The sequence below is a fragment of the Amycolatopsis sp. NPDC000009 genome, assembly GCF_055563465.1.
Window position 1 is genome coordinate 1 of sequence record NZ_JBVHDI010000020.1, and the last position, 56,491, is coordinate 56,491.

General features: G+C 68.2%; 52 protein-coding genes and 1 pseudogene. 22 read left to right on the plus strand and 31 right to left on the minus strand.

The genetic code is table 11. The annotated features are described in order from the left end of the window. Positions 1-118 precede the first annotated feature (118 nt). Both ACZ3HL_RS35550 and ACZ3HL_RS35555 read right to left on the minus strand, forming a co-directional pair. On the minus strand, positions 119-1,327 hold the full coding sequence (locus tag ACZ3HL_RS35550; RefSeq protein WP_465420389.1) for a low temperature requirement protein A: 1,209 nt from the start codon (positions 1,325-1,327) through the stop codon (positions 119-121). A 38-nt stretch (positions 1,328-1,365) separates the two neighbouring features. Then, the gene (locus tag ACZ3HL_RS35555) at positions 1,366-2,553 is read right to left on the minus strand and encodes a TetR/AcrR family transcriptional regulator (RefSeq protein WP_465535695.1); all 1,188 of its coding nucleotides are present in this window, start codon (positions 2,551-2,553) and stop codon (positions 1,366-1,368) included. A gap of 145 nt (positions 2,554-2,698) precedes the next feature. Here ACZ3HL_RS35555 and ACZ3HL_RS35560 point away from each other — a divergent pair, with 145 nt between their 5' ends. Further along, entirely contained in the window at positions 2,699-3,910 is a 1,212-nt protein-coding gene (locus ACZ3HL_RS35560; protein ID WP_465420385.1) for an acetyl-CoA C-acetyltransferase, read from the plus strand. A 10-nt stretch (positions 3,911-3,920) separates the two neighbouring features. Beyond that, a complete protein-coding gene (locus ACZ3HL_RS35565; RefSeq protein WP_465420382.1) occupies positions 3,921-6,092 on the plus strand; it encodes a 3-hydroxyacyl-CoA dehydrogenase NAD-binding domain-containing protein in 2,172 nt (723 codons plus the stop codon). A 68-nt stretch (positions 6,093-6,160) separates the two neighbouring features. Here ACZ3HL_RS35565 and ACZ3HL_RS35570 read toward each other — a convergent pair whose 3' ends face one another. The 3 genes from ACZ3HL_RS35570 to ACZ3HL_RS35580 all read right to left on the minus strand — a co-directional run bounded on the left by ACZ3HL_RS35570 (position 6,161) and on the right by ACZ3HL_RS35580 (position 10,114). Continuing rightward, a complete protein-coding gene (locus ACZ3HL_RS35570; RefSeq protein ID WP_465535696.1) occupies positions 6,161-8,263 on the minus strand; it encodes an MMPL family transporter in 2,103 nt (700 codons plus the stop codon). Positions 8,264-8,372: 109 nt separating this feature from the next. Continuing rightward, positions 8,373-9,041 (minus strand): response regulator, encoded by a 669-nt coding sequence (locus ACZ3HL_RS35575; protein WP_465420378.1) that lies wholly within the window; start codon positions 9,039-9,041, stop codon positions 8,373-8,375. Next, the gene (locus tag ACZ3HL_RS35580) at positions 9,038-10,114 is read right to left on the minus strand and encodes a sensor histidine kinase (RefSeq protein ID WP_465420376.1); all 1,077 of its coding nucleotides are present in this window, start codon (positions 10,112-10,114) and stop codon (positions 9,038-9,040) included. The genes ACZ3HL_RS35575 and ACZ3HL_RS35580 overlap by 4 nt, the downstream gene beginning before the upstream one ends. A gap of 84 nt (positions 10,115-10,198) precedes the next feature. On the opposite strand from ACZ3HL_RS35580, the gene ACZ3HL_RS35585 reads away from it, so the two are divergent. The 5 genes and pseudogenes from ACZ3HL_RS35585 to ACZ3HL_RS35605 all read left to right on the plus strand — a co-directional run bounded on the left by ACZ3HL_RS35585 (position 10,199) and on the right by ACZ3HL_RS35605 (position 14,328). Further along, on the plus strand, positions 10,199-10,756 hold the full coding sequence (locus ACZ3HL_RS35585; protein ID WP_465535698.1) for an ArsR/SmtB family transcription factor: 558 nt from the start codon (positions 10,199-10,201) through the stop codon (positions 10,754-10,756). After that, entirely contained in the window at positions 10,749-11,636 is an 888-nt protein-coding gene (locus ACZ3HL_RS35590) for an SRPBCC domain-containing protein (protein ID WP_465535700.1), read from the plus strand. The genes ACZ3HL_RS35585 and ACZ3HL_RS35590 overlap by 8 nt, the downstream gene beginning before the upstream one ends. 9 nt (positions 11,637-11,645) lie before the next feature. Continuing rightward, positions 11,646-12,398 (plus strand): SDR family NAD(P)-dependent oxidoreductase, encoded by a 753-nt coding sequence (locus tag ACZ3HL_RS35595; RefSeq protein WP_465535701.1) that lies wholly within the window; start codon positions 11,646-11,648, stop codon positions 12,396-12,398. 171 nt (positions 12,399-12,569) lie between these two features. Continuing rightward, positions 12,570-12,767, plus strand: a pseudogene (locus tag ACZ3HL_RS35600) (DUF3761 domain-containing protein); the annotation flags it as partial. A gap of 133 nt (positions 12,768-12,900) precedes the next feature. Then, positions 12,901-14,328: an MFS transporter gene (locus tag ACZ3HL_RS35605; RefSeq protein WP_465420365.1), complete on the plus strand. Its 1,428-nt coding sequence runs from the start codon at positions 12,901-12,903 to the stop codon at positions 14,326-14,328. A gap of 47 nt (positions 14,329-14,375) precedes the next feature. Here ACZ3HL_RS35605 and ACZ3HL_RS35610 read toward each other — a convergent pair whose 3' ends face one another. Further along, the gene (locus tag ACZ3HL_RS35610) at positions 14,376-15,929 is read right to left on the minus strand and encodes an acetolactate synthase large subunit (RefSeq protein ID WP_465535702.1); all 1,554 of its coding nucleotides are present in this window, start codon (positions 15,927-15,929) and stop codon (positions 14,376-14,378) included. A gap of 12 nt (positions 15,930-15,941) precedes the next feature. After that, positions 15,942-17,324 (minus strand): FAD-binding oxidoreductase, encoded by a 1,383-nt coding sequence (locus ACZ3HL_RS35615; RefSeq protein ID WP_465535703.1) that lies wholly within the window; start codon positions 17,322-17,324, stop codon positions 15,942-15,944. Positions 17,325-17,514: 190 nt separating this feature from the next. Here ACZ3HL_RS35615 and ACZ3HL_RS35620 point away from each other — a divergent pair, with 190 nt between their 5' ends. Further along, the gene (locus tag ACZ3HL_RS35620; RefSeq protein WP_465535705.1) at positions 17,515-18,309 is read left to right on the plus strand and encodes a Calx-beta domain-containing protein; all 795 of its coding nucleotides are present in this window, start codon (positions 17,515-17,517) and stop codon (positions 18,307-18,309) included. On the opposite strand, the gene ACZ3HL_RS35625 is transcribed toward ACZ3HL_RS35620, so the two are convergent. Beyond that, positions 18,293-21,280 (minus strand): AfsR/SARP family transcriptional regulator, encoded by a 2,988-nt coding sequence (locus ACZ3HL_RS35625; protein WP_465535707.1) that lies wholly within the window; start codon positions 21,278-21,280, stop codon positions 18,293-18,295. The genes ACZ3HL_RS35620 and ACZ3HL_RS35625 overlap by 17 nt on opposite strands. A gap of 149 nt (positions 21,281-21,429) precedes the next feature. Between ACZ3HL_RS35625 and ACZ3HL_RS35630 the strand changes: the two genes are divergently transcribed. After that, positions 21,430-22,416 carry a hypothetical protein gene (locus ACZ3HL_RS35630; protein ID WP_465420354.1) on the plus strand — a complete coding sequence of 329 codons (987 nt, stop codon included), beginning with the start codon at positions 21,430-21,432 and terminating at the stop codon, positions 22,414-22,416. Positions 22,417-22,476: 60 nt separating this feature from the next. Here ACZ3HL_RS35630 and ACZ3HL_RS35635 read toward each other — a convergent pair whose 3' ends face one another. Together ACZ3HL_RS35635 and ACZ3HL_RS35640 are read right to left on the minus strand one after the other, a co-directional pair. Beyond that, entirely contained in the window at positions 22,477-22,974 is a 498-nt protein-coding gene (locus tag ACZ3HL_RS35635; protein ID WP_409494057.1) for a DUF3830 family protein, read from the minus strand. Continuing rightward, positions 22,974-24,224 carry an aspartate aminotransferase family protein gene (locus ACZ3HL_RS35640; protein WP_465420351.1) on the minus strand — a complete coding sequence of 417 codons (1,251 nt, stop codon included), beginning with the start codon at positions 24,222-24,224 and terminating at the stop codon, positions 22,974-22,976. Before ACZ3HL_RS35640 ends, ACZ3HL_RS35635 begins: the two co-directional genes overlap by 1 nt. An 88-nt stretch (positions 24,225-24,312) precedes the next feature. On the opposite strand from ACZ3HL_RS35640, the gene ACZ3HL_RS35645 reads away from it, so the two are divergent. From ACZ3HL_RS35645 to ACZ3HL_RS35655, 3 genes are all read left to right on the plus strand, one after another. Then, positions 24,313-25,776, plus strand: coding sequence for an NAD-dependent succinate-semialdehyde dehydrogenase (locus ACZ3HL_RS35645; RefSeq protein ID WP_465535709.1), 1,464 nt, complete (start codon positions 24,313-24,315; stop codon positions 25,774-25,776). Continuing rightward, a complete protein-coding gene (locus ACZ3HL_RS35650; protein WP_465420347.1) occupies positions 25,773-26,831 on the plus strand; it encodes a tartrate dehydrogenase in 1,059 nt (352 codons plus the stop codon). Before ACZ3HL_RS35645 ends, ACZ3HL_RS35650 begins: the two co-directional genes overlap by 4 nt. Positions 26,832-27,415: 584 nt before the next feature. Then, positions 27,416-27,892, plus strand: coding sequence for a DUF4262 domain-containing protein (locus ACZ3HL_RS35655; RefSeq protein WP_465420345.1), 477 nt, complete (start codon positions 27,416-27,418; stop codon positions 27,890-27,892). Between the two features lie 4 nt (positions 27,893-27,896). Here ACZ3HL_RS35655 and ACZ3HL_RS35660 read toward each other — a convergent pair whose 3' ends face one another. From ACZ3HL_RS35660 to ACZ3HL_RS35670, 3 genes are read right to left on the minus strand one after another with little or no spacing between them, the layout of a single operon-like run. Further along, complete coding sequence (locus tag ACZ3HL_RS35660) at positions 27,897-28,589, minus strand: GntR family transcriptional regulator (protein ID WP_465535711.1); 693 nt, start codon at positions 28,587-28,589, stop codon at positions 27,897-27,899. A 3-nt stretch (positions 28,590-28,592) separates the two neighbouring features. Further along, on the minus strand, positions 28,593-29,363 hold the full coding sequence (locus tag ACZ3HL_RS35665) for a maleate cis-trans isomerase family protein (RefSeq protein ID WP_465420343.1): 771 nt from the start codon (positions 29,361-29,363) through the stop codon (positions 28,593-28,595). A 44-nt stretch (positions 29,364-29,407) separates the two neighbouring features. Then, on the minus strand, positions 29,408-30,148 hold the full coding sequence (locus ACZ3HL_RS35670; protein WP_410651775.1) for a maleate cis-trans isomerase family protein: 741 nt from the start codon (positions 30,146-30,148) through the stop codon (positions 29,408-29,410). Between the two features lie 98 nt (positions 30,149-30,246). On the opposite strand from ACZ3HL_RS35670, the gene ACZ3HL_RS35675 reads away from it, so the two are divergent. Then, positions 30,247-31,236, plus strand: coding sequence for a D-2-hydroxyacid dehydrogenase (locus tag ACZ3HL_RS35675; RefSeq protein ID WP_465535713.1), 990 nt, complete (start codon positions 30,247-30,249; stop codon positions 31,234-31,236). 9 nt (positions 31,237-31,245) lie between these two features. Next, positions 31,246-32,622, plus strand: coding sequence for an amidase (locus tag ACZ3HL_RS35680; protein ID WP_465535714.1), 1,377 nt, complete (start codon positions 31,246-31,248; stop codon positions 32,620-32,622). A gap of 43 nt (positions 32,623-32,665) precedes the next feature. On the opposite strand, the gene ACZ3HL_RS35685 is transcribed toward ACZ3HL_RS35680, so the two are convergent. Together ACZ3HL_RS35685 and ACZ3HL_RS35690 are read right to left on the minus strand one after the other, a co-directional pair. Further along, positions 32,666-33,886 (minus strand): MFS transporter, encoded by a 1,221-nt coding sequence (locus ACZ3HL_RS35685; RefSeq protein ID WP_465420336.1) that lies wholly within the window; start codon positions 33,884-33,886, stop codon positions 32,666-32,668. Then, positions 33,883-34,401: an ArsR/SmtB family transcription factor gene (locus tag ACZ3HL_RS35690; protein ID WP_465420334.1), complete on the minus strand. Its 519-nt coding sequence runs from the start codon at positions 34,399-34,401 to the stop codon at positions 33,883-33,885. The genes ACZ3HL_RS35685 and ACZ3HL_RS35690 overlap by 4 nt, the downstream gene beginning before the upstream one ends. Positions 34,402-34,544: 143 nt before the next feature. Here ACZ3HL_RS35690 and ACZ3HL_RS35695 point away from each other — a divergent pair, with 143 nt between their 5' ends. Next, positions 34,545-35,483, plus strand: coding sequence for an aldo/keto reductase (locus ACZ3HL_RS35695; RefSeq protein WP_465535716.1), 939 nt, complete (start codon positions 34,545-34,547; stop codon positions 35,481-35,483). On the opposite strand, the gene pqqB is transcribed toward ACZ3HL_RS35695, so the two are convergent. From pqqB to pqqA, 5 genes are all read right to left on the minus strand, one after another. Continuing rightward, positions 35,480-36,337 (minus strand): pyrroloquinoline quinone biosynthesis protein PqqB, encoded by an 858-nt coding sequence (gene pqqB / locus ACZ3HL_RS35700; protein WP_465535718.1) that lies wholly within the window; start codon positions 36,335-36,337, stop codon positions 35,480-35,482. The two genes, ACZ3HL_RS35695 and pqqB, sit on opposite strands and share 4 nt — an antisense overlap. Then, the gene (pqqE, locus tag ACZ3HL_RS35705; protein ID WP_465535720.1) at positions 36,334-37,416 is read right to left on the minus strand and encodes a pyrroloquinoline quinone biosynthesis protein PqqE; all 1,083 of its coding nucleotides are present in this window, start codon (positions 37,414-37,416) and stop codon (positions 36,334-36,336) included. The genes pqqB and pqqE overlap by 4 nt, the downstream gene beginning before the upstream one ends. Then, positions 37,407-37,679, minus strand: coding sequence for a pyrroloquinoline quinone biosynthesis peptide chaperone PqqD (gene pqqD / locus ACZ3HL_RS35710; protein WP_465420326.1), 273 nt, complete (start codon positions 37,677-37,679; stop codon positions 37,407-37,409). Before pqqD ends, pqqE begins: the two co-directional genes overlap by 10 nt. Positions 37,680-37,681: 2 nt before the next feature. Then, positions 37,682-38,359, minus strand: a complete 678-nt coding sequence (pqqC, locus tag ACZ3HL_RS35715; RefSeq protein WP_465535722.1) for a pyrroloquinoline-quinone synthase PqqC — start codon at positions 38,357-38,359, stop codon at positions 37,682-37,684. An 83-nt stretch (positions 38,360-38,442) separates the two neighbouring features. After that, positions 38,443-38,550 (minus strand): pyrroloquinoline quinone precursor peptide PqqA, encoded by a 108-nt coding sequence (gene pqqA / locus ACZ3HL_RS35720; RefSeq protein WP_465431089.1) that lies wholly within the window; start codon positions 38,548-38,550, stop codon positions 38,443-38,445. A 294-nt stretch (positions 38,551-38,844) separates the two neighbouring features. Between pqqA and ACZ3HL_RS35725 the strand changes: the two genes are divergently transcribed. After that, the gene (locus ACZ3HL_RS35725; RefSeq protein WP_465535724.1) at positions 38,845-39,828 is read left to right on the plus strand and encodes a PQQ-dependent sugar dehydrogenase; all 984 of its coding nucleotides are present in this window, start codon (positions 38,845-38,847) and stop codon (positions 39,826-39,828) included. A gap of 151 nt (positions 39,829-39,979) precedes the next feature. Here the strand turns inward: ACZ3HL_RS35725 and ACZ3HL_RS35730 are convergent, their stop codons facing one another. Then, on the minus strand, positions 39,980-41,356 hold the full coding sequence (locus ACZ3HL_RS35730; RefSeq protein ID WP_465535890.1) for a WS/DGAT/MGAT family O-acyltransferase: 1,377 nt from the start codon (positions 41,354-41,356) through the stop codon (positions 39,980-39,982). Between the two features lie 96 nt (positions 41,357-41,452). Here ACZ3HL_RS35730 and ACZ3HL_RS35735 point away from each other — a divergent pair, with 96 nt between their 5' ends. The 5 genes from ACZ3HL_RS35735 to ACZ3HL_RS35755 all read left to right on the plus strand — a co-directional run bounded on the left by ACZ3HL_RS35735 (position 41,453) and on the right by ACZ3HL_RS35755 (position 46,789). Beyond that, a complete protein-coding gene (locus ACZ3HL_RS35735) occupies positions 41,453-42,466 on the plus strand; it encodes a glutathione S-transferase family protein (protein WP_465420320.1) in 1,014 nt (337 codons plus the stop codon). Continuing rightward, the gene (locus ACZ3HL_RS35740; RefSeq protein ID WP_465535726.1) at positions 42,450-43,607 is read left to right on the plus strand and encodes an NAD(P)/FAD-dependent oxidoreductase; all 1,158 of its coding nucleotides are present in this window, start codon (positions 42,450-42,452) and stop codon (positions 43,605-43,607) included. Before ACZ3HL_RS35735 ends, ACZ3HL_RS35740 begins: the two co-directional genes overlap by 17 nt. Beyond that, complete coding sequence (locus ACZ3HL_RS35745; protein ID WP_465535728.1) at positions 43,600-44,223, plus strand: pyridoxamine 5'-phosphate oxidase family protein; 624 nt, start codon at positions 43,600-43,602, stop codon at positions 44,221-44,223. The genes ACZ3HL_RS35740 and ACZ3HL_RS35745 overlap by 8 nt, the downstream gene beginning before the upstream one ends. A 215-nt stretch (positions 44,224-44,438) precedes the next feature. Continuing rightward, positions 44,439-46,139, plus strand: a complete 1,701-nt coding sequence (locus ACZ3HL_RS35750) for a recombinase family protein (RefSeq protein ID WP_465535729.1) — start codon at positions 44,439-44,441, stop codon at positions 46,137-46,139. A gap of 185 nt (positions 46,140-46,324) precedes the next feature. Next, on the plus strand, positions 46,325-46,789 hold the full coding sequence (locus ACZ3HL_RS35755) for a hypothetical protein (RefSeq protein ID WP_465535730.1): 465 nt from the start codon (positions 46,325-46,327) through the stop codon (positions 46,787-46,789). Between the two features lie 132 nt (positions 46,790-46,921). On the opposite strand, the gene ACZ3HL_RS35760 is transcribed toward ACZ3HL_RS35755, so the two are convergent. Genes ACZ3HL_RS35760 through ACZ3HL_RS35795 form a run of 8 tightly spaced genes read right to left on the minus strand, consistent with a single transcriptional unit; the run spans position 46,922 to position 54,863 of the window. After that, positions 46,922-47,107 (minus strand): hypothetical protein, encoded by a 186-nt coding sequence (locus ACZ3HL_RS35760; RefSeq protein ID WP_465535732.1) that lies wholly within the window; start codon positions 47,105-47,107, stop codon positions 46,922-46,924. Continuing rightward, positions 47,100-47,393 (minus strand): hypothetical protein, encoded by a 294-nt coding sequence (locus ACZ3HL_RS35765; protein WP_465535734.1) that lies wholly within the window; start codon positions 47,391-47,393, stop codon positions 47,100-47,102. Before ACZ3HL_RS35765 ends, ACZ3HL_RS35760 begins: the two co-directional genes overlap by 8 nt. Before the next feature lie 6 nt (positions 47,394-47,399). Then, entirely contained in the window at positions 47,400-47,543 is a 144-nt protein-coding gene (locus ACZ3HL_RS35770; protein WP_465535736.1) for a hypothetical protein, read from the minus strand. Next, positions 47,525-48,490 (minus strand): LysM peptidoglycan-binding domain-containing protein, encoded by a 966-nt coding sequence (locus ACZ3HL_RS35775; RefSeq protein WP_465535738.1) that lies wholly within the window; start codon positions 48,488-48,490, stop codon positions 47,525-47,527. The genes ACZ3HL_RS35770 and ACZ3HL_RS35775 overlap by 19 nt, the downstream gene beginning before the upstream one ends. Next, positions 48,487-48,804: a hypothetical protein gene (locus ACZ3HL_RS35780; RefSeq protein ID WP_034317512.1), complete on the minus strand. Its 318-nt coding sequence runs from the start codon at positions 48,802-48,804 to the stop codon at positions 48,487-48,489. Before ACZ3HL_RS35780 ends, ACZ3HL_RS35775 begins: the two co-directional genes overlap by 4 nt. Before the next feature lie 15 nt (positions 48,805-48,819). Next, positions 48,820-51,078: a hypothetical protein gene (locus ACZ3HL_RS35785; RefSeq protein ID WP_465535740.1), complete on the minus strand. Its 2,259-nt coding sequence runs from the start codon at positions 51,076-51,078 to the stop codon at positions 48,820-48,822. Further along, entirely contained in the window at positions 51,079-51,921 is an 843-nt protein-coding gene (locus tag ACZ3HL_RS35790; RefSeq protein WP_465535742.1) for a hypothetical protein, read from the minus strand. A gap of 20 nt (positions 51,922-51,941) precedes the next feature. Then, complete coding sequence (locus ACZ3HL_RS35795) at positions 51,942-54,863, minus strand: hypothetical protein (protein ID WP_465535743.1); 2,922 nt, start codon at positions 54,861-54,863, stop codon at positions 51,942-51,944. A 99-nt stretch (positions 54,864-54,962) separates the two neighbouring features. Between ACZ3HL_RS35795 and ACZ3HL_RS35800 the strand changes: the two genes are divergently transcribed. Then, the gene (locus tag ACZ3HL_RS35800; protein WP_465535745.1) at positions 54,963-55,763 is read left to right on the plus strand and encodes a hypothetical protein; all 801 of its coding nucleotides are present in this window, start codon (positions 54,963-54,965) and stop codon (positions 55,761-55,763) included. A 5-nt stretch (positions 55,764-55,768) separates the two neighbouring features. On the opposite strand, the gene ACZ3HL_RS35805 is transcribed toward ACZ3HL_RS35800, so the two are convergent. Continuing rightward, a complete protein-coding gene (locus ACZ3HL_RS35805; RefSeq protein WP_465535747.1) occupies positions 55,769-56,053 on the minus strand; it encodes a hypothetical protein in 285 nt (94 codons plus the stop codon). 125 nt (positions 56,054-56,178) lie between these two features. Further along, on the minus strand, positions 56,179-56,457 hold the full coding sequence (locus tag ACZ3HL_RS35810; protein ID WP_465535748.1) for a hypothetical protein: 279 nt from the start codon (positions 56,455-56,457) through the stop codon (positions 56,179-56,181). Positions 56,458-56,491 lie beyond the last annotated feature (34 nt).

The window sequence follows — 56,491 nt, forward strand, 5'->3', positions numbered from 1 at the left end:
GATCTTGTCCCGCTCCTCGCGCGTCAACCGCGGTCCTGGCATGAGGATCTCCTATCAGCCGCCACCACTTGCAACAACCGATTGAGACCAGGTGGCTTTCGCAACGGCAGCTCGCAGCTCACGGCGTCCCGACCACCAACGGCCGCCGCACCAGCTCGCGCCTCTCGAACAGCACCAGCGCCACCGCCGCCAGTGCCACCACGCCGACCAGCACGATCGCCGGCACCAGTTCCAGCAACGGCGTCGCCGCCAGCAAGACCACCGCGAGCACCAGCCGCTGGACGTTCCACGAGCCGAGGTTCCGTCGCCGCAGTCCGCTCAACGCGATCAGGTACAGCGCGAGCCCGCCGGTGAGCGCCCAGATCGGCGTCCCGTGGAGACCGTCGGCGAGGGAGTGGTGCTCGGTGTCGGACACGTACAGCAGCGACTTCTTCAGCCCGAGCGCCACGAGCACGATCCCGGCGATGAGCGGAAGGTGCAGGAACGTGTACGTGTCCGTCCCGATCCGAACCCGCTCGACGCCCTCGGCGCGCTTCAGGTTGTGCTCGGAGACGTGCGCGACGACCGCGAAGTACATCCACCACATCGCGGAGGCGAGTGTGAGCCCGAAGACGGCGGCCACCGTGATCGGCCAGGACATCGGGTACGAGCTGATCCCGATACCGATCGCCACGATCGATTCGCCGAGCGCGATGATCACGATCAGCCCGAATCGCTCGGCGAAGTGGCCGGGCTGGTGCAGCCGCCAGTCCGACGACCGGGTCCGGAAGACGTTGACGTAGTCGGCGAGCAGCGCGACGGCCCAGATGCCGAGCTGCACCCAGCCCGAGAAGAAGGCCGCGACGGTCAGCAGCGCGACGCTCGGCAGCAGCCCGACGAACATCTTCATGACGGTCTTGCGCAGCTCGGGGTCGGTCCGCGCGGCGCCGAAGTACGCGGTCAAGTGCAGCAACCGGACGAGGAAGTAGCAGCCGACGAACATCAGCGGCGCGTACAGGCCGCCGGGCAGGTCGGTGAACGCCTCCGGGATGGTCAGCGAGACCAGGAACATCGTCCCCATCGCGGCGAACATCGCCAGCTGGGCGATGCCGCGGTCGACGTGCAGGGTGTTGGCCAGCCAGGCGTAGGCGCACCAGCACCACCACAGCACGGCGATCATCGCGACGCCCTGCCCGATCCCGAGTGGGGTGAGGTGATCGGCCATCAGCTGCGTGGTCTGGGTGATGGCGTAGACGAAGACCAGATCGAAGAAGAGCTCCAGCGTGGTGACCTTGTGGTCTTCTTCCCTGGTCACCAGATGCAGGCCGCGTTTCGTGGGCACGCGCATATCGTGCACCGTGGGCCTTTGCGGGACACGCGAGTTTGCTAAGAGCTGACTTTCAGGACGGCGTGCGTCAGCGTGGTCAGCTCGGCCTCGAAGTTCGGGCGGCCGTTGACGCGCCGGGTGCGCGCGAGGTCGTTCGCGATGGTCAGCGCCGCGTGCACGGTGATCTTCACTTCGCGCAGGCTCAGTTCCGGGTGGACTTCCGAAGTCAGCGCGATCCAGCGCGCGACGTAGTCCCGCTGGAGCCGGATCAGGTCCGCCTTGTCGCGTTCCGGCAGTTCCATGGGGCTGCCGGAGAACGACACCAGCAGCTCGGGCGTGTGCAGCAAGGTGTGCACGTAGGACGCCGCGAGCCTGCGCAGCGCGTCGCGTTCGTCGCCGGTCCGCAACGCGCGTTCCGCGGCGAGTGCCAGCCGGTCGGCAGCTCGATGCCCGATCGCCACCATCAGCGCGGCCTTGCTGGGGAAATGCCGGTACACGCTGGGCCCGGCGATCCCGGCGGCCGCGCCGATCTCCTCCATGCTCACCGAACGGAAGCCGCGTCGCCCGAACAGTTCGGTCGCGGCCGCGAGGATCTGCTCGCGGCGGGACGGTTCACCGAGCGCGAGCGACGGCGTCTCCTCCGGCGGCTCCGAAGGCTCGGGAAGTGTGACATGCAGCACCGACTCCGCCAGTTGCACCAGGATCTGCGCGAAGCGTTTCTTCGCCACGGACGTGTGATGCACGGAGACGCTGCCGAACACGCTCAGCCCCGCCCAGCACAGCAGCTCGGCGTCGTCGGCGGTCAGTTCCGGGCGTAACGCGCGAAGCGCCTTGGACCACGCTTCGAGCACCGCACCCGACCGGCGGCGGATCTCGCGCCGTTCCTCCCGGGGCAGATGCCTGCCCTCCCAGCGCCACAGCGCGGCGACCTCACGCCGTTCCACCGCCTGCGCGGCGAGGGTGCCCAAGAGGGCGTTGACCTGGGCGGGAACGGGGAGACCGTCGGCGAGCGTCTCGGTGGTGGCCGCCTCCATGTCGTCGATGCCGGAGAGCACGACGTAGGACAGCACGGCCTGCTTGTCCGCGAAATGCCGGTACAGCGCGGGCCCGGTGATCCCGGCCGCGGCGGCGATGTCGTTGATGCCGACACCGTGGAACCCGCGGGCGCGAAACAGCTCCGCGGCGAGGCCTGCCAGCTGGGCCTTGCGGTCGCGCGGTCGGGTCGAACGCTCGGTCGGGTGATCCATAGGTGAACCCACGATAGCGCCGGTTGCGTGCATCGCAACCCATTGACACCATGGGGTTATCGCGGTTTATGTTAATCGGCATTAGCATGACTACTGGCCGGTACGTTTCATCCTGATACAGCGCCGTACGCGGAGGAGTTTTTCTGTGAGTAGCGAGGCCTACATCTACGAGGCGATCCGTACGCCTCGCGGCAAGAACAAGGGCGGTGCCCTCCACGGCACCAAGCCGGTCGATCTCGTGGTCGGCCTCATCGAAGAACTGAAGGTCCGGCACCCGAACCTCGACCCCGCCGTGATCGACGACATCGTCCTCGGCGTCGTGTCCCCGGTCGGCGAGCAGGGCGCCGTGATCGCGCGCACCGCCGCGCTGAACGCGGGTCTTCCCGAGTCGGTCGCCGGCGTCCAGCTGAACCGCTTCTGCGCCTCCGGCCTCGAAGCCACCAACACCGCCGCCCAGAAGGTGCGTTCCGGCTGGGACCAGCTGATCATCGCCGGCGGTGTCGAGTCGATGTCGCGCGTGCCGATGGGCTCCGACGGCGGCGCGCTGTTCATGGACCCGGCCACCGCGTACGACAACTACATCGTCCCGCAGGGCACCGGCGCCGACCTGATCGCGACCATCGAGGGCTTCTCCCGCGAGGACGTCGACGCGTGGGCCGTGCGTTCGCAGGAACGGGCCGAAGCGGCCTGGTCCGGCGGCTACTTCGCGAAGTCCGTCGTCCCGGTGAAGGACATCAACGGCGTCACGATCCTCGACCACGACGAGCACCGTCGCCCGGGTAGCACCATCGAGGGCCTCGGCAAGCTCAAGCCCGCCTTCGCCGGCATCGGTGAGCTGGGCGGCTTCGACGCCGTCGCGCTGCAGAAGTACCACTCGGTCGAGAAGATCGACCACGTCCACACCGGTGGCAACTCGTCCGGCATCGTCGACGGCGCCGCGGTGGTGCTGGTCGGCAACGAGCAGATCGGCAAGGACTTCGGCCTGACCCCGCGCGCCCGCATCGTGGCGACCGCGACCGTCGGCTCCGAGCCCACGATCATGCTCACCGGCCCGACCCCGGCCACCGAGAAGGTCCTCAAGATCGCCGGTCTCACCCCGGACGACATCGACCTGTGGGAGCTGAACGAGGCCTTCGCCTCGGTCGTCCTCAAGTGGATCAAGGACCTGCACCTCGACGAGGAGAAGGTCAACGTCAACGGCGGCGCCATCGCGATGGGGCACCCGCTGGGCGCCACCGGCGCGATGCTGGTCGGCACCGTCGTCGACGAGCTGGAGCGCCGTCAGGCGCGCCGCGCCCTGGTCACCCTGTGCATCGGCGGCGGCATGGGCGTCGCGACCATCATCGAGCGGGTCTGAGGAAGAGACAATGACTGAAGCGAAGACCATCCGCTGGGAGCAGGACGCCGACGGCATCGTCGTGCTCACCCTGGACGACCCGAAGCAGTCCGCCAACACGATGAACGCCGACTTCCGCGAGTCGCTCGGCGTCGTCGTCGACCGTCTGGAGGCGGAAAAGGACAGCATCACGGGTGTCGTCCTCACCTCGGCCAAGAAGACCTTCTTCGCCGGCGGCGACCTGAACGACCTGATCCAGGCCAAGCCGGAGAACGCGGCCGAGATCACCGAGAGCAGCGGCCTGATGAAGGGCCAGATGCGACGGCTCGAGCAGCTGGGCAAGCCGGTCGTGGCCGCCATCAACGGCGCCGCGCTCGGTGGCGGCCTCGAACTCGCGCTCGCGACGCACCACCGCATCGCGGCCGACGTCAAGGGCAGCCAGATCGGCCTCCCCGAGGTCACCCTCGGCCTGCTCCCCGGCGGCGGTGGCATCGTCCGCACCGTGCGCCTGCTGGGCATCCAGAGCGCGCTGCTGAACGTGCTGCTGCAGGGCCAGCGTCACCGCCCGGCCAAGGCGAAGGAACTCGGCCTCGTGCACGAGCTCGTCGGCACCGTCGAGGAGCTGGTCCCGGCCGCGAAGGCGTGGATCAAGGCCAACCCCGAAGCCGGCGTGCAGCCGTGGGACGTCAAGGGCTACAAGATCCCGGGCGGCACCCCGTCGAACCCGAGCTTCGCGGCGAACCTGCCCGCGTTCCCGGCGAACCTGCGCAAGCAGATCAAGGGTGCGAACATGCCCGCCCCGCGGGCGATCCTGGCCGCGGCCATCGAGGGGTCGCAGGTCGACTTCGACACCGCGATCACCGTCGAGACCCGCTACTTCGTCAGCCTCGCCACCGGCCAGGTCTCGAAGAACATGACGAAGGCGTTCTTCTTCGACCTGCAGAGCATCAACTCCGGCGGCTCGCGTCCGGACGGCTTCGAGAAGTACACCGCCAAGAAGGTCGGCGTCGTCGGTGCGGGCATGATGGGTGCCGCGATCGCGTACGTCTCGGCGAAGGCCGGCATCGACGTCGTGCTCAAGGACGTCACCCTCGAAGGCGCCGAAAAGGGCAAGGGCTACGCGGTCAAGCTGGAGGAGAAGGCGCTCTCCCGCGGCAAGACCACGCAGGAGAAGTCCGACGCGCTGCTCGCCAAGATCAAGCCGACCGACAAGGCGGAGGACTTCGCCGGCGTCGACTTCGTGATCGAGGCCGTCTTCGAGAGCGTCGAGCTGAAGCACAAGGTGTTCCAGGAGATCGAGGGCATCGTCAACCCCGACGCCGTGCTCGGTTCCAACACCTCCACACTGCCGATCACCGCGCTCGCCGAGGGTGTCCAGCGGACCGAGGACTTCATCGGGATCCACTTCTTCTCGCCGGTCGACAAGATGCCGCTGGTCGAGATCATCTGCGGCGAGAAGACTTCGCCCGCCACGCTGGCGAAGGTCTTCGACTACACGCTGCAGATCAAGAAGACCCCGATCGTCGTCAACGACAGCCGCGGCTTCTTCACCTCGCGCGTCATCGGCACGTTCCTCAACGAGGCAGTGGCCGCGCTGGGCGAGGGTGTCGAGCCGGCGTCGATCGAGCAGGCCGGTGCGCAGGCCGGGTACCCGGCCCCGCCGCTGCAGCTGATGGACGAGCTGACCCTGACGCTTCCGCGCAAGATCCGCAAGGAGACCCGCGAAGCGATCGAGGCCGCCGGTGGCACCTGGAACGCGCACGCGTCCGAGGGCGTCATCGACCGGATGGTGGAGGAGTTCGACCGCAAGGGCCGTTCCACCGGCTCGGGCTTCTACGACTACGACGAGTCGGGCAAGCGGGCCGGTCTCTGGCCGGGCCTGCGCGACGCGTTCAAGTCGGGCACCGCCGAGGTTCCCTTCGAGGACCTCAAGGAGCGCATGCTGTTCGCCGAGGCGCTCGAGACCGTGAAGTGCTTCGACGAGGGCGTGCTCACCACCGTCGCCGACGCCAACATCGGCTCGATCTTCGGTATCGGTTTCCCGGCGTGGACCGGTGGTGTCATCCAGTACATCAACCAGTACGAGGGTGGCCTGCAGGGCTTCGTCGACCGGGCTCGGGAGCTGGCGGAGCGCTACGGCGACCACTTCACCCCGCCCGCTTCGCTGGTCGAGAAGGCCGCGAAGGGCGAGATCTACGAATAAGCGCGTGACGTGAAAGGCCCCTTCATGGCAAATTTCGCCATGAAGGGGCCTTTCCTGTCGTTCGGGGGCTAGCGAGCCGACGGTTCCAGCGCCACGTGCGGCATCCGCCGGTCCAGCTGGCGCGGCAGCCACCAGGCGCGTTCCCCGAGCAACCGCATCACCGCGGGAACCACGAGACACCGGATCACGAACGCGTCCACCAGCACCGCGACCGCCAGCCCGAGACCGAACTGCGCCAGCATCCGGTCGGGGTTGAGCAGGAACGCGCCGAACACGAGGATCATGATCACCGCCGCGGCCGTGATCACGCCGCCGGTGGAGGCGAGTCCTTCTCGGACGGCATGGCGCGCGTCGCCGGTGCGCCGCCATTCTTCGTGCATCCGGGAAACGAGGAAGACCTCGTAGTCCATGGAAAGCCCGAACACGATCGCGAAGATCAGCACCGGCACGAACGCTTCGATCGGTCCTTGCTGTGCTCCGAACAGGCCGTCGCCGAACACCGCGGTCATCACCCCGAGCGCGGCGCCGATGCTCAGCAGGTTCAGCAAGGCCGCTTTGAGCGGGATCAGGATCGAGCGGAACACGACCATCAGCAGCAACGCCGACAGCCCGACGACCACCAGCACGAACAGCGGCAACCGGTCGCCGACCGCGTCCGCGAAATCGACCGCGGCCGCGACACTCCCGCCGACCAGGTACTTGCCAGGCAGTCCCGGCAACACCTCCGTCCGCAACCGTTCCACCAGCTCGGCGGTCGCCTCGTCCTGCGGTGAAGACGCGGGGAAGGCGAGAACCGTCGTGACGCCCCGCCCCATCGGCGGTGTCACCTCCGCGATCCCTGGGGTGGCTTCGAGTTTCCGTTGCAGCGCGGCACCATCGCCGTTCTCGGTGACCACGATCAACGGCTCGCTGAATCCGGGGCCGAAACCCTCCGCCATCAGGTCGTAGGCCTGCCGGGTGGTCGAGGTCTCCGGATCCGTGCCCGAGTCGGCGAATCCGAGGCGCATGCCGAGCGCGGGCAAGGAGAGCCCGACAAGGACGAGCAGCCCGATCGCGAGCGGCACCATCGGGCGTCGTTGTACCGCGTCCCCGAGCTTGCCCCACGCCTTGCCGTGCTCGCGTTTCGCGGCGTGCTTGCGGATGCCCTTTTCCAGACGGCGCCCGAAAAGCGAGAGCAAGGCGGGGAGCAGGGTGATCGACGCGAGCATCGTCACGAGCACGGTCAATGCCACGGCGAGGGCGACCCCGCGCAGCGAACCGAGGCCGAGCGCGAGCAGGCCGAGCAGCGCGATGATCACCGTCCCGCCGGCGAACAGCACCGAGCGGCCCGCGGTGTCCAGCGCCCGCCGGACTGCCTGCTCGCGGTCGAGACCGGCCAGGATTTCGCCGCGATAGCGGGAAAAGATGAGCAGCGCGTAGTCCACGCCGACGCCGAACCCGACCAGTATCATCAGTGGTGCCGTGTAGCTCGCGATGTCGACGAACCTGCTGACGAGCACGATCACGCCGAGAGTGCTGCCGACGGCGAAGATCGCCGTGATCACCGGGAGCCCGGCGGCGAGGATCGAGCGGAACAGGAAGACGAGGACCACGAGCGCGGCCAGCAACCCGACGCCTTCCGACGGGCCGCCGCCCCCGCCGATCCGCTTGATCGGGTCGCCGCCGAGTTCGACCTGGAGCCCGGCCGATTCCGCCTTCTTCGCGGTGTCGACGACGCGCACGACGTCGTCGTACGGCAGATCTTCCGACTCGAGGTCGAAGGCGACCGCGGCGTAACCGATCGTGCCCTCACGCGAGATGGCCGTCGGGGTGTCGAAAGGATTCGTCACGGACTTCACGTGCGGCTGGTTCCGCACCTCGGCGAGCATCGTGTCGATCGGTCCGCGCGCGGTCGCGAGGCCGCCCTCGGTCTTGAAGACGATTTCGGCCGTCGCGCCGGTCTGCGCGGGGGCCTGCGCTTTGAACAGGTCCATGATCTGCTGGGATTCCGTGCCCGGCAGGGAATGGTCGTCGTGGTACGCGCTGCCAGCCAGCTGTGAGCCCAGCGTGACACCGACGAGGGTGAGCAGCCAGAACGAAACGGCCAGCCAGCGATGACGCTGCGACCAGCCCGCCAGCTTCGAGAGCGCGCCCCCAGGCGGCTGTCTCGGGGAAAGGGTGATGGTGTCCATGGCGGAAAGCATCGGCTTTCCGGGGCCGCATATCGTCGGGCCGCGGCGGGCACTCGGGCCGCAACTTCTGGGTACCCCTAAGGCGCCTCCCGTACTACCGGGGTTGTGGTCACGGGGTCAACCAGCGAGGGGTGACCATGCCCGATTCGTAGGCGAGCACGACGAGCTGAGCGCGATCACGGACGTCCACTTTGGTCATGATCCGGCTGACGTGCGTCTTCGCCGTCGCCGGGCTGAGCACGAGTTGTTTCGCGATCTCGTCGTTGGACAGGCCGGTCGCGACCAGGCTCATCACCTCGCGTTCCCGTTCGGTGAGCCGGTTCAGGGTGGGCGAGGGGGCGGGCCGGTCCACCCGGCAGGCGAATTCGGAGATCAGGCGGCGGGTGATCGACGGCGCGAGCAGCGCGTCGCCCCTGGCGACCACGCGGACGCCATGGATCAGTTCCTCCGGTTCGGTGTCCTTGACCAGGAACCCGCTGGCGCCCGCCCGCAACGCGCCGTAGACGTCCTCGTCCAGGTCGAAGGTGGTGAGGATGACGACCTTGATCCCGGTCAGCGTGGGGTCTTCGAGCAGATGCCGGGTCGCGGTGAGCCCGTCCATCCCGGGCATCCTGATGTCCATCAGGACGACGTCGGGTCTGTGATCGTGCGCGGCTTGGAGGGATTCGCGGCCGTCGGCCGCTTCGGCGACCACGGTGATGTCCTCTTCACCGTCCAAGATGGACTTGAATCCGGCACGTACCAGCCGCTGGTCGTCGACGAGCAGGACCCGGATCATTTCTTCACCCGCAGGGGAAGACGGGCGCGCACCCGGAATCCGCCGCCTTCGCGCGCGGCCGCGACGAGTTCGCCGCCGAGTGCCTCGGCTCGTTCGGTCATACCGCGGATCCCGTTGCCGGGTTTCGCCGTGCCGCCCCGGCCGTCGTCGTCGATCTGCACGGACACATCATGGGGCGTGTAGCCGATCCGCACCACGACGGTGTTCGCGGCGGCGTGGCGCGCGACGTTGGTCAGCGCCTCCTGGACGACACGGAAGGCGGCGTGTTCGACGTCGGGCGGCAGTTCCGTGGCCGTGCCGTCGATCTCGGTCCGGACGGTCAGCCCGTGCGCGCCGGCCGACTCGGCGAGCTCGGCGACCCTGGCCAGGCTGGGGGTGTCCGCCTGCCGCAGCATGCCCAGCGTGGCGCGGAGTTCGCGCAACGCCTCCTTGCTGGTCTGCTTGATCGTGGTCAGTGCCTCCTCGGATTTCGCCGGATCCTTGCCGTGCAGGGCCGCGCCCGCCTGGACGTTGATGAGCGCCAGATTGTGGCCGAGGACGTCGTGCAGTTCACGCGCGATCCGGAGCCGCTCGTCCGTGGCCCTTCGTCGTGCCTCGGTCTCCTTGGTGCGTTCGGCTTCGCGGCGGTAGTACGTCACCGCGCCGACCGCGACCAGCGCGATGAACCAGCCCGCCATCAGCAGGAACGCGAAATTGTCCACCTGCCGTGACGCGCCGGCCCCCGCTTCGCCGATCGCGACGCCGCCCATCGAGACCGCCGCGACGACCGCCGCGCTCCGTATCCGCCCGGTCGAGGCGGTGTTGTACAACGCGAAGGCGAACGCGAGCAGGACGAACCCGTCCGGATCGGTCTGCGGGTAGTAGATCGCGCAGCAGGCCGCGGTGAAGATCGCGACGGGGAGCGGATACCGGCGGCGCAGGAACAGTGCCGCGCAGGCGAGTATCACGCAGACCCAGCCGATGACCGCGTTTCGCGGTGCTTCCGCGCCGTCCCCGAGCGAGGCCACGACGGAACCCGCGATCACCGCCACGGTGACCGCGATTTCCGCCGCGTACCGCCGCAGGATCGCCACACGACGAGAGTAGCGCGATCCGGGCTGATTGACAAAATGGATTTTTACGTTCAAACTGATTTTTGTGATCAAGGGTGTGTCGCCGTGAAGGATGTGGAGTACCTCGATCGGCTGGAGCAGGCGGAGGCGCTGCTGAAACCGCAGCGGGTGGACGTTCTGCGGCAGCTGGCGGAGCCGCGATCCTGCACCGAGGTGGCGGCGGTGCTGGATCAGACGCCGCAGCGGGTCTACTACCACGTGAAGCGACTGGTCGAAGCCGGTCTCGTGAAGCAGGTGTCGGAGCGGAAGGTGCGCGCCGTCAGTGAGGGTGTGTACCAGGCGACCGCCCGTTCGTATTGGTTGTCGCCGGGGCTGGTGGGACGGCTCGGCCCGCGGGCGGCGCGCGACGAGCTGAGCCTGGGGTACTTGGTGGACCTCATGGAAGAGGTCCAGGCGGACGTCGCCGCGCTCGACAGGGCCGCGCCGGAGCTGCCGTCGATCGGTGTCTCCGGCGAGATCCGGGTCGAGCCGGAGCGGCGCCAGGAGTTCCTCGACGAACTGAAGACGACTTTGCAGGATCTGTTCACCCGCTACGGCGGAGCGGAAGGCGACGCCTTCAAGCTCGTCGTGGCCTGTTACCCGAAGGGAGACGCCCGTGACTGAACCGACGAGGTTCCAGGTGCGCTTGCGCGCGCCGATCGACGAGGTCTGGCACGCGCTGACCGATCCCGGGGCACTGCGCGAGTGGCTTTCCGAATACGCGGAAGTCGACCTGCCGTCCCGGTACGAGTTCTGGGGCCGCTACACACCGGAAGGCGATCGTCCACGCCAGCGCCTGTTGCTGGCCGAGGACCATGTCCTGCGGTTCGCCTGGCCCCTCGGCGGAGTGGAGACCGTCGTCGAGATCGCGCTGGCGGAAGACGGGGACGCGACGTCCTTGTCGTTCAGTCAGAGCGGTCTGCCGGATTACGCCGCGATGCTCGCGGACCCGGGTTCGTCACTCGGCATGCTGTACACGTACTGGGCGCTGTCGATCGCGAACCTGGCCGATCACGTCGAAGGCCGGCGGCTCACCGCCCGCTGCGACCTCACTTCCCCGTTGATGAGCGAAGAAGTGCGGATCGACGCGCCCCGAGGGGAGGTCTATTCCTCGATCGCCGACCCCGAGGTGTTCACGCGCTGGTTCGGTGCCCGTATCGACGCGGAGCCTCAGGTCGGTGGCCACTGGGCGATGGGGTCACTGGAAATGGACCCGGACCCGGCGAGGATCGTCGACCTGGTGCCAGGCTCCAAGATGTCACTCGCGTACCAGGACGGCGTCGTGGCGTCATGGGAACTCGAAGACTCCGATGGCGGTACGAAGCTGACCTTCGTCCAAAGTGGATTCTCGGACGAGAAGCCGCCGTACGGCATGTGGATGGGCTGGCTCAGCGGTTTGGCCGAGCTGCGCAGGTTCCACGAGCTCGACTCGTGGCGACCGTTGTGGGTCGACGTCCACCTGGAGGGAACACCCGAAGGACTCCTCACCATGGATGGCAAGTAGGAGGAACAGATGTTGCTCGAAGGCAGAAACGCGATCATCTACGGGGCCGCCGGCGGAATCGGCGGCGCGGTGGCCCGCGGGTTCGCCAGGGAGGGCGCGACCGTACACCTCACCGGTCGCACCTTGAAGAAACTCGACGTGCTGGCCGACGAAATCCGGGCAGCGGGCGGGAAAGCCGAAACAGCCGAATTCGACGCGCTCGACGAAACCGCCATCGACGAGCATGCCGCTTCGGTGGCTTCCACGGCGGGAAGTGTCGACATCTCGATGAACGTGATCACGCACAACGACGTCCAGGGCACTCCGCTGGTCGAGATGTCGTTGGAGGACCTCGAAAGCCCGGTCCGGACGGCGGTGCGGACGAACTTCCTCACCGCGCGGGCCGCTGCCCGGCACATGATCGGGCAGGGGGCCGGAGTGATCCTGATGTTCGGTGGCGACGGTGATCCACTGCCTGGGTACCACCTCGGCGGGTTGCAGGTCGCGTTCAGCGCGATGGAGGCGTTGCGGCGCGGGCTGGCGTGCGAACTCGGGCCGCAGGGCATCCGTGTCGTGACCCTGCGCACCGGCGGTATCCCGGAGACGATTCCGGCGGGTGCCGGGCTCGACGACGCCATCCGCGACATGGTCGACGCGACGATGCTCAAGCGGACGGCGTCGCTCGAAGACGTCGCCCGGGTGGCCGCCTTCGCCGCGTCGGACCATGCGCGCAGCATGACGGCGACGGCGTTGAACATCAGTTGCGGCTCGATGGTCGACTAGTCCGCCTCTCCGTAACAACGGCGGACGATCTCCCGGCTACGCGGCACTACCAGGTGCTGGGGAGGCCGTTGTGCAGGGGAGAACAACGAAGCCGGCTTGGCACTGGGCGGGTCACGCCGCACTGCAGCTCGGTGGCAATGACGCCGGCGTCAACCGGCACCTCAGTGGTTCGTGCCGACGACGGCCGCGGTCGAGGCGCCGAAGCAGGTCGAGCCCAAACCGGCGAAAACGCCTCCGAAGACCACACGGGCTGCGAAGGCGCCGAACCCGGCGGAGTGTGGACGCGACTACTACCGCAATACCGACGGTGTCTGTGTCCATCGGCCGTCGGCCGGACCTGGCGGGGCCGGCGGAGCGACCGCCCTCTGCAAGGAGGGTTCCTATATCCACAGCCAGTATCGCCGCGGTACCTGTTCCGGCCATGCTGGTTGGCGCCTGGCTGTGATCCCGTCGGTCAACCGTTCACTGAGAAGGGTGGTGCTGTGTAAGGTCGGATCATGGGATGCGCAGGGTGAAACCGGTCGGACGGGCACCTTCGCCCCGGATCTTCGTTGTCGTGCTCGCCACCTGCGGTCTGGTGGCCTCGTTCATGCAGACGCTCGTCGTCCCGCTCATTCCCGCGTTTCCCCGGCTGCTCAACGCGACCCCATCGGACGCGTCGTGGGTGGTGACGGCGACCCTGATCGCCGGAGCCGTGGTGATGCCGGTGAGCGGCAGGCTCGGTGACCTTTACGGCAAGCGCCGGTTGCTGCTGATCAGCCTGGGTTTCCTGGTCGCCGGGTCGGTGGTCTCCGCGCTGACCAGTTCGCTCGCGCTGATGGTCCTCGGGCGAGGGCTGCAGGGCTGCGCCATGGGCGCGATCCCGCTGGGCATCAGCATCATGCGCGACGAACTCGCGCCGGAACGGGTCGGTGCCGCGATCTCGGTGATGAGTTCGACACTCGGTGTCGGCGGTGCCATCGGGCTCCCGGTATCGGCGCTCGTCGCGCAGAACGCCGACTGGCACGTCCTCTTCTGGGCGTCGGCGGGGCTCGGGCTCGTCTGTGGCCTGCTGATCCTGTTCGTGGTGCCGGAGTCACCGGTGAAGACGCCGGCACCGTTCGACTACCTCGGCGCGCTGGGGCTGACGATCGGACTGGTCTGCCTGCTGTTGCCGATCGTCAAGGGCGGGGAATGGGGCTGGGGCAGCGGCCGCACCCTCGTCTTCGCGGGGAGTGCGGTGGTGATCCTGCTGGTCTGGGGCGCCTACCAGCTGCGGCGGCGTGATCCGCTCGTGGACCTGCGGGTCTCCGCGCGACGACCGGTGCTGTTCACCAACCTCGCGTCGATCATGATCGGGTTCGCGCTGTACTCGATGGCGTTGTCGTTCCCGCAGTTGCTGCAGGCACCCGCGTCGACCGGCTACGGCCTAGGCCTGACCATGGTGCAGGCCGGGCTGTGCCTCGCGCCGAACGGCCTGGTCATGTTCATGCTGTCGCCGGTTTCGGCCCGGCTCATCGAGCGCTACGGACCACGTACGACGCTGATGGTCGGCGCGACCACCATCGCGGCCGGATACGCCTTCGCGACCGTGTTGATGGACAACGCCTTCGAGCTGATCACGGCGTCGATCATCATCGGCGGCGGGGTGGGCATCGCCTACGCGGCCATGCCGGCGCTGATCATGGGCTCGGTCCCGGTCACCGAGACGGCGTCCGCGAACGGGTTGAACTCGCTGATGCGCTCAGTCGGCACATCGACGTCCAGCGCGGTGATGGCGACCATGCTCGCGTCGCTGGCGATCACCGTCGGCGGGGTTTCCGTCCCGTCCTCGACGGGGTTCCGGCTGAGCTTCCTGGTCGCCGCCGGTGCGGCGCTCCTGGGGCTCGTCTTGACCGTTTTCGTGCCGAAACAACGCCAGCCTGAACCACTGGTCGCCTCGGCCGGCTAGCGCCCTGCGTGCGACGAAGGAACCCATCGCACGCAGGGACGCTCCGCTCAGAAGAGCGTCGGGACGATGGCGTCGATCAGGTGCGGGCCCGGTTCGGCGAGCGCGCGCTGGAACTGCTCGGCCAGCTCCTCCGCCGTCGTCGCCCGGGTCGCCGGGACGCCCATGCCTTCGGCGATCTTGACGAAGTCCATGTCCGGGCGGGAGAGGTCGAGGAGTTCGTTCGCCTTGGGACCGTTGGCGTCCGCGCCGACCCGCTGCAACTCCAGCCGGAGGATCGCGTACGCGCGGTTGTTCAGCAGGACCGTGGTGACGTCGAGGTTCTCCCGCGCCTGCGTCCACAACGCCGAAATGGTGTACAGCGCGCTGCCGTCGGACTGCAGGTTGATCACCGGCCGGTCCGGCGCGGCGACGGCCGCCCCGGTCGCGACGGGCATGCCGTAGCCGATCGCACCGCCGGTCAAGGTCAGCACGTCGTGCCGCGGCGCGCCCGCGGTCGCGGCGGGCAGCAGCAGACCGGAGGTGTTCGCCTCGTCCGCGATGATCGCGCGCTCCGGCAGCAGTGCGCCGATCACCTCGACCCAGTTCTGCGGCGTCAACGGCCCGGACGGCAGCGCGGGCCGGGAGGCCTCCTGCAGCACCGGCTCCGTCTCGGCGGCGACCAGATCGGCGACGTCGGTCAGCGCTCGCTGCACGTCTTGTGCGACCTCGGCCAGGACATGGACCTGCGCGCCTTCGGGAACCAGGTTGCTCGCCTTACCGGGGTAGGCGAAGAACGACACAGGCGCCTTCGTCCCGGCGACGATCACGTGCTTGATCCCGTCGAGCTGGTACGCGACCTGCTCGGCGAGGTAACCCAGCCGCTCGATCGTCGGCAGGCCTTCGCCGCGTTCGAGCCGGGCGGGGAAGGTCTCGACGAACGCCTTCACGCCGATCGCGGCCGCGATCCGGCTGGTCGCGCGCAGCCCGGCCTCGCGACAGCCGCTGCCGCCGACGAGCAGCGCGACCGGTTCACCACTGGCCAGCACCTCGGCGATGTTCTTCACCGTCGTCGCGTCGACGACCTGCGGGATCCGCGGCGGGATGGGCGCGCAGGTCTCGCCGCCCTCGCCCCAGGACGCGTCGGCGGGGAGGATCAGCGTCGCCACCTGGCCGGGGGCGTCCTGGGATGCCGCGACCGCCGCGGCGGCGTCGGCACCGACGTCCTTCGTGTGCCCGGAGCGGCGGACCCAGCCTTCGAGCGAACCGGCGACGGCCTCGATGTCCGATTCGAGCGGAGCGTCGTACTGCTTGTGGTAGGTCGCGTGGTCGCCGATCACGTTGACGATCGGGGTGTGCGCGCGGCGCGCGTTGTGCAGGTTCGCCAGTCCGTTGCCGAGACCGGGGCCGAGGTGCAGCAGCGTGGCCGCCGGCTTGTCGGCGATCCGGGCGTATCCGTCCGCGGCGCCGGTGACGACGCCTTCGAAGAGACCGAGCACACCGCGCATCTCGGGCACGGAGTCGAGGGCGGCCACGAAGTGCATCTCCGAGGTGCCCGGATTCGAAAAGCACACGTCGACACCGCTGTCGACGAGCGTGCGGATCAGGGACTGGGCGCCGTTCATCTCACTCACTTTTCAAGCCCTCTCAGCGAAAAGAACGCCGGGGTTGAGGATCCCGGCCGGGTCGAAGCTCTCCTTGATCCGGCGCATCAGCGCGATCTTCGCCGGGTCCTCCAGATCGAGGAAGTAGCCGGATTTGGCCCGGCCGAGGCCGTGCTCGCCGGAGATCGCGCCGCCGAGTTCCATGCCGAGCGCGAAGATGTCCGTCAGCAGCTGCTTCCGCTTCTCCGGGTCCTTGCAGAAGATGGCCAGATGGACGTTGCCGTCGCCGGCGTGCCCGCAGCCGAGCGCGCCCGACTCGCGCGACAACGCCATTTCCCTGGCCTTGCGCAGGAACTCGGGCATGGCGGACCGTGGGACGACCACGTCGATGACGTCGTCCGCACCGGCCGCCTTGGCCGTCCAGAACGCCTTCTCGCGTGCCTCGATCAGCTTGCGCGCCGACGGGCCTTCCAGCACGTACACGTCCATCGCGCCGACGTCACCCAACAGGCCGCCGAGTTCTTCGACGTCGGCGTGCAGCCGGTCGTTGTCGCGATTTTCCAGCGCCACCACCAGATACGCCTGCGCCTTGTCACGGATGGCGTCCGGAACGCCGAGGCTGAGTTTCTCGTTGTAGCTGATCGCGGCGAGCGTCAGATTGTCGATGTACTCGAGGATGTGCGGCGCCAGCCCGCTGGAGATGATCTTCGGGACGACCGTCATCACCTCGTCGAAGGTCTCGAACGGGGCGAACACCGTGGCGCCGTGCGGGAGGCGCGGGTACAGCTTCACGATGACCTCGGTCGCGAGCGCGAGGGTGCCTTCGGAGCCGATGATCAGCTGGGTCAGGTCGTACCCGGTTGACACCTTCGAGGTCTTGCCGCCGGTCCGGATGATCTCGCCGGTCGGCAGCACGGCCTGCAGGCCCACGACGTTGTGCCGAGTGACGCCGTACTTGACCGCGCGCATGCCGCCCGCGTTCGTCCCGACGTTGCCGCCGACGCTCGCGCTCAGCTCGCCGGGGTAGACGGTGTAGCCGAGTCCGGCTTCCGTGGTCTTTTCGTCCAATTCGGACAGTGTCACGCCGGGCTGGACGACGGCGACGTGGTTTTCGGTGTCGATCTCCAGTACCGCGTTCATTCGCTCGAAAGAGATCACCAGGCCGTCCTCGCGTGGCCGCGCGCCACCCGAAAGCCCCGTGCCCGACCCTCTCGCGGTTACGGGCACGCCGTGTTCACTCGCCGCCTTGAGCAGCTCCGCGACCTCCTCGGCGCTTCCCGGTTTCGCCAGGTGGGCCGGCCGCTGCGCGGCGGTGGTCAAAGCCTCGTCGTGTGCGTAGTCCTCGGGGATCGCCTCGCCCGAGAGCAAGTTCGTGTCCCCGACGATCTCGGCGAACCGTGCCGCAACATCGCCCATCGACTGCCCTTCCTCACGCCTCTTTGCCTGGTTACCGAAGCGTAGTACGTCGTGGGCGAGGATGGCCATGAATCCTTTTCATGTTTGCTTCCCTGGAAGCCACAACCTCCTGACAACCTCGCTCGGTTACCCATGTCGCAGCGGGCCGCGGCGGCCCGCCGGAAGGGGTGGACGCTCGATGGGATCCAGGATGAGACGGATCGCGGCGCTGGGGGTGGCGCTGGCGATCACGTTCGGGCTCGCGGTACCCGCGGCCGAAGGCGGGCAAGCGGGCTGCACCGTGCCCGTGGCGAACGTCAGTGGAGTCAGTCAGGCCGAGGGGACGAGCGCCGGGTACACCACCCTTGTCTTCACCGTTTCACTCACCGACGGCGGTTGCGCGCCGCAGGGCACGGTCGAATACCGGACGATCGACGGCAACGGCTCGCCGGTCGATCCGGCGTTCGTCGCGAAGGAGAGCGTCGACTACCTGCCGCGTGCGGGCACGCTGACCTGGGCAGGTAGGGCGGACGCGCAAACGGTCGCGGTCAAGGTCCGTGCCGATTCCCTGGTGGAGAACGACGAAATGTTCTCCCTGCGCCTGTACGGCGAGAAAGGGGTGCGGATCGGGCACAGCGTCGGCGTCGCCTGGGTGGCCGACGACGACAAGGTCAAGACGGCGCCACTGGCCACCACCCAGGAAGGCGAGATCTGCTGGTCGATCCCGCCCAACTTCGCGCTGGGCACCACCACCTGCAAGGTGCCGATCGTGCTTTCCCGGCCGTGGCTCTCCGGACCGCTCACGATCCGCTACCGCACCGAAGGCTCCGCCCACGAGCCGGTGAAGGACGGTGTCGTCACCTTCCAGCGCGGTGAGACCAGGGGCTATGCCGAACTCGCGATCGTGCCCGGGCAAACGGGGAAGGCGCGGGTCGAGTTCTTCGAGCCGTCACAGGGCAGGCTCGTGTACGCGACCTCGACGGTGGTGATCAGCCCCGCCGGGTGACGAGGTCGGCGTCGGCCGTCGCGTTCGCCCGCCGGTACAGCTCGATCGCTCGAGCCCAGTGGGCGGCCGCGGCGGCCGTGTCGCCGCACCGCGCCTCCAGGTCGCCGAGGTCGCGGTGCAGGTGCGCTTCCTCGTACGGATCCGGGACGCTCGCCCGGACCGCGAGGCCGCGTTCGAGGTTCTCCCGCGCCGCGGCCAGATCGCCGAGCCCCAGGTGGGCGCGGCCGAGCCGGTCGAGCGCGGCCGCCTCGCTGTGCCGGTTGCCGACGTCGCGGCTGATCAGCAGCGCCTGGTCGAAATCGGCCCGCGCGGCCCGGAAGTCCCGGCGGGCGAGGTGGACCTGGCCGGCGTGCAGCAGCGACTCCCACTCCTGCCACCGGTCTCCGATCGCCCTGGACGCGGCCAGCGCCTTGCCGAGATGGTCCAGCGCGACGTCGTGATCGCCGAGCCCCTCGTAGGCTTCGCCGAGCGTGTCCAGGGTGGCCGCTTCCAGCCGGGCGTTGCCGAGTTCGCGGAACGTCTCCAGCGCGGCCGTCAGCGGGCTGAGGCCGTCCATCGGCTGGCCGCGGCGGATGTAGGCGTGGCCGAGGTTGCGCTGGGACAGGGCACGCCCGAGCCGGTTGCCCGCCGAGGTGCACCGCTCCACCGCCAGCCGGTACGCGGTGATCGCCTCGTCGAACCGGCGCAGCGCGGCGTAGGCGTTCGCGGTGTTGTTGTAGATGTGCCCTTCGCCTTCCAGGTCGCCCGCCGTACGGGCGGCCTTCAACGCGCGGGCGTTGGTTTCGAGCGCGTCCGTCAGCCTGCGGGTCATGAAGTAGGCCGCGCCCAGCGCACGCAGCATTTCCGCTTCCGCCAGCGGATCGTCGAGTTCGGCGGCCGCCGCGGCCCCTTCGCGGCAAAGCCCGATCCGTTCGTTCCAGCCGCCCATGGTGTCGTAGAAACTGGTGAGCAGGTAGGTGAGCTGCCAGGCGGCGGTGTTGCGGCCGTGTTCGCGCGCGAACCGCACCACAGGGAGCAGATTCGCGCGCTCGGCACCCAGGAACGCCAGCGCCGCACGCCTTTCCGCCGGGAACGGCGAGGTGGGTGGCTGGTGGCGCAACGCCGGAGTCACCAGATCGCGGTTCGGGTCGATGATCCGGTTCGCTTCGGCGGCGACGTGCAGATACCAGTCGATCAGCCGGTCCGCCGCCTCGGCGCGGCCCGACGTCGTTTCGTCGGCGCGGGCGCAGGCGACGGCGAATTCGCGGATCAGATCGTGGAGACGATAGCGGTCCGGGCCCGCCGGGGTGATCAGGTGCGCTGCGGACAGCTCGGCGGCCGCGGCCCGGCCTGCTTCGGCGGGCACCCCGCACAGCGCGCTGCCGAGGAACGAACTGAACGACGTCCCCGGGATCACCCCGGAAAGCCGGAACAGCCGAGCCGGCGCCTGGTCCAGCGGCAGGTAGGCGCTCGCCAGGACGGTTTTGACCGTTCGTGAATCTCCTTGTACCGCAAGGGTTTCCAGTCTTCCTGCCCCGGTGAGCTCCTCGGTGAGCTCCGCGATCGGACGGCCCGGCTCACCGGTCAGACGGGCGGCGGCGATCCGCAGCGCCAGAGGCATCCCGTCGCACAGTCTGGCCAGGCGCGCGGCCTGTGCGGCTTCGCGCGTGACCCGGTCGGCGCCCAGCACCCGGGTGAGCAGGGTCATCGATTCCGGGTCGGCCAGCGCGTCGAGGGCGAACACCCGGACGGCGTGCCTGCTGCCGAGCGCGGCCAGGGTCTGCCTGCTGGTGACGATCAACATCGCCTTCGCCGTGCCGGGGACGAGAGGAAGGACCTGATCGACCCCGCCGGCGTTGTCGGCGACGATCACGCAACGCTTCCCGTGCAGCAACGAGCGGTAGAGCGCCGCGCGTTCGGCCGTCGCGTCGGGCAACCGGTCGTCGGGGAGGCCGAGCCCGCGCGACAGATGGGCGAGGGCTTCGCCCGGTGAGACCGCTTCCGCCGGATCGTGCCCGGCGAGGTCGAGGAAGAGCTGCCCGTCGGGGAAGCGGTCCGCGATGCGATGCGCCCACTGCACGGCCAGCGCCGATTTACCCATCCCCGCCGCCCCGGAGATGACCACGACCGGCGGCTCGGCTTCATCGAGGAGACTGTCGAGCGAAGCGAGCTCCTGCTGTCGCCCGGTGAAGTGCCCGACGCGGGCGGGGAGTTGCGCGGGCGCGGTGCCCCGTGCGGGCGCGTCGAGTTCGGGCGCCCGGCGCAGGATCGACGTATGCAGTTCGACCAGTTCCGGGCCGGGGTCGACGCCGAACTCGTCGGCAAGCCCCCGGCGTACCGCCTGGAAGGTCTCCAGTGCCTCGGCATGCCTTCCGCAGCGATGCAGGGCGAGCATGTGCAGCGCGGCGAGCCGTTCGCGGTAGGGCTGCTCGGCCCGGAGCCGCGGAAGTTCTCGGAGGACCTCCTCGTGATCACCGAGCCTGAGCTCGGCGGCCCAAAGCTCTTCCCAGGCGGACAGCCGTAATTCCTGGAGCCGTTCGACCTCGTGCAGCCCCCAGCCGTCGAGTTCTGCGTCCGCGAAGGCTTCGCCGTGCCAGAGCCGCAACACCTCGCGCAACGCCGCCACCGCTTGAGCCGGATTGCTCCGCTTGGCGGCACGAAGTTCTTCTTCGAACCGGAGAGCGTCGACAGAGGACGGTGCCACCGCCAGGACGTACCCCGGTTTGCGGGTGAGCAGGACCGGCGGGAAACCGCAGTCCTCCAAGGCCTGCCGGATCCGGGCGACGTGACTGTGCAGGGTCTTCACCGCGGTGCGCGGCGGATCTTCACCCCAGAGCACGTCGACCAGGCGGGGGATCGGGACGACCGAGCCCGCGTGCAGGGCGAGGACGCCGAGCACGGCTCGCTGGCGGGCGCCGTGCAACTCCGCCCGCCCGGTGGGGCCGATCGCTTCGACCGGGCCCAGCACCCGTAATTCCCCTGGCCCGGGCACCCCGCTCCCTCCGGCATGTGACCCCGGTGAGCGTATCCGGGCGAAGACCCACCGAAATCGGCCGATTAGGGCACACGATCTCGACAACCGGGCCACAACCGGTCTGGCCGACGGTCAACGGGTCGAATGTTTCGCGCAAGGAGGGGAACATGATCAGCAGGAATCCGCGGCGCCGCCGGACGCTGCTCGCGTCGGCCGTCTTGGCCGCCGCGACGCTGTTCGCGGGGGTCGCACCGGCGGTACAGGCCGCGCCGGAGGCCCGGAGCGATGTCTTCATCCGCGACAACACGTCCGACGTCGGGTTCGAACCGTCGGCCGGTTCGCTCTACTCCAGTCCGGACATCCGGGTGTGCTTCACGCCAGGGACACTGTGCGCCAGCGACGACCCGGTCGTGCAGGGGACCACCGCCTACATCCACGTCACCCTGAACAATCCCGGCCCGTACGGCGACGCGCTCGAGAAGGGCACGTTGCAGGTCTACTACACCAAACAAGGCACCGTGGCCCAGTGGTCGAGCCAGTGGACCTACATCGGTTCGGCAACCAACGTGAGCGTGCCCTACGGGACCAAGCGGGTCGTCATCCCGTGGAAGGTGCCGCTCGGTTCGCACTTCTGCCTGCTGGCGCGGTGGCTTTCGCCGACCGACCTGCCGACCGAAGGCCTGAGCACGTCGGCGAACGCCCGGAACAACAACAACATTGCCTGGCACAACGTGAACGCCGTACCGTTCAAGATCAAGATCCCGGAGTTCCGGCCGATCGTGTTCGGCTGGGACGGTCCGGACCCCACGGCGGTCGGCGACATCGTCTTCACCCAGCCGGGCAGGCCGTTCACCGGCCCGGGACGGATCACCATCGACCTCGGCCCCGACCTGGCCGCGCGCTGGCGGGCGTCCGGCGCGAAGGGGGAGGGCGTCGAACGGGTCGGTGAGACCGAGTTGGCCATCGTGAACCCGCAGCGAGCCCGGATCAGCGGCCTGACCTTCAAATCGGGCGAACAGGTGGGCGCCAAGCTGAGCTTCACCGCCGGCGCCGAAGCGGCCGGCGGGCAGTACACCGTCCACGTGACCCAGGTCGACCAGCGCGGTGAAGAGGTCGGCGGCGTCGAATACCGGCTCGCCGAAGCGCGACAGTAAGCCAGGGTGGGGTGCCGGCCCGTGGGCGGTGAGGGTGGAAACCCGCACCGCCCACGGGTTTCACGCGCGTGCGAAAGAAAGCGTCTCGCCCTCGACACCTCGCAGCCAGAGATCCTGGGCGGCTTCGGCCATTTCCGCCAGTCCCTCTTCGATCGTCGCGAACACGTTGCCGGGCACCCAGCCCGCGTCGCCGTTGATCAGCAGGTTGTTGCGGCCGTAGAAGATCGCGAGGTCCGTCGCGCCCTGGTCGCTGTGCGCCTCACTGCCGTCGTCGTAGCCGTACGCAGGGTTGCCGATCTCCCATGCCTCGAACCCGAAGTACACGACATCCCCCGGAATCGGGGTCACCGTGGGGTTTTCGCGGCCCGGCTTCGGTTCGGCGAAGGGCGGCACGAGCGTGTACACCTCGTTGCGCGCGTACTTCGCGTGGTAGGCCGAACCGCTCTGCGGCAACGCGTCCCAGACCGCGCGGCAGGTCCGCGGGGCTTCGGCGTCGAGCAGCCGGGCCCGGCAGGACACCCCGCGCTTGTCGAGAGTGATCGTGATGTAGCGGGCCATCACTCGACCCCCGCCACCACGTCGCCCCAGATACGCAGCGCTTCGTCGACCTGCGCGGAGTCGACGATCAGCGGTGGCACCATCCGGACGACGTTCATGTACGCCCCGCAGGTCAGCAGCAGTAATCCGTTGGAGGACGCGGCTTTCTGGGCCGCCTGGGCCTTCGCCGTGTCCGGCTCGCCATCCGGCGTGGTGAACTCGGAACCGACCAGCAGCCCCAGCCCGCGGACGTCGCCGATCGACGGCGATTTGTCCGCGATCACCCGCACACCCTCCAGGAGCTGGCGTCCTCGTTCGGCGGCGTTCTCGACCAGGCCCTCCTGCTGGATCACCTCGAGCGTGGCGATCGCCGCCGCGCAGGCCACCGCGTTGCCGCCGTAGGTCCCGCCCTGGGAACCGGGGAGCGCCTTCGCCATCAGTTCCTCCGACGCGGCGATACCCGAGATCGGGAACCCGCTCGCGAGGCCCTTCGCGATGAGCACGATGTCCGGGCGTACCCCGAAATGATCGTGTCCCCAGAACCGGCCCGTCCGGCCGAAACCGGTCTGGATCTCGTCCATCACCAGCAGGATCCCGTGCTTGTCGGCGCGTTCCCGGAGACCGGCCAGGAACTCGGTGTTCGCCGGGACGTACCCGCCCTCGCCGAGCACCGGCTCGATGAAGAACGCGGCCGTTTCGTTCGGCGCGCAGACCGTCGCGAAGAGGTAGTCGAGCTCGCGCAGGGCGAACTTCGTCGCCGTCTCCTCGTCCCAGCCGTAGTGGAACGCGTACGGGAAGGGGGCGACGTGCACGCCGGACATGAGCGGCGAGATCCCGGCGCTGAACCGGGTGCCCGACGTCGTCATCGTCGCCGCCGCGACGGTCCGGCCGTGGAACCCGCCCTGGAAGACGATGACGTTGGGCCGTTTCGTGGCCTGCCGCGACAACCGGAGCGCCGCCTCGACCGCCTCGCTGCCCGAGTTCGCGTAGAAGAGGGAATCCAGACCTTCCGGGAGGACACCGCCCAGTTTCTCGGTCAGCTCCAGCATCGGCTTGTGCATGACCGTCGTGTACTGCCCGTGGACGAGTTTGCCGATCTGCTCCCGCGCCGCGCTCACCACGTGCGGGTGACAGTGGCCGGTGCTGGTCACGCCGATACCGGCGGTGAAATCCAGGTGACGTTTGCCATCGGTGCCGTAGAGGTAAACCCCTTCACCGTGGTCGACCACGACCGGCGTTGCCTGCTTGAGCAGCGGTGATAGCTGGGCCATGGGCTGCGCTCCTAGGTCGGCTGAGCTGTTGTCGATTGTTGACAATATCCATAGCATGGCGTTCGGGACAACATGGAGGAGCGTTGGGATGAGCTCGATCAGTGAGGCCGGCGTGGTCACGTCGGTCGGCAAGGAACTGTTCATCGGCGGCAAGTGGGTGCCCGCCACGGACGGGAAGACCTTCCCCGTTCTCGACCCCTCGACGGGTGAAGCCCTGTGCGAGGTGGCCGACGCGTCACCGGCGGACGGTGTCAGCGCGCTCGACGCGGCCGTCGCCGCCCAGGCCGACTGGGCGAACGTCGCCCCGCGCGAACGTGGCGAGATCCTGCGCCGCGCCTACGAACTGCTGATCAAGCGCGCCGACGAACTCGCGCTGCTGATGACCCTCGAGATGGGTAAACCGCTCGCGGAGTCGAAGGGCGAGATCACCTACGCGGCCGAATTCTTCCGCTGGTTCGCGGAGGAGGCCGTCCGGATCGACGGTGGTTACGCCGTCGCTCCCAACGGGTCGGGCCGCTTCCTCGTGACGAAGCAGCCCGTCGGGCCGTGTCTGCTGATCACGCCGTGGAACTTCCCCATGGCGATGGGCACCCGCAAGATCGGGCCCGCGGTCGCGGCAGGCTGCACGATGGTCATCAAACCCGCTGCTCAGACCCCCCTTTCGATGTTGGCCCTCGCGGCGATCCTCGCCGAAGCGGGACTGCCGGAAGGTGTGCTGAACGTGCTCACGACGTCGGACTCCGGCGGCGTGATGGAGCCGTTGATCCGCGACGGCCGTGCGCGGAAGCTGTCCTTCACGGGCTCGACCGGCGTCGGGCGGAAGCTGCTGGAACAGTGCGCGGACAAGGTGCTCCGCACTTCGATGGAACTCGGCGGCAACGCCCCCTTCCTCGTCTTCGAAGACGCCGACCTCGACGCGGCGATCGACGGCGCGATGACCGCGAAGATGCGCAACATCGGCGAGGCCTGCACGGCCGCGAACCGCTTCTATGTCCAGCGAGGCATCGTCGACGAGTTCTCCCGGCGCCTCACCGAGCGCATGGAGGCCTTGCCGATGGGGCGCGGTACCGAGGAGGGCGTCGTCGTCGGCCCCCTCATCGACGAAGCCGCCGTCGAGAAGGTCAGCGGCCTGGTCTCCGACGCCACCGAGCGAGGAGCGCGCGTCCTCACCGGTGGGTCTACAGTGGACGGACCGGGCAACTTCTATCAGGCCACGGTGCTCACCGACGTGCCCAAGGACGCCAGGCTCGCTTCGGAAGAGATCTTCGGTCCGGTCGCCCCGATCACTCCCTTCGACAGCGAGGACGAGGCCATCGTGGCGGCGAACGACACCGAGTTCGGTCTCGTGTCCTATGTGTACACCTCCGATCTCAAACGGGCGTTGCGGGTCTCGGAGCGGTTGGAAGCCGGCATGATCGGACTCAACCAGGGGCTGGTTTCGAACCCGGCGGCACCGTTCGGCGGGATCAAGCAGTCCGGGCTCGGCCGTGAGGGCGGCAGCTTCGGCATCGACGAGTTCCTCGAGACCAAGTACATCGCGGTGGCCCTGTGACCTCCTATCGGATCGCGAGCATTCCCGGCGACGGTATCGGCGTGGACGTGACGGTCGAGGCCCGCAAGGTCCTCGACCGCGCGGCGGCATCGCATGGCTTCTCCTTGTCCTGGACGGAGTTCGACTGGAGTTGTGAGCGGTACACCAAAACCGGCTCGATGATGCCCGCCGACGGGATCGAGCGGCTTTCCGCTTTCGACGGGATCTTTCTCGGTGCTGTCGGCTTTCCCGGCGTCCCGGACCATGTGTCGTTGTGGGGTCTCCTCATTCCGGTCCGGCGCGCGTTCAGCCAGTACGTCAACCTCCGGCCGGTCCGGCTGCTGCCGGGGACGACGTCGGCTCTGGCGGGCCGCGGCGCCGACGAACTGGAGATGGTGATCGTCCGGGAGAACTCCGAGGGCGAGTACTCGGAGATCGGCGGCAGGCACAATCGTGGGCTGGGGAACGAGTTCGTCTTACAGGAATCCGTGTTCACGCGGGTCGGTGTGGAGCGGATCATCCGCTACGCCTTCGAACTGGCGAAGACGCGCACGGGACGGGTCTGTTCGGCGACCAAGTCCAACGGGCTCATTCACTCGATGCCCTTCTGGGACGAGATCTTCGCCGAAATCTCTGCGGAGTACCCGGACGTGCACGCCGAGCAGTGCCATGTCGACGCGCTCGCCGCGCGGATGGTGCAGGCGCCGGACCGGCTCGACGTCGTGGTGGCTTCGAATCTGTTCGGCGACATCCTGAGCGACCTGGCGGCGGCCGTGACGGGTGGGCTCGGAATGGCACCTTCGGGCAACATCAATCCGACCGGTGAGCTTCCTTCCATGTTCGAGGCGGTGCACGGCAGCGCTCCCGACATCGCAGGGCAGGGCATCGCGAATCCGGTGGCGCAGATCCTGGCGGGGGCGATGCTGCTCGACCATCTCGGGGAAACCGTTGCGGCACAAGACGTACGCGCGGCGGTGGAAAAGGTTCTCGAGGAAGGGGCCGTGCAAACCCCCGACCTCGGCGGGAAGTCCACCACCGCCGAACTCGGGTCCGCGGTGGTCGCCGCTCTATCTTGAACCATCCGCACAGTGGTGTGTCAAGTCCCGGAAGTCATGAACGGTCCATTCGCGACTTTCGAATACCTGAAGGCCCCCTTCCTTGCCTTAGGCGCAGGGAAGGGGGCCTTCGTGCACTCGGGCCGTCCAGGTTTCCAATGCGACATAGGAACCTGGACGGTTCTTGACTCGCCACTCGCTCCCTTGGCGGTCGGACACTCCGAGCCCTCGACGGCCGTGTCGCGAAAGCCACCTTCGGGACATGAGACGTCCGCAAAGTGGCTTTCGCGACACAGAACCGGCTCCCCGGATACGCCGGATTCCCGACGGAGCAAGGCGGTGGCGTCTCGGATGACTCGTTCGGTGCTCCCGATGTGGCAAGGGAGTCGTTGAGCGTCCCCAATGCCCATGGGAGACCCGTGCCCCAGAACTCCCTCGGCGAATTTTTCAAACAAGGCAAAAGTGTTGCCCTGAAAGGGAATCTCGACGCGAAATCAGCCAGCGAAGGACCGTTCACCGGCTGCGCTCCACCGCGGGTCGTGAGTTTTTGTCGGTGTCCCGGTGCACAGTGCCGGTGATCGGATTCGACGACTTGAGGAGCGCCGATGTGCTGGCATTGCGACAACCCCGGGAAGACCCGCGACGACTATCTCGTCGAGGAGGTCCGCCCGCTGATCCGGAAGTACGGCTGGATGGTGCAGACGGTCGAGCGCGGCACAGTCCAGCCGGGCTTCGCGTACACGGTCGGGCTCACCGAAGCCGGGCTGCCGGAGCTCGTCGTCACCGGCCTGAGGGAGCGAAGATCCGGCCAGCTGCTGAACTATTTCGCCCAGCAGGTGGTCCGGTCAGGGCCTCCGGAGGCGGGTGAGGTGCTGCCCGCCGCCGTGGGATGGCCGTCGTTCGAGGTCGTTCCGCTCAGTTCGCCGTCGGCGCACCTGCTCACCGCCGTTCTCCTGTACGGCGAAGAGTTCCGTGCGCTGCAACTTGTCTACGAAGACGAGCACGGCAATTGGCCGTGGAACAGGGATTTCCGCGGTGGAACGGGCGGCCAGCCGGTGCTGGGGGTGCGGGGCCGTGGCTGAAACCTCAAGGCACCGCGGGCGCTTCGCCTTCCCTCAGGCTGGTCCCCGGGGCCAGCCGCTGGACGGCGTCCTCCATATGGGCTTCCAGCAGCGACAGCGCGGTCTCTTCGTCGCCGGCCCGCAGCGCTTCGATGATCCTGGTGTGCTCGGTGACCCGTTCTTCGACCCGCTGGTAGGTCCCCTGCAGCGCGGTGAGGCACATCCGGGTTTCGATGAGCAGGGTCCGGGCCATGCGCACGAGCCGTTTGCTGCCGGAAGCGGCGATCAGCGCCTCGTGGAAACGGAGGTCCGCCCAGGAGAGCGCGGTCGGGTCGTCGTCGTCCGCGGCGGTGGCCATGGCGCGCACGGCCTCTTCGAGCTCGGCGGCGACCTGCTCCCTGTCCCCGCGCAGCGCCCGCAGCATCGCGGCGCGCTCGATGGCCGAGCGCGCCGAGTAGATGTCGTAGACGTCGCCGGGTTCGAGGTCGATCACGAACAGGCCGCGGTGGCGCTCGCTGCGCAGGAGTCCTTCGGAGACGAGGTGCTGCATCGCCTCGCGCAGCGGCCCCCGCGAAACCTGGAACCGGGAGGCCAGATCCGTTTCACCGAGCTGGGTGCCGGGAGGGAGAGCGCCGGTCATGATCGCGTCCCGCAACTGGCGCGCGATGATCCCGGCGGTCGACTCCCGGCTGACCGGCTCGATATCCGGCAAGGACATGGTTCAGTTGCCCCTTCTCCCGAACAGTGCACCCAGTGTGCGGACGAGCGGCGACTTCCCGGTGAGCCGCAACCCTTCCCAGACGGTGACCTGGTTGGCGGTCAGCACGGGCTTGCCGAGCCTGGTTTCGAGCGTGTTGATCTCGCCGAGGGTCCGCATGGCGGTGTCGGGGACGAGCAGCGCGTCGGCGGCCGGGTGGTCCCGGCTCACCGCGAGCTCGACGACGGCTTCCGGGCTGAGTTCGCCGACCTCGGCCGCGGTGTCGATGTCCGCGCTGCCCATCGAGACCACCTCGACCCCGCCCGCGGCGAGGAACTCGACGAACAGCCGCGCGACGTCGTCCGGGTAGCTGGCGGCGACCGCGACCCGCCGGACGCCGAGGGCCCGCGCGGCGTTGACGAAGGCGAAGGAGGTGCTCGACGCCGGGACGCCTGCGACGGCGGAGAGCCGGTCGGCCTGATCGCGGGCGCCTTCCCAGCCGTAGACGAAGCTGCCGCTGGTGCAAGCCCACACCACCGCGTCGGGTTCGTGTTTGGCCAGGAGCGCGGCGCCGTCGGCGAGCCGGCTTTCGCTGCCGAGGTCCAAGAGCTCGGGCACGGCGTGCAGATCGGTTCCGTAGATGTGCTCGACCGGCAGTTTGATCCCGGCCATGTCCCCGCCGAGGAGCTGTTCCGCGAGCGGGTAGTCGTCTTCGGCCGCGTGATCCGGGTAGATGAACCCGATGGTGGTCGTCTCGGACGGCGGCTCGGGCGGGGCGAACGGCGTGATGGGCACGGAACCTCCGGTGGGCAGATTGTCGACAATCGTAGGCGAAGAGGTCAGTCGACCTCCCGGAGCCACTTGCCGGGCCCGACGATCGGCAGGTTCATCCGCCGGAGGCAGGCCCACATGGTGAGCTGATTCGCGGTGAGGACCGGTTTGCCGAGCGCGCTTTCGAGTGGCTCGATCAGATCGTAGGTGGGGAGGTTGGTGCAGCTGACGAAGATGGCTTCGGCGTCGGCGTGGTCGGCGGCGAGGATACGTTCGGCGATGGTCCGGTAGCTGACTTTCCAGATGCCGCCACCCAAGCCGAGATGGTCGCTCGAGACGGTGTGGACGCCGAGTTCGGCCAGGAAGTCGTGCAGCTTCCCGGTCAGGTCGCCGTCGTAGGGGGTGAGCACCGAGACCCGGTGGAGGTCGAGCTGATGCAAGACCTCCGCCAGCGCTCCGGACGTGGTGACGGCGTCCGTCGCGCCCGCGTCGCAGATCGCCTTGGTCAGAGAGCGTTCGTAGTCCACACCGTTGACGAAACTGCCGGAGGTGCACAGATAGGCGACGACTTCGGGCTCCACGTGGAGCACGTCCCGCGTGGCGGCGGCGAGATGCCTGCTGTCGCTGACGAGCTGGGCCATCTCCATGCTGACGGGCACGGGCTCGTACGGTGTCCGCGCCAGATGGAGGGAGACCTCCATGGGCACCCAGCGCCACAGCTCGCGTTCCAGGGCCAGGTCGAAGGGGGCGATCACGCCTATACCGCGCTGCGCCAACGGGCCTTCGAACTCCAGTAAGTCGAAATCCAAGTCTCAGCCTCCGGAAACTTCTGCTGTCACGCTCCGGTGCTCCGGGGGTCGTTCCTCGGATTGTTGACAATCATACGAGCCACTTTTACGGTGTCAACGTGATCGCCTCGGAGACCCCTGTGCTGGCGGTGCTCTGCGGAGACACGCGCCCACCGGACATGCGCGCTATCGAAGACCGAGCGGTGGTTCGTTACACCGGCGAGGCCGGGTTGGCCGAAGCGTTGTCCGGCGCCGACGCGTTCTTCGTCTACGACTTCCTTTCGGCCGCCGTCCCGGGTGCCTGGCACGCGGCCGACAAGCTGCGCTGGCTGCACATCGCCAGTGCGGGCGTCGACCCGGTCCTCTTCCCGGGGCTGCAGGAGAGCGACGTCGTGCTCACCAACTCCCGAGGGGTGTTCGACGGGGCGATCGCCGAGTACGTCCTCGGAGTCGTCCTCGCGTTCGCCAAGGATTTCGTCCGTTCGTGGGACCTGCAGCGGCGAAAACAGTGGAAGCACCGCGAGAGTGAACGGATCTCCGGCCGCCGGGTCCTCGTGGTCGGCACCGGGCCGATCGGCCGGTCGATCGCGCGGCTGCTGCGGGCCGCCGGGATGTCGGTGGCGGGCGTCGGACGCCGTCCTCGTGAGGGCGATCCCGACTTCGGGGACGTGTACGCGTCTTCGGACCTCGTCCGCCATCTTCCCGAGGCGGACTACGTCGTCGCGGTCGCGCCACTGACCGAGCAGACGAAGGGCATGTTCGACGCCGAGACCTTCGCCGCGATGAAATCCGGCGCGCGGTTCGTCAACGTCGGCCGCGGCGAACTGGTCGTCACCTCGGACCTGATCGGCGCACTGCGGGACGGGCCGCTCGGCGGTGCGGCGCTCGACGTCTTCGACACCGAGCCGCTGCCGTCCGAAAGTCCTTTGTGGACCATGGAGAACGTGCTGATCTCGCCGCATATGTCGGGTGACTTCGTCGGCTGGCGTAATACTCTGGTAGAGGTGTTCGCGGACAACTTCCGTCGCTGGCGCGCGGGGGAGCCGCTGCGCAACGTCGTGGACAAGCAGCTCGGGTACGTGCCGTCGGAGACGCTTCGCCAAGGTTAGGGGCCCGGATTGAACGACACCAAGTTGACCGCGAGCGAGCTCGTCGCCGCGTACGCCACCGGAGAGCTGTCGCCGGTCGAGGCCACCCAGAACGCCTTGCGCGCCATCGAAGAACGCGACGGTGAGACCAACGCCTTTTGCCTGGTCGACGCCGACGGCGCGCTCGAACAGGCGAAAGCTTCCGAGATCCGCTGGCGGGACGGCAATCCGATCGGCTGGCTCGACGGCGTTCCGGCCTCGATCAAGGACATGTTCCTGACCCAGGGCTGGCCGACGCTGCGCGGTTCGGGATGCATCGACCCCGACCAGCCTTGGGACGTCGACAGCCCGGTCACCGCGCGGCTGCGTGAGAACGGCTTGGTGCTGCTGGGAAAGACCACGACGCCGGAATTGGCGTGGAAGGGCGTCACCGACAACACGCTGACCGGGATCACCCGCAACCCGATCGACCCGTCGACGACGGCGGGGGGTTCGAGTGGGGGCAGCGCCGCGGCCGTCGCGGCGGGGATGGGTGAACTCTCCGTCGGCACCGATGGCGGCGGCTCGATCCGGATCCCGGCCTCCTTCTGCGGAATCGTCGGGCTCAAACCGACACACGGCCGGATCCCGCTGTTCCCGGCGAGCCCGTTCGGCCCGCTCTCGCACGCCGGGCCGATGGCGCGTTCGGTCGACGACACGGCGCTGCTCCTCGACGTCCTCGCGATGCCCGACCACCGCGACCCGGCCGCGCTCGCCCCGCCGGTTTCGACCTATCGCGAGGCCGTCCGCAGGGACGTGCGCGGGCTGATCGCCGCCTACTCGCCGACGCTCGGCTACGTCGACGTCGACCCCGAGGTCGCGGAGATCGTCAAGTCGGCGGTCCGGTCGCTGGGCGACGCGGGCCTGCACATCGAAGAGACCGATCCCGGCTTCACCGACCCGAAAGAGGCCTTCGACGTCCTGTGGTCGACGGGGGCGGCGAAGTGGCTGGACACCTTCCCCGCCGGTTCGGAGACGAAGGTCGATCCCGGGCTGCGGAAGGTGTGGGAACTCGGCAAGACCTTCTCGGCGAGCGACTACCTCGGCGCCAACGCCGAGCGGGCCGCGCTGGGCATCCTGATGGGCGAGTTCCACACGCGCTACGACGTGCTGATCACGCCGACCCTGCCGATCCCCGCCTTCGAAGCCGGGCACGAGGTGCCGCCGGGCAGCGGGCTGAGCGGCTGGCCGGACTGGACGCCGTTCACCTACCCGTTCAACATGACCCAGCAGCCCGCCATCAGCGTGCCGGCGGGCCGCACCTCCCGCGGCCTCCCGGTCGGCCTGCAGATCGTCGGCCCGCGGCACTCCGACGACCTGGTGCTCGCGGTCGCGAAGCTCCTGGAAGAGGTCCGTCCCTGGCCGTGACCTGCGGAAAGGGAGCAAGGGACCTTTGCTACCACTTTGGGTGTCAGGGCTGGGCGGCGTGGGACTTCCGGACCAGCCCGCGCACCTGGCCGCTGCACAGCGCGAGCCCGGTGGCGGCCACGACCAGCGCGGCGCACGCGAGCAAAGTAGTGCTGACGCCGAAGTGGTGTGCGGCGGGCCCGGCCGCCATCTGCCCGAGGGGCAGGGCGATGAAGGAACCGAGCATGTCGTAGGAGTAGACGCGCGCGAGTTTGTCCTCGGGCACGTTCTCCTGCAGGGAGACGTCCCACGCGACGACGAACTGTTCGATCGCCAGTCCGGAGACGAACATGGCCGCCAGCAGGAGCGGCAGCAGAGGTGCCTGGCCGAGGAGGATCAGCGGCGGCGCTTCGAAGAGGATCACCGCGACCCCGACGAACAGCGCGCGCCGCGGCTGCCATCGGGCCACGAGGATCCCGCCGACGAGCGAGCCGATCGTCTGCGCGGCGAGGGCGAATCCCCAGCCGGAGCGGCCGAAAGTGCTGTCGGCGACGACAGGGCCGAGTACCGCGATTCCGCCGGCGATGACGGCGTTCACCACCATGAACTGCACGACCACGACCCACACCCAGGTGCGCGACCGGAACTCGTGCCAGCCCTCGACGAGTTCCGCCAGCGGGCGGCTACCGGGGATCCGTTCCCGGCGGCTGAGGCGGATGCACCGGTAGGACAGGGCGGAGCCCAGGAACAGCAGCGCGTTCCCGCCGAGCGCCCAGCCGGGGCCGACGGCGGTGACCAGGATGCCGCCGAGCCCGGCGCCGGCGATCCGGCCGGAGTTCGACAACAGTCTGGCCAGCGCGTTGGCCTGCGCGAGCAGGGTGGCGGGCACCGTCAGCGGGGTGAGCGACGCCGACGCCGGCGCGGAGATCGCGGCCACCGCGCCGTTGACCACGCTCAGGCCGACCAGCAGCGGGATCGACGCGAATCCACAAAGGACACTCGCCGCGATGACCGCCTGGGTCAGCGTGGCGGCGAGTTCGGTGCCCTGCAGGATCACCGACCGCGGTAGCCGATCCGCCAGTACCCCGCCGAACAGCAGCAGGACCACGCTCGCCACGGACCGCGCGCCGACGACGATGCCGATGTCGACGGCCGATCCGGTCAGGTCGATCACCGCGAACGCGAGCGCGAGCGGGGCGACGGCGTTGCCGAACTCCCCGAACGTGCGGCCGCCGATCAGCCAGCGGAAGTTGTGATGGCGCAGTGGTTCGCGCAGGGACGTCACGGTCGCCTCATCTCGAACATCGCGACCGTCGCGCTGACCGGAATCGTCCCCCGGGTGCGGGGCGGTTTCGCGGCCGAGTGCAGAAGCTCGCTCAGCTCATGGGCGTGGGCGAGTGCCTTCTTCCAGGTCTCACGGTCGACCCACATCTCCACGTCGGCCGTCAGCCCGCGTTCACCGCGGACGTGGAATTCGCTGCGGCGCTCGAGTTCGGAGGCCATCGTCGTGATGAGAAGCCGGTGTTCCTCCGGATCCGTCGACGTGAACCGCGATCCCGACTCCGGGTCGTGCCGGTAGCGTTTCGCCAGCCCGCCCCGGATCCGGACCTCCTCGACGACGTCGAGCAGTCCGGCCTCGTGCAACCGCCGCAGGTGGTAGCTGACATTCGCTTGTGTCTCACCGAGTTCGCGGGCGGCTTCGGCGGCGCTCATCGCGACACCGGTCAAAAGCGACAGAATGCGCAGGCGGACGGGATGGGCGAGAACGCGCAGCTCGTCGAGGCCGGGAGACTCGGGCATGGGACGAGTATCGACCGCCGGGACACGAACCGTCAAACAGTTATTTGGGGGTTTCATTGGCCGGGAGTTCCGGTGCGGTGATCCGATGTCTGTGCTCTGCTGGAGAGATGCGTACGACGACATTGGGCAGGAGCGGTCTCGAGGTGTCGAGGATCGCTTTCGGCACTTGGCAACTCGGCGGGGACTGGGGCTCGTTCGACGAGGACGCGGCGATCGCGGCGATCCACCATGCCCGCGAACTCGGGGTGAATTTCTTCGACACCGCACAGGCCTACGGGTTCGGGAAGTCCGAAGCGATGCTGGGGAAGGCGCTGCGCGAGGAACTCAAGCGCGACCGCGACAACCTCGTCATCGCCACGAAGGGCGGCATCAAGCCGCGTTCCGAACGGCCGCGCGACTCGCGGCGCGAGTGGCTGACGCAGGGCGTCGAGGACAGTCTCCGTTTCCTCGACGTCGACCACATCGACCTCTACCAGATCCACTGGCCCGACCCCGGGACACCGGCCGAAGAGACGGCGGGGCTCCTGCAGGAGTTCGTCGACGCCGGGAAGATCCGGCACGTCGGTGTCTCGAACCACGACGCCGCGGCGCTGGCCGCCTTCGACAAGACCCGGCCCGTGGAAACCCTGCAGCCGCCGTATCACCTGTTCCGCCGCGACATCGAAACCGATCCTCTCCCGTACGCGCGTGAGAACGACATCGGCGTGCTCGTGTACAGCCCGCTCGGCAGCGGACTGCTGACCGGATCCTTCACGCCGGAGACGACGTTCGAGAAGACCGACTGGCGGTCACGGTCGTCGGCGTTTACCGGCGAGACCTTCCGGCACAATCTCGCCGTCGTCGACCGGCTCAAGGAATTCGCGGCGGGCAAAGGAATCTCCGTCAGCCAGCTCGCGATCGCGTGGACGCTCGCCCAGCCTGGCGTGCATGTCGCGATCGTGGGCGCGCGCAAGGCGGCCAACATCGAGGCCAGTCTCGCCGCCGACGGCATCGACCTGACCGCGGACGATCTCGCGGAGATCGACCGGCTCACCGCCGACGCCGTTCCCGTGTCGGGCGCGAGCCCCGAAGGTGTCGCTTAGAGCTTGAATTCGGTACCGTCCAAGGGAAGCGAGGCGCCGCCGTCCAGCACGGCGGCGTGTTCGGGCGACGCGGGATCGACCACCGGGTTCGTGTTGTTCAGATGTGTGTACGCCCAGCGAGGGCCGGGCCGGAGCTTCGCGAGACTGCCGGTGATCGGCAGATGACCCATCGCCGGTTGAGCGCCGGCGTCGGCCGAGGTGGCGCCCGACATCTCGTCCGGTGCGTAGAAGGTCCCGTCCAGGAGCACCAGACCGGCGCCGCGGGTGAAGTCGTCGAACCCGTCCGGCCAGCTCTTCAAACAGGGCGCGTAAACGAAGACACCGCCGGTCTCGACGTCTTCGATCCGGTACGCCACCACCCAAGGACCGTCCTCAGTGGACGAACGCGCGTACTTCGGTCGCTTGTCGCTCACGGGAAGCACGCTCACCCGGAGACCGTCGATGGAGACATCCGACGACGGCAGCCAGTCCCAGCCGCCGTACCCGTCGATGATCGACCGCGCGGGGAACTGTGCGGAAAGAGCGCCCAGCACGGCGTCCGGCGCCCACACCGGCAGGCCGCCCGCTTCCCGCAGGAGGAGCAGGCCGAGTGAATGATCGAGTTCGGCGTCGGTCAGCAGCACCCCGCGCAGCGGTATCTCCCTCGGCCCCGGCCCGGCGCGCAGGGGCGGCGTGGCGAGGATCTGCGCGCGGATGTCCGGCGACACGTTGAGCAGGTACCAGCCCTCGCCGTCCGCGCTCACCGCCACGCAGTCCTGCGTCCGCGGCGGCGCGCCCGAAACGCACAACGCGCAGGCGCAGTTCCACTGCGGGAACCCGCCGCCCGCCGCGGTGCCGAGCAGAATCACCCTCATCGTGGCGTCCGCATCACGAGCTCGCCGGTTTTCGGCGGTGTGGCGAGAATGAAGTCGACGACGCCGCGTTCCGGGGAACGCGAGCACACCGGGTCCGTCGCCGAGGCGTCACCGGTGAGCTGGAACGCCTGGCACCGGCAGCCGCCGAAGTCGATCGCGCGCCGATCGCACGTGGCGCAGGTGTCCGGCATCCAGTCCTCGCCGCGGTAGGCGTTGAAGGAGCCGGATTCGTACCAGATCCACGCCAGCGGCTTGTCCCGCACGTTGTCGAATTCCAGGGTCTCGATCGCCGTCGACGCGGGGCATGGCAGCACCTTCCCGTCCGGCGCCACGGTCAGTTGCCGTGCGCCCCAGCCGTACATGCACGGCTTCGGGTACTTCTCGTAGTAGTCGGCGACGACGTAGATGATCTCCATCCGGCCGCGCAGCCGTTCGGTGGCCGCGCGCACGATCGGCTCGGCTTCGTCGAGTTGCCGCCGGGTCGGCATCAGGGCGTCGCGGTTGCGCAGGGCCCAGCCGTAGTACTGCGTGTTGGCCAGTTCGAGCCGGTCCGCACCCATTTCCTCGGCGAGGTCGATGATCCCGGCGAGCTGATCGTGGTTCTGCCGGTGCAGGACGACGTTCACCGACAGCGGCAGCCCGGCCTTCTTGATCAGTCCGGCGGCGACCAGCTTCCGGTCGTGTGCCCGCGCTCCGGCCAGCCGGTCCGCGCGTTCGGCGGTCGCGCCCTGGACGGACAGCTGGACATGCGCGATTCCGCGCTCGACGAGATCGTCCAATCTGGACTCCGTCAGCCCGAGCCCGGACGTCACCAGGTTGACGTAACACCCCAGTTTCGTGGCGTGCTCGACCAGGACAGGGAGATCCGGCCTGGCGAGTGGTTCACCACCGGACATGTGCACCTGGAGCACCCCGAGTTCCCGCGCCTGGGTGAGCACGGAAAGCCATTCCTCTGTGGACAGTTCGCCGTCGCGGGTGATCAGCTCGAGCGGATTCGAGCAATACGGGCAATGCAGCGGGCAGCGGTGGGTCAGCTCGGCGAGCATGCCCAGCGGCGGCGCCGCGGTGTTCATGTCCATTCGACGATCCGCCGTTCTCCCAGCCGGGACAGGACGTCCAGGATCTCCTCCTCGCGCACACCGGTGTAGCGTTCGCGCAACGCCGAAGCGATTCCCGCGACGTCTTCGACGCCGTCGCAGAGGGAAAGCACGGCCGCGGCGGTCGGATTCGGGACGAGCACGCCTTCGGGGAACAAAAGGACGTGCGTTTCCCTGGTCTGGTCATAGCTCAGCCGGACTCCGCGCCGCAGGCGCGGCACCGAGCCCGGTTCGAGGGAGGTCATCGCTACTCCTCGGCCGCGCGCTCGATGGCGTCGAGCATCGACCAGAGCACGTCGGTCTTGAACGACAGCGCGGCGATCGCCTTGTCCTGCTGCTCGCGGGTGACGGCGTGCCGCACGACGATGTCGAGCGTCCCCTTGCCCTCGCCGGAGACCTTGTCGATGCGATTGGTGAAATAGGCGAGGTCCTCCGGTGCGATCCACGAATAGTTCGCCAGCATGTCGGAGACCCGCCGCTGCATGAGATGGCCCGCGAACATTTCGGTCAGCCCCGAGGCGACCGCTTCGAGCCAAGGTCTCGTGCGGGCGAAATTCACGTAGGCGTCGACGGCGAACCGCACGCCGGGGGCGACGTGCCGCTGATCGAGGACCTCTTCACGGTCGAGCCCGACCGCGGTGCACAACCGGAGCCATCGCTCGGTCCCGCCGTCGCCCGCCTTCGTCCCGTCGTGGTAGACGATACGGTCGAGCCATTCCCGGCGGATCTCCGGCAGCGGGCAGTTGCTGATGATCGCCGCGTCCTTCTGCGGGAGAACGCATTGGTAGTACCAGCGGTTCGCGGCCCAGATCTTCAGTTCGCGCGCGGACAGATCGCCGTCGTGCATCCGCACGTGGAACGGGTGGGTGCCCCAGTAACGGTGCGAAAGCCCGCGCAACGCCGCGATGAACTCCGACGACGACATGAGGGACACCGTGCTGCCTCCGGGTGCTCGCTGATCGGGACGGCGGCGGTGGTGGGGGACGGCCCCCACCACCGGATGCGGGTTCAGTCCTCCATGCGGGCCGCGTAGGCCGTGACCTCCATGGGGGTTTCGTACTCGACGAAGTCGGGGGTGGTCCATACCTCGATCATTTCTGCTCCTAACGTCCACATGGGATCGAACAGGGCCGGGCCACCGTCACCCTAGAAGCGGGTCGCCGATTCTGACCAGACGTAAGGACCGACTTCCGGCGGCGTTTTGTAAAGTTTCCTACCTATGGCCGATCGAGTCGGGCCGGTCGTCACGCTCGGCGCACACAACGGTTAACGACCGGTGGGCCCGATAGCCCGTCCAGTGGTGTCCGTTTCGTCCTGCGGTGTGTTTCTATCCAACTCGACGGGTGCACCCCGACCACCCGCCTACCGCCGCCATCCGAGCTCCAGGGGTGTAGCTGAAGGAGGCGTCCCATGTTCTTACGTCGTACTCTCGCCGCCACGTTCGCCGCGGCGACGGCCGTGTCGATCGCGACCGTCCCGGCGGCCGCCGAAGCGCCGTCGATCCAGGCGATCAGGCAGCTCGCGAGCGGTCTCAACCAGGCCTGGTCGATCGACTTCCTGCCCGACGGCACGGGCGTTTTCACGCAGAAGGACGCCAGGACGATCAGCAAGATCGACAAGGCGGGCAAGGTCACCACGGTCCAGACCATCCCCGGGGTGAGCGTCACCGCGGAGGCCGGTCTGCTCGGCATCGCCGTCTCGCCGGATTACGCCACCGACCAGACGGTCTTCATCTACTACACGACCAGTTCCGACAACCGGATCGCCAAACTGAAGCTGGGCCAGGCGCCGACGCCGATCGTCACCGGCATCCCGCGTGGTTCGCAGTACCACCACGGCGGGCGGATCAAGTTCGGCCCGGACGGCTATCTCTACGCGGGTACCGGCGACGGCCAGAACGGCGCCAACGCGCAGAACAAGAACTCCCTCGGCGGCAAGGTCCTGCGGGTCACCACCGACGGCGCGGCCGCGCCCGGCAACCCGTTCAACAGCCGCGTCTACTCCTACGGTCACCGCAACGTCCAGGGCCTGACCTGGGCGAACGGTCAGCTGTACATCTCCGACATCGGCGCGAACAGGCTCGACGAACTGAACAAGATCGAGCCCGGCAAGAACTACGGCTGGCCGACCTGCGAGGGCCCGTGCAACACGGCCGGGATGACCAATCCCGTCAAGTCCTGGCCGACGTCCTCGGCGACGCCGAGCGGGCTCGCGGCCTACAAGGGTTCGCTGTACATGGCGTCGCTCAAGGGCGGCACGTACAAGCTCGACCTGAACGGCAACGGCGGCAAGCTGTGGACCAACCTCGGCCGGACGCGTGACGCGACCGCCGGCCCGGACGGCCAGCTGTACACGATCACCCCGGGCGCCCTCTACGTCTCCGACGGCAGCTAACGGTCAAGGGTCTCCCCAAGGGCGCTCCGCGCCCGACGGAGACTTCACCGGCGCAGCCTCTTTCGGGCCGGAGGCCCACGAGAACATTTTGGGGGGCGCCTTCACGAGCACGTGACATTCAAGTGCTTCGGCGCCCTGCGGAATGTTCTCGTCAGCTGCGCCCGACAAACACCGAGTGTTCGAGTTCGGCGAGCGCGGTGTCCAGGTGGGTCAGGATGCGCTGGAGATGCGGCACGCTCCGGCGGCAGCCGGTGATGCCGAAGTCCAGGTTGTCCCCGTTGCTGGTCAGCGTGATGTTCACCGCCTGCCCGTCCAGCAGCACCGACGCCGGGTAGATGCCGTCGAGCGCCGCGCCGTTCCAGTACATCTGCTTGCGCGGCCCCGGCACGTTGGAGATCACCAGGTTGAACGGCGGTTTCGTGTTGTTCACGAAGCCGGGGATCGGGGACACGCCCAGCTGGGCGACGTTGATCCCCGACAACAGCAGCGTCTGCAGCGGGGTCAGCTCCGAGAAGAGCTTCTTCCCGTTCCGCATGGACGCGTTGATCGTCGCCAGCCGGGCGGCCGGATCGGTCAGATGGGTGGCGAGGTTGCACAGCAATGCGCCGATGTTGTTCCCTGCCGCGTCCCCGCTGTCCTTGCGCCGCAAGGAAACCGGGACCATCGCGGTCAGCGGCACGTCGGGGAGCGCGTTCTGCTCCATCAGGTAGTCGCGCAGCGCGCCCGCGCACATCGCGAGGACGACGTCGTTGCGCGACACCCCGGCGGCGGTCGCCACCTTGCGCACCCGGTCCAGCGACCACGACTGCGCGGCGAACCGGCGGGCTCCGCCGATCGGAACGTTGAACATCGTCTTCGGCGCCTGTGAAGGCAGTGTGAGCGTGTGCTCCTGGAACGCCTCCCGCGCCACCTTCATCGCGGCGGGTGCGATGCCGGCGAGCTGGTTGACCGTCTTGCCGAAGGTGCTGAACACCGAGGGTGACACCTTGCCGTTGCGGCCGCCGTCCGGTTTGGCGCGGCGCCCCCACGGCGGCGGGCAGTCGAGGTCGAACGGGTCGTCGGACAGCGTGCCCTGCAGATGCCGCAGTGCCGAGACGCCGTCCATCAGCGCGTGGTGGATCTTGCTGTAGATCGCGAACCGGCCGTCCTGCAGGCCCTCGACCAGGTGGATCTCCCACAGCGGGCGGTGCCGGTCGAGCAGGGTGCTGTGCCAGCGTCCGGTCAGCTCCAGCAGTTCGCGGATCCGGCCGGGCTGGGGCAGCGCCGAATGCCGGAAGTGGTAGTCGAGTTCGAGATCGTTGTCGGTCGCCCAGGCGATATGCCCGGCGGTGTTGACCGGCCGGGCGGGACGGCGCCGGAACACCGAGCGCATGTTGTCGGAATCAAGCAGGCTCTTGCGGACGTCACGCAGATAGTCGGGGCCGGCGCCCTCGGGTTTCTTGAACAGTTGCAGTCCGCCGACGTGCATCGGATGTTCGCGCGTCTCCACGAGGAGGAACATCGAGTCGGTCACGGGCATGAACGGCATCGTCGGGACCACCTTCCGCGCGGCGGCGTGCGGACACGCCGGGTGCCAGAGTCTACGCACACCGAAACCACCTTCTCACGCTTTAGGGTGGCTCACATGACGATCCCGACCGATCCGCAGACGGGTGAGTTCCGTCGGTCCGCCAACCATTTCGACGCGCGTGTCACCGCCGACGGCCGCGACGGCTGGCCGGTGGAGGCGGGAAGATACCGGCTGGTGGTCAGCCGGGCCTGTCCCTGGGCCGGCCGTGGCCTGGTCGTCCGGCGGTTGCTCGGCCTCGAGTCCGCGCTGAGCGTGGCCGTCGCCGATCCGATCCAGGACGAGAAGAGCTGGCGGTTCACCCTCGATCCCGATGACCGGGATCCCGTACTCGGGATCAAGTACCTGGCCGAGGCCTATCACGCGGCCGATCCGCACTACATGGGCGGGATCAGCGTTCCGGCCATTGTGGACATTCCGAGCAAAAAGCTGGTGAGTAACGACTATCCGCAGATCACCCTCGATCTGTCCACCGAATGGACCAGCCTTCACCGGTCCGGAGCGCCCGACCTCTACCCAGAGCGACTTCGAGGCGAGATCGACGACGTCAACGCGGGTGTCTACGCCGACGTCAACGCCGCCGTGTACCAAGCCGGTTTCGCGACCAAGCAGGCCGCGTACGAGGATGCCTACACCCGGCTCTTCGCCATGCTGGACGCGCTTTCCGACCGGCTCGAAAAGCAGCGCTACCTCGTCGGTGACACGATCACCGAAGCGGACGTCCGGCTGTTCACCACGCTCGTCCGCTTCGACGCCGTCTACCACGGGCATTTCAAATGCAACCGGAACAAACTGGCCGAGATGCCGGTGCTGTGGGCCTACGCCCGCGACCTCTTCCAAACGCCCGGCTTCGGTGACACGGTCGACTTCGACCACATCAAGCGGCACTACCACGCGGTGCACGAGCAGGTGAACCCGACGCGGATCGTCCCACTGGGGCCGGACCTGTCCGGCTGGACGACGCCGCATCACCGGGAGCAGCTGGGCGGGCGCCCGTTCGGCGACGGCACGCCGCCGGGACCGCCGCCCGAGGACGAACGGATCGGGGACACGGATGGAGCCACTGCCTGAACGCACCGACGTCGTCGTGATCGGCGGCGGCATCATCGGGGTCGGCTGCGCGTACCGGCTCGCCGCCGCCGGCGTCTCGGTCCTGCTGCTCGAACGCGACATCCTGGGCGCGGGCTCGACGGCGAAGGCGGCGGGCGGGATCCGGTCGTCGTTCACCACCCGGGTCAACATCGAGATCGGGCTGCGCGGGCTGGCCGAGTACGCCTCCTTCGCGGAGACGTACGGGACCGAGATCGACTTCCGGCGCGACGGCTACCTGTACCTGGTCACCGACCCCGCCGACCTGCCCGAATTCGAGCGTTGCGCCGAACTGCAGAACTCCTACGGCGTCCGCAGCCGTCTCGTCGAACCCGCCGAAGCGCGGCGGCTCTCCCCGCTGATCGACACCGAGGGCGTGGTCGCGGCGCTGTGGTCGCCGGACGACGCCAAGGCGACTCCGGACTCCGCCGTCCAGGGCTACGCGCGGGCCGCTCGCGCGCAGGGCGCGGTGCTCAGGACCGGCGTCGAGGTCGTCGGGATCGAACGCGACGGCGACCAGATCACCGGCGTCCGGACCTCTGCCGGTTTCGTGCGGACGGACGCGGTGGTCTGCGCGGCGGGCGCGTGGTCGGGCCGGATCGGCGAACTCGCCGGTGTCGACCTCCCGGTGCGGCCGTTCCGGCGGCAGGTCGTGTTCACCGGCCCGGTCGCGGATCTGCCCGCGTCCGTGCCGCTGACCATCGAGATGCCGTCCGCCTTCTACTTCCACCGCGAGGGCGCCGGCCTGGCGATGTCCTTCTGCGACGGTGACGGCGACCCGGGCTTCGACACCCGCTACCAGCCGGGCGAGTGGCTGCCGAAACTCGCCGAAATCGCCGCGCGCCGGGTGCCCGCGGTGCTCGACGCGGGGATCCGCGGCGGCTGGGCCGGGCTGTACGAGGTCACGCCCGATCGCAACCAGATCGTGGGGGAAAGCGTCCACCTGTCGCGGTTCTTCTACGCGACCGGCTTTTCGGGACACGGGTTCCAGATGGGCCCGGCGGTGGGGGAGCTCGTGCGGGACCTCTACCTGGGGCGGGTCCCGGAGATCGACATCAGCGGGCTCGACGTCCGCCGGTTCGCCGGCGACCGGGCCGTGACGAGGGAGCACAACATTGTCTGAGTTCGTCGAAGTCACCACCGAGGCCGAGCTGCGCGAGATCCTGCCGCCGCCGCTGGAGCGGACCGCGAACAAGGCGCGCCCGAAGCTGCACGAGATGGACCGGCAGTGGCTCGCGGAGTCTCCGTTCGTGTTGATCGCGACGTCGGCGGCGGACGGCACCTGCGACGTCTCGCCGAAGGGCGACCCGGCCGGGTTCACGCTGGTACTGGACGACACGCGGATCGCCATCCCGGAGCGGCCGGGCAACCGGCGCGCCGACGGGTTCCGCAACGTTCTGTCGAACCCGCACGTCGGGCTGATCTACCTGATCCCCGGCCGCGGTGACACGCTGCGGATCAACGGCCGCGCGCGGCTCGTGCGGGAGGCACCGTTCTTCGACGACATGATCGTGAAGGGCAACCGGCCGAAGCTGGCGCTGGTGGTCGACATCGACGAGATCTTCCACCACTGCCAGAAGGCGTTCATGCGCTCGAAGCTCTGGTCGCCGGAGAGCTGGACGCCCGACGCGCTGCCGTCGCGGGCGGCGATCTCCAAGACCTTCGAGCGGCCGGAGGATTCCCTCGCCGACCTCGAGGCGTATTACGCTCCCGCCGTCTACTCGGCCGGGCTGTACTGAAGCCGCCGTCCGTGAAGGCCTCCTTGGCTGCATTTCAACTTAGGTTCCCAAACTCATGAACGGAACCCAAGCTGATCAGGGTGCTGGACCTGCGGAAACGCGGGTCCAGCACTGCATCAAACCCCCTGTGTTGTGTGGCTCGTCGGCTAGACTTGACTTGCACATACAGGGGTCCAATGGCGACCACCGCCCGGCGACATGCTGGGGGTTTGTTCGTGGGTAAGGCACTGAACCGCAAGCTGGCGCGGTCGATCACTGGGGAGCTTCCGCCGCTGTTCGCGGTGATCTACGCCAGGGCGTCGAATGAGACGAAGGCCCGGAAGGTCGCGGTGTCGACGCAGATCGCGGTCGGCCGCAAGTTCTGCGAGGACAACGGCATCACCGTCGTGGCGGTCCTGGTGGACAACAACCTGTCGGCGTCGCGGTACGCGACCGAGGAGCGGCAGGACTACACCGAGGCGTTGCGCTTGTTGTCGACGGGGCGGGCGAATCTGCTGTGGACGTGGGAGAACTCGCGGGCTCAGCGGAATCTGTCGATGTTCGCCCGGCTGCGGGAGATCCTGGAGAAGGTCGGGGGTTACTGGGCCTATGACGACCGGATCTATGACATGAACGATCCGGACGACCGGATCGACACCGCCGAGGACGCCGTCGACGCGGAGCGGGAGTCGGAGAAGATCCGCAAGCGGACCCGCCGGGGTGTCGAGGCCCGCGCGCTCGAAGGTTTGTGGGCTGGTCCGCTGGGCTACGGGTACCGGATCGTCTATGACCAGCGCACGGGCGAGGCACACCGCGAGGTCGATCCGGAGACGGCGCCGATCGCGGAGGCGATCGTGGACCGGCTGATCGAGGAACCGAACGCGTCCGTGCTGGTGCGGGAGCTGATCGAGGCGGGTGTGCCGTGCGCTCACGGTCACGTGTGGCGGGCGGATCACGTGAAGAAGCTGCAACACCTGTCCAAGGACCCGCACGGCTGGGCGAAGCTCATCGACTCGCTAACCACGGAGCAGCAGGAGGCCGCGTATGAGGCGCTGGTTCGGGTGCGGGCAGACACGCCGTCGCAGGTCGCGCAGCAGCTGAACCGGGAACAGTGGGTGCATCCGCTTCCCGGGGAGTGGAACGTCTCCAAGGTCCGCAACATCGCGCTCAGCCCCGTGATCGCCGGGTTGCGGGTGTTCCGCAAAAAGATCGTCGGCAAGGGCGTCTGGCAGCCGATCATCAGCGATCGGAAACGCGCGCTGATCGTGGCTCGCCTGGGCGATCCGAGCCGGAGCTCGGTGCGCGACGGAACGCGGGTCAAGTACTTGCAGACCGGGATCCTGTTGTGCGGGATCTGCGAGACCCCGACCCGGTCCACCCCGCTGCACCGGGCGCGGCCCGGCTACCGCTGCCCTCATGGGCATCTCATGCGGGACATGGAACGCACGGACGCCTATGTGGTGGAGGCGGTGCTGACCCGCCTGGAGTCCGACGATGCGCGGGAGCTGTTCCGCTACGAGGACCAGGCCGACGAGCTGACGAAGGCCGTGGCTACCGCGCGGGAACTGCGCGCCCGGCTGGACGGGTTCACCGACTCGGCCGCCAGCGGCGGGATCGGCCCGGAACGGCTGTCCCGCATCGAGGCGAAGCTGGTGCCGCAGATCGAGGCGGCCGAGGAACGCGTGCGCCAGATTGGGGTGTCACCGGTGGTCGCGGACCTGCTCGGCGCGGACGCCAGAACGGTGTGGGCCGGGCTGTCGCTGTCGCAACAGCGGGAGGTTCTGCGGGCGGTGGTCACTCCCCGCCTGCTGCCCACTAAGGGTGGGCGCGCACCGTTCAACCCGGACGACATCATGCTGACCTGGCTGGGCGCCCCGGCAGCCATACCGGGAATGGACGACTCGTTCGACGACGAAGTGCTGGTCGAGGTCAGCTGAGATGAGGTAGGGCGTGGCCCGGCATCCTGGAGGGTGCCGGGCCATGTGCTGTCAGTGAGGGGACGGTGGCAGCTCGAACATCGTGTCCGGCAAACACGCCCGCTGAGGCGAATTAAGCGCGTTCGGACGGTCGAGCATTGCAGGATGCCGCGAGCGGTATCACGAGCAGGTGCGAGAATGACTCCATGCCGGACCACGTGCCACGAGCGAAATGGAGGTTCACTCTGGCTTGGGCCACGCTTGAGGTCTTTGCTGATGGCGACATCATTCCAGCGGTGCTACAGCCTACGGCCGCAGTTCTTACCCACCTGGAAAACCGATTTCGTCCGGCCCTGCTCACCTATCATCGACGGCCGACCCGCGTTCCTCTGGCGGCAGTGTGGCCCGTGGGTCTACCGTCGCCCACGCCTGTCGTGGGCTTCGAGGCCGCCGAGCAAGAACTACGTGGTGTCGTCCTCGCGGACGTGCACACCCTGACCTGCCACTGTTGCGCGGCACGTTTCCACGGCGTCTACCCTGACGGCGGCATGCCTTTCTTCAACGCCCACCTGCCCGCACACCAGCTGATCAATGGATGCCCTGGTTGCGGTAGCGACTTCGCGAGTTCTCGTATCCAGGCCCTCGCCCTCCTGCCGCTCTCAGGGCGCTGACCGCCTCAATGCGTCAATGTCCGCAACTTGGGTGGTAGCGGTCAGCCGGGTTTGTCGCAGCAGAACCGGGTGGCATGGTCCTGACAGCACGTGGCCCCGGCACCCCTGTGAAGGTGCCAGGGCCACGTGCTGTCAGCCGACTGTTCGGTCCAGGTGCACCCGGCGCACGGTCGGGCCGAAGATGCACGAGAGCCGGTCACGCTGAGCCGTGGTGAACGGCGGCGCGGTGGCCGCAGCTGCTCGGGCGGCCTGGAGAACGGCGGTAGTGAGCACGGAGGCCGGATCGGTGATCGCCGTGCCGGAGTAGGTGTCAGCCACGGCCGGTCTCCCGGCTCTCGGTGGACCGGTAGCGGGTGTCTCCGGCGGTCTCAGCGGGCACCAGTGGTGCCCCCTGGCGGGTGCGGGGGTCTGCCAGCGGGGTGACCTTCCTTTCGGTGGAGATGACGACGCCGAACGCGGCCAGCAGGGTTACTAGGCCGGTGATGACTCCGGTGGTGGCGTTGCCCTGGTCGGTGGTGATCAGTCCGGAGCCGACGAGGCCGGACACGATCGCGGTGAGCGCGCCGACGATGGATCCGGCGATGCGCAGGGGGTAACGAGACACGTGTGTTTACTCCTTGGGTGTGCGAGGTGGGAGGGAATCGAGGTAGTCGTAGGCGCGGACGAACGCGCGGGCGGTTTTCCAGGCCAGCCAGACAAGCAGGACGAGCAGGAGCAGCCAGCCGCCGTTGCCGGTCACGGGATCGTCAGCCACTGGCCCGCGTAGATGCGGTTCGGATTCGAGATGTTGTTCCGCTTGGCCAGGGCGGCGACTGTCGTGCCGAATCTCGCGGCGATGCCGGACAGGGTGTCGCCGGACCGGATTTGGTACCGCTGCCCGCCTGCCGTACCGCCTCGGATGCGGATCTGCTGTCCGGCGTAGATGCGGTTCGGGTCGGCGATCCCGTTGAGTGCCGCGAGCGCGGTGACGGTGGTGCCGAATCGCGCGGCGATGCCGGAGAGGGTGTCGCCAGAGCGGACGGTGTAGACCTCGGTGTCGGCCGGTGGGGTCGGTGTCGGCGGTACCGGCTGCGGCGCCGGGGCGCTGCCGCCGGTGACGAGGTCGGACAGAGTGAACTGTCCGATGGTGGCGTTGCGGTCGACGTTGCCGCCGATGCCGGGAACGGTTCCGGTCTGGGTGTGCTGGTGCAGCGCGAGTTTCGGGTGGGTCCAGCCGGGGTTTCCGGGGTTGCCGTTGTAGCGGGCGATCCACAGCAGCACGCCGTCATCGGCCCACCGGGCGGGGTCGAGGACTCGGGTGAACCAGTCCAGGTTCGCGTACACGAGAACCTTGCGGGCGCCGGTCGTGGCGCGCAGGCGGGCGATGAACCGCGGAATGAAGGCGTTGGCGGTGCCGCGCAGTTCGGCGGCTTCCATGTCGAGCATCGGCGCCAGGGATCCGCTGGTGTGCAGGTTGTTCTGGCGCAGGTGGTTGGCGAAGTGATCGGCCTGGGCGTCCGGGTCGCCGGGGCGGGCTAAGTGGTAGCCGCCGGGGACGACGCCGGCGAGGCGGGCGGCCGGGATGCGTGGGCCGCTGGTGCGGTCGGTGTAGCCGGTGCCTTCGGTGAGTTTGAACGAGCAGTAGGTGATTCCGTTGCCTCGCACGGCGTTCCAGTCGTTGACTGGGTTCCAGTGCGACACATCGATGCCGTAGTCGGTCAAGGGGTCGGTGGTCCTTCGGGTGGGCGGTTCATCTGGGCGCGCAGGGCGCCGACTTCGAGCAGCAGCCGCGCGTTCTCCTGGCGCACGGCGGACAGTTCGGTTTTCACGGCCGTGAGTTCGGCCAGGACGTCGCGGGTGTGCGTGGCGCGGTCTTTCAGCAGCGCCTGATATCCGGCGTGCAGCTCGGCCAGCGCCTGGTGATCGGCCGTGGTGCGGGCGGTGCGGATAGCGCGGCGGGCCGCGAGAAGGCCGGTGAGGGCACCGGTGGCGGGGCCGAGGGTCGCGGCCAGCGCGGTGAGCCAGTCAGGCGTCACGGGCGGCTCCAGGGTTCAGCGGCGGACCCGGAGGGTGAGGGTGTCGGCGAGGCCATCGGTGGTGTTGAGGGTGCGGCGGCTGCCGATGACAACAGCGGCGATAGGGCCGCCGAGCCCGTCGGGGTCATGGATGTGGACTGGGTCGAGGAGCCGTCGGCGTGGGTCACCGACGACGGCAATGTCTTTGAGGACGGTGGTGGGCTGGGCGAGGTCGGCCAGCAGGGACGTGGTGATGGCCTGCATGGAGTCGAGGGTTTGCCGGAACGGGTTGTCCGGCAGGGCGAGAACACGTCGGCCATAGCGGGCGATGGACGCGTCATCGGTGGCGACGTGGGCTATGGGGCGGCCATTGATCACGGGATTACCGACGAGCCGCAAGGCTGGTGTGCGGCGGTCGTCGAGGGCGAAGCGCAGGGCGAAGGTGTTGGTGTTCTGGATTTCCAGCTTGACGCGGTCCTGGCTGACGGGTATCGCTCGTACCGTGATGCCGGTGGTGACCTCGGCTCCGGTGTCCCGGCGTATCGGGCGGCACGCGGAGAACCGTGTGTAGTCGTCGCTGGTGTAGGCGCTCAGGGTGTGCACCGACAGAGCGTTGCCGTGGAACGCGGACCTGGTTTGGAAGGTGACGATCGTTCGTGTGGTGCCCATGGGGGCTTCGAGTTCGTCGGCTGTCGCGGGTTCGTAGACGTTGACGTCTTTCATGGATTTCAGCCGGGGTACGGCGGTGAGGCTGATCTCGTTACGGATCGAGTCCAGCGAGGTCGAGAGCGACAGCTCAGTGAGCGCCCCGGCAGCGGAGAGGGTCGCTGTTGCTGGTCGCGCGGCCAGGGCGTGGACGGTGTCTCGGTTAAGGAACCGGAAGCGCCCGTTCTCGGTGTAGCTGATCACTCCGAACTCCGCTGCCGCTGCTTGTTTGAGGACGTCGAAGGAGTCGGCGTTGACGATGTCGGGCAGACCGGTCATCCAGTTCAGTCCGGTGTCGATCTCCGCTTGCGGCGTGTGCGGTGCGCCCCAGTCCGCGGGCGACGCGGCCGCCATGCTGATGTGCAGGCAGCTCACCGGGACCGGTGTGCAGGCGAAGACCGAGGTTCCGGCGCCGCTGCGTTCCTCGGAGATCAGGGGCACGGTCTCGGTCGCGATGGGCGTGATCGTGCCGTCGACCATCCAGCAGGTCTCGATCGTGTACTTGGGGTACGAGGTGTAGCGGAACCAGAGGCCGACCCGATGCCACGCGGCCTCACCGGCGAAGGTGGGGCCGTTGATCGTGGTGACCAGGGACCGGTTCGAGTGGACCTTCAGCACGACTCGCCCGCCGGTGGTCACACCGACGGCGAACGTCCCACCGGAAATGCCCCGGACGCCTGTGCTCATGCTGAGGATGTCGCCGTTCATGTTCGGCGCGAAGGTGTTGCTGGCACCGGCTTTGCAGTGGAATTCGAACAGGTGCCCCCGGTCCGGCCAGCTGGGGTGGAACTCCAGCGCCGCGTTGGCGTTCATGGTCGCGGACAGTTTCGCCGTCCCGTTCGCCGCGAGCATCCCGTAGGGGCCAGGGACGAATGCGGGCACGCTCGCGTCGAGCTTTTCACCGTAGCCGAAGTCGGAGTTGAACCCGACGTCGGCGATCAGGCCGCCGTGACAGGTCATCGCGAACATGCAGTCGGGACGGGGTGGCGGGGACGCGAAGATTCCGTTGCGCCGCAACACATAGTCGATGACCCATTGGGTGTTGATGCGCCATTGGAACGGCCATTCGGTGGTGTTGTAGTGCTCGGCCTCCTCTTGCGCGACCGGTGGCAGCGTCACCGATGCCCGGAGCGTTTCGGCAGGGTCCAGCGCGGCTAGCGTCACCGACCGGTCGGATGCCGAGAACGTCAGCGTGCGGGTGGAGCCGGTGAACTGGCGGACGAGTTCCCGCCCCGACGTGGTGAGCAACCCCATGTCACACGTCAGCGGGGCGTCCACGAGATCTGTTTCGTGCAGGAGGGAATCCGCCCGGTAGGGCGTGAGCATCCGGGCGACGTCGCGGGAATCGTCGGTGCGCTGGCCGGCGAGGGTGGCAGCCAGGGTCGCGGTCGTGTAGCCCTCGATCAGGGTGCATTCGTCTGGGAGATCACCGGAGATCTGCCGTTCGATGACCAGGTCTTCGGCCACAGTGGACAGATCCGAGAGTGGATGGTCGAACCCGCCGCTCCGGCCCCAGTCCACGCGAACCTTGGCGCGGGGCTGGCGTTGCGCGGCGTCGACCGCCGCCGCCAGCTCGTCGGGTTGGGTCACCTATACCTCCAGCAGGGTGAGCGTGGTCGCGAACGACCCGGGAACGGGGTACTTCCATGGCAGCGACTCGATCAGCACCATCGCGGCACCACTCCCGGCCGACCACCCCACCGGCTCCGGTCCGCTGGTGAGCGACCACGCCGAGGTGGTCACCGTCCCGGCCTGCCCGAGCACCAGACCGGGGCGTACTGACGCGGCACCGTCCGTCGCGGGCACGGTCAACCTCATCCGAGCGCCGCCGCTGCTGGGCGTGGCCGGTGCCGTCGACACGGTGGTGATCACGACGTCGGCCGCGTTGAGCACGAACGCGGTCAGCGCCACCGGGACCGTGCAGGCGACGCTGGCGGCGAACGTCACCGGCTCGCCCGGCAGGATCGGGACGGCGGACCGGGTCAGCAGCAGACCGCCGCCAGTGTCGGCCGTGGTCCACGTCAGAGCCCCGGATCCCGCAGGTGCCGGGTGATCCGGTGGGGTGACAGGGGTGGCCTGCCAGGTCAGGGTTCCGGCGGTAGCGAACCCTTCCGGGCCATGCTCGACGCTCCCGGCGGTGGCCACCTGGACAGGTAGCCGGTTTCCTGCGGTCGGGTCCAGCAACCACACCGGGCCGCCGAGCAGGCCCGCGTATAGCAGCGACAGCCACCGGTGGGTGTCCTCGTCAAGGTAGGGCCAGGTGAGGACCCAGGTGCGGCGGATCCCGAGTCGGTCGAGTGTCGGGCGCCCCGTGATCGACCGGTGCAGCCCGCCGGTGCGGACAGGAACCATTTCCGGCGGGCCGCCCAGCGACGGTGACGGAAGTGCCCGTAGCGCGCCGAGCGGCCCCAGCCAGAACACGGAATCATCCACCGCGACCACCGTCCCTTTCGTTAGCGTCGGGCGTTGGCTGCGTTGACCGTGTTCACCAGTCGCGCAGTCCCCGCCCCATCGACACGGAGCCGTGCGCCATCGAGCGCGAGCAGCACCCCCGCCGTCACGGCGGCCGAGATCGACGCGGCGTCTAACGCGGACGTTCCCGGCGGGAACACCGGCCGGACCGGTGCAGCCGCCTGGCCGTTGGCTGCCGGTGCGGTGCCGTGAGCGGGTGGTGTGTCCACGTGCAGGGTGTTGGTGAGGCCGGTCAGGTAGTCCCGGATTTGCGGTTCGCCGTCTTCCAGCCCGGTCAGCAGGCCGCGCATGATCAAGCGGCCGTTTCCGGTGAGGAGGACCCGGTCCCGTGCGGGTGGTCCCTTCCACGAGGTGATCCAGTTGGTGAGTTCGCCGAGCCGGTCTTTCACCCAGCCGAACCCGGAGGTGAGACCGTCGACCAGGCCGCGGATCACGCTCCGCCCGGCTTCCCACAGCAGGGAGCCGAGGTTGCCGAGCGCACTCAGGATGCGGCCGGGAATGCTGGCGACGAGATCGAGCACGCCGCCGATGCTGTGCGAGACGATCCCTTTGATCATTCCCCAGGCGCCGGAGACGATGTTCTTCACGCCGGTCCACGCCTGATCCCAGTTCCCCGAGATCAAACCGGTCACCACAGAGATGACGCCGGAGATCACTTTCAGCGCACTGGAGATGATCTCCACGATCGCGGAGAACTTGCCCTTCACCAGCCCGAACAGCTCCAGGATGATCGGCATCAACAGCTGGCTGATCTGCGTGATCAGCGGGGTCAGCGCGACGGCGAGCTGAGTGAACAGCCCGGCGGCCTGCACGATCACCGGCAGCAGAGACGTCACCAAATCGAGCAGCGGCGGCAGCAGCCCGGACACGAGTTGCAGCAGCGGCGGCAGGATCGGCAGCAGCGCTGTCACGATCCCGAGGAACGCTTCCGCCAGCGGCGGGATCACGGGCAGCAGCGCCGCGAGGATCTGACCGGCGATCTGGCCGAGCAGCCCACCGACCTCCGACAGCACCGGCGTGGCCGCCTGCAACGCGGTCGACACGACACCGGCGAGTTGCTGGATCGCTTGCACCACAACGGGAAGCACCGGCATGACCGCGTTCAGGGCGGCCAGCAGCACCGAGGTGAACACCCCGCCCAGCGCGGACAGCACCGGCAGGACAGCCGAGAGGGCTTGCAGCAGCGCGCCACCGAGTTGCCCGATGATCGGCGACAGCGCGGTCAGCAGCTGCCCGAGCGCCGGGGCCGCGAGCCGTAGCGCCTGCACCAGGAGCCCGCCGAACTGCGTGATCAGCGGCGCGAGCGTCCGCGCGAGCTCCACCAGGGCGGGAGTCAGCTCGGTGACCGCCGCGCCGAGCGCGCCGCCGAGCTGCCCCACCAGCTCCGCGACGGCCGGGGCCAGCGCGCCGACGATCGGGGCCAGCGCGGCAGCCGCCGGAACCAGGACAGCCGCCAACGCCTGGGCCGCTGTGCCCAGCACAGGAGCCAACGCGGCGAGGACCTGCCCGAGCGGAGCGATCGCGGGGGCCAGCGCGGCGAACGCCGCACCGATCATCGGCCCCAGCTGCGCAATCGCCGGGGCGATCGAGCCGATGATGGCCTGGCCGAGCGCGACGAGAACCGGCATCAAACCCGTGGTGACGGCGTGCAAGCCGTCGAAGATCTGGCCCAAGGCCCGCGCACCTTCGGCGGAGCGCACGAACTCGGCCATCTGGCCGGTGACGTCGACCAGGACCGTGAGCAGCCCGCCGCCGCCAGTGCTGGCGGCGGAGAACACCGCGAACACGACCTGCCCCAGGTTCTTCAGAACCGTGACCAGGTCACCCACAGCCGACAGCCCTGCTGAGAGCCAGTCGCGGAGCTGCCCAGACTCGCGTGCCGCCGCGATGAAGTCGGCGAACTTCTGCGCACCGTCAGCGAGGCCGGATCCGAAGCCGGGCAGGAACTCCGCGCCCACGGCGGCGATATCGCGCAGCCCTTGCAGGAACGGCTGCACCGCTCGTGAGAGCTCGTGCATAGTCGCCGAGGTGTTGCCCAGGATCGAGCCGACGTCAGAGACAGTGCGGCCTTCGCGGGCGAACGCGGCGAAGCCAAGCGCGCCGGCGTTCAGCCCCTCGGAGATCCCGCCCAACCCGTGCCGCAGCAACGGCAGATACGTGCCCGACAACGCGGTGATCTCCGACGCCAGGCCGGTGAACAGCCGTTGCTGCACCTCCTGCCGCAGCCCGAGGAACTCCGGGCGCAGCGCGCGGACCGCGTTCGCGGCCGCCGCCATCGCGGGCGGAAAGTCCTTGATCGCCTCGGCGTACTTCTTCGGATCCTCCTGTTGGAGCGCATCGGAGAACCCGGACACACCGAGCTTGAGCGTCTGCATAATCGCCACGGCCGCGAGCCCGGCCGCAGGAACCGCCAGCAGCGACCCCGACGCGGTGGCCGCTACTGACCCGAGGCCGCCCAACGCAGTCACGGCCTGCCCGGCACCGGCCGCCATCGCCCCGTACTTCAAGGTGGCCAGACCGACCGCGCCAGAGTGCAGCGCTATCGCACCGGTTGCCGACCGCATCCGGGAGTCCACTTCGGACAGGCCGCGGATACTCGCGCCGACCGACTTGTCCAAGACGACCTTGATCGTGATGTTCTGGCCATCGAGGCGGCGTTTCAGCGCGGCGAAACGGGTTTCAGCCGGTTCGGCGTCCAGCTCGGCCAGCAACCGGATCGCGGTCTGATCACCCTCACGGGCGGCGGCGCGCAACTGCTCGCGCAGCAGCGCGGTTTTCACCTCGGTCGACAGGCTGACCTTCGGGGCCTGCCCTTCGGCCTCACGGACCTGATCACGTAGATGCCGCCCCAAGCCCTGAAGGGACGGCATGATCTTGAGATAGGCGTGAGCAACCGAGGACACTGAGGCTCACCTTCCCCAGCATCAAGAGCCCGGACGGCCAAATATGGAGTCAGGCGTGGTCGTATAATTCGGTCAGCGCAGCAGAAACGGAGCGAATTGGTGACGGCAAACGAGAACACGGGAACGATATCCCCCGAGACCCTTGCGGGCCTCAGGAGAGTTTTCGACGGCATCGAACTACTGAATCGAAGAAGTCAGGAACCGTGGCCCCATCCAGTTGAGGGAAGCAGTTTAGCTGCAGACAATCGCATAACGAACCCTTACCAGATCGGCCACGCGGTAACCAATTCACTCGTGGGCGCAATCGATCACTTTCAAACCGTGAGCACCTTAGTAGGAACTGCAGGAGTGATCCCAGCTCGTGCCACGTTCACGCTTCTTCGTGGCGCACTGGAGAACGCGTCAACGTCGGCGTGGCTTCTTCAGCCTGCCTCGCGCAACGAAAGAATCTTGCGAAGGTTACGCCTAGAATGGACCAATATTCGCTATCGCGCAAAAGTTATGAAGCTTGCCGACTCTAGTTATGCACTTGAGCCCAACAGGAAGCAGGCACTGCTGCGCATAGGTGAGAATCGGGGGTTCTCCAGTGAAGAACTAGGAAAGATTACCAAACAAGTTGCCTTTAGTGAGATCATCCGAGATGCCGCCTTGGCGATCGATTCTGCCCCGCAGGACGTATCCGAGATCGTATGGAACGCATGCAGCGGAGTAGCCCACGGTCAGATGTGGGCGGTCCTCGCTTTAGCCGATCAGGAGCAAATACGCGCAACTGCGGAAGGGGTCCTGGACCTTAGACTTACTGCCCCTGACAGCAGTCTCCTGACGACGACACTGCTAGTCGGTACTACGATCATGACAGCGTGGAACTTGCGTAATGACCGTGGCCAATTGCAGCTTTAGCTTGCTTACTCGCGCATCCAGAGCGCGATTTCTCGCAAGCTCTTTTGTGTTGGCTCATCGTTGCCAAGTGAAGCGGTATCGGTTGCTGTTCTACTGACAGTTGACGCGGGTACCTGCACGGGGTCGGAAAGCTGCGCTTCGGTGATCTCCAGACCTAGCGCGGAGGCGACGGTGGCCCACAGTGCCGTCACGCGGCGTTCGGTCGCGGCTAACAACAGTTCCGCCCGGGTTAGCGCGCCGTTCGGGTCATGCAGCCGCCAGACCGCCGCATCGTTGGGCAGATGCGCCACCAGTGCGCACAGGCGCCGGTAGGACAGGAGTCCGCGGTAGAGGTCGAGCAGGTCGACCCCGTACCGCAGCAGGTCTGTTTCGAGGGCTTCGGCGGTCGCCTCATCGGCCAGAAGGAGGGCGACCGTTAAGGGTTTCCCCGCCCCAGCTCCTTCATGACCACGGCCGAGAAGTCTTCGGCGTCAGCGGCTGTGGCGGCCAGACCGCGCCACTCGGCGTACTGATCGAGCCCGAGGATGAGTTTCAGCGCGGTCAGGTGCTTGCCGTCTTCCTCGGCTTCGAGGGCTTCGAGCGGGAACCGGTCCGGGCTGGGCAGGGTGAACCGCTTGCCGCGCCAGGTCACGGCCAGGCTCGCGCCGGGCGAGGCGGGCTTGCCGGTTGCTTCCGCGCGTTGTCGAGTCGCCATCAGGTGTTGTGCTCCTTCAGTGAGGTGTGTTCGG

What these genes read in the sequence shown, in the direction of transcription:
- ACZ3HL_RS35550 (WP_465420389.1), bottom strand. Translation starts at nt 1,327, where the DNA reads ATGCGCGTGCCCACGAAACGCGGCCTGCATCTGGTGACCAGGGAAGAA.
- ACZ3HL_RS35555 (WP_465535695.1), bottom strand. Translation starts at nt 2,553, where the DNA reads ATGGATCACCCGACCGAGCGTTCGACCCGACCGCGCGACCGCAAGGCC.
- ACZ3HL_RS35565 (WP_465420382.1), top strand. Translation starts at nt 3,921, where the DNA reads ATGACTGAAGCGAAGACCATCCGCTGGGAGCAGGACGCCGACGGCATC.
- ACZ3HL_RS35570 (WP_465535696.1), bottom strand. Translation starts at nt 8,263, where the DNA reads ATGGACACCATCACCCTTTCCCCGAGACAGCCGCCTGGGGGCGCGCTC.
- ACZ3HL_RS35575 (WP_465420378.1), bottom strand. Translation starts at nt 9,041, where the DNA reads ATGATCCGGGTCCTGCTCGTCGACGACCAGCGGCTGGTACGTGCCGGA.
- ACZ3HL_RS35595 (WP_465535701.1), top strand. Translation starts at nt 11,646, where the DNA reads ATGTTGCTCGAAGGCAGAAACGCGATCATCTACGGGGCCGCCGGCGGA.
- ACZ3HL_RS35605 (WP_465420365.1), top strand. Translation starts at nt 12,901, where the DNA reads ATGCGCAGGGTGAAACCGGTCGGACGGGCACCTTCGCCCCGGATCTTC.
- ACZ3HL_RS35610 (WP_465535702.1), bottom strand. Translation starts at nt 15,929, where the DNA reads ATGAACGGCGCCCAGTCCCTGATCCGCACGCTCGTCGACAGCGGTGTC.
- ACZ3HL_RS35615 (WP_465535703.1), bottom strand. Translation starts at nt 17,324, where the DNA reads ATGGGCGATGTTGCGGCACGGTTCGCCGAGATCGTCGGGGACACGAAC.
- ACZ3HL_RS35620 (WP_465535705.1), top strand. Translation starts at nt 17,515, where the DNA reads ATGAGACGGATCGCGGCGCTGGGGGTGGCGCTGGCGATCACGTTCGGG.
- ACZ3HL_RS35630 (WP_465420354.1), top strand. Translation starts at nt 21,430, where the DNA reads ATGATCAGCAGGAATCCGCGGCGCCGCCGGACGCTGCTCGCGTCGGCC.
- ACZ3HL_RS35635 (WP_409494057.1), bottom strand. Translation starts at nt 22,974, where the DNA reads ATGGCCCGCTACATCACGATCACTCTCGACAAGCGCGGGGTGTCCTGC.
- ACZ3HL_RS35640 (WP_465420351.1), bottom strand. Translation starts at nt 24,224, where the DNA reads ATGGCCCAGCTATCACCGCTGCTCAAGCAGGCAACGCCGGTCGTGGTC.
- ACZ3HL_RS35645 (WP_465535709.1), top strand. Translation starts at nt 24,313, where the DNA reads ATGAGCTCGATCAGTGAGGCCGGCGTGGTCACGTCGGTCGGCAAGGAA.
- ACZ3HL_RS35655 (WP_465420345.1), top strand. Translation starts at nt 27,416, where the DNA reads ATGTGCTGGCATTGCGACAACCCCGGGAAGACCCGCGACGACTATCTC.
- ACZ3HL_RS35660 (WP_465535711.1), bottom strand. Translation starts at nt 28,589, where the DNA reads ATGTCCTTGCCGGATATCGAGCCGGTCAGCCGGGAGTCGACCGCCGGG.
- ACZ3HL_RS35690 (WP_465420334.1), bottom strand. Translation starts at nt 34,401, where the DNA reads ATGCCCGAGTCTCCCGGCCTCGACGAGCTGCGCGTTCTCGCCCATCCC.
- pqqB (WP_465535718.1), bottom strand. Translation starts at nt 36,337, where the DNA reads ATGAGGGTGATTCTGCTCGGCACCGCGGCGGGCGGCGGGTTCCCGCAG.
- pqqE (WP_465535720.1), bottom strand. Translation starts at nt 37,416, where the DNA reads ATGGACATGAACACCGCGGCGCCGCCGCTGGGCATGCTCGCCGAGCTG.
- pqqD (WP_465420326.1), bottom strand. Translation starts at nt 37,679, where the DNA reads ATGACCTCCCTCGAACCGGGCTCGGTGCCGCGCCTGCGGCGCGGAGTC.
- pqqC (WP_465535722.1), bottom strand. Translation starts at nt 38,359, where the DNA reads ATGTCGTCGTCGGAGTTCATCGCGGCGTTGCGCGGGCTTTCGCACCGT.
- pqqA (WP_465431089.1), bottom strand. Translation starts at nt 38,550, where the DNA reads ATGTGGACGTTAGGAGCAGAAATGATCGAGGTATGGACCACCCCCGAC.
- ACZ3HL_RS35725 (WP_465535724.1), top strand. Translation starts at nt 38,845, where the DNA reads ATGTTCTTACGTCGTACTCTCGCCGCCACGTTCGCCGCGGCGACGGCC.
- ACZ3HL_RS35730 (WP_465535890.1), bottom strand. Translation starts at nt 41,356, where the DNA reads ATGCCGTTCATGCCCGTGACCGACTCGATGTTCCTCCTCGTGGAGACG.
- ACZ3HL_RS35735 (WP_465420320.1), top strand. Translation starts at nt 41,453, where the DNA reads ATGACGATCCCGACCGATCCGCAGACGGGTGAGTTCCGTCGGTCCGCC.
- ACZ3HL_RS35740 (WP_465535726.1), top strand. Translation starts at nt 42,450, where the DNA reads ATGGAGCCACTGCCTGAACGCACCGACGTCGTCGTGATCGGCGGCGGC.
- ACZ3HL_RS35755 (WP_465535730.1), top strand. Translation starts at nt 46,325, where the DNA reads ATGCCGGACCACGTGCCACGAGCGAAATGGAGGTTCACTCTGGCTTGG.
- ACZ3HL_RS35810 (WP_465535748.1), bottom strand. Translation starts at nt 56,457, where the DNA reads ATGGCGACTCGACAACGCGCGGAAGCAACCGGCAAGCCCGCCTCGCCC.